Source organism: Streptomyces sp. NPDC052687, from assembly GCF_040678395.1.
Lineage (GTDB): Bacteria > Actinomycetota > Actinomycetes > Streptomycetales > Streptomycetaceae > Streptomyces.
Genome location: NZ_JBFATR010000015.1, coordinates 1 through 54,870 on the forward strand (window position 1 = coordinate 1; position 54,870 = coordinate 54,870).

55 protein-coding genes (1 of these 55 only partly in view) are annotated in these 54,870 nt (G+C 72.5%); 24 read left to right on the forward strand and 31 right to left on the reverse strand.

The features are described 5' to 3' along the window. Positions 1-355: 355 nt before the first annotated feature. Positions 356-997: a DNA-3-methyladenine glycosylase gene (locus tag AB0K92_RS15145; protein WP_365922904.1), complete on the reverse strand. Its 642-nt coding sequence runs from the start codon at positions 995-997 to the stop codon at positions 356-358. A 94-nt stretch (positions 998-1,091) separates the two neighbouring features. On the opposite strand from AB0K92_RS15145, the gene AB0K92_RS15150 reads away from it, so the two are divergent. The 3 genes from AB0K92_RS15150 to AB0K92_RS15160 all read left to right on the forward strand — a co-directional run bounded on the left by AB0K92_RS15150 (position 1,092) and on the right by AB0K92_RS15160 (position 3,105). Continuing rightward, positions 1,092-1,874, forward strand: a complete 783-nt coding sequence (locus AB0K92_RS15150; protein ID WP_365922906.1) for a sporulation protein — start codon at positions 1,092-1,094, stop codon at positions 1,872-1,874. 40 nt (positions 1,875-1,914) lie between these two features. Beyond that, a complete protein-coding gene (locus AB0K92_RS15155; protein WP_365922908.1) occupies positions 1,915-2,454 on the forward strand; it encodes a YbhB/YbcL family Raf kinase inhibitor-like protein in 540 nt (179 codons plus the stop codon). A gap of 144 nt (positions 2,455-2,598) precedes the next feature. Beyond that, a complete protein-coding gene (locus tag AB0K92_RS15160) occupies positions 2,599-3,105 on the forward strand; it encodes an HNH endonuclease (protein WP_365922910.1) in 507 nt (168 codons plus the stop codon). 107 nt (positions 3,106-3,212) lie between these two features. On the opposite strand, the gene AB0K92_RS15165 is transcribed toward AB0K92_RS15160, so the two are convergent. From AB0K92_RS15165 to AB0K92_RS15175, 3 genes are all read right to left on the reverse strand, one after another. Beyond that, the gene (locus AB0K92_RS15165; protein ID WP_365922912.1) at positions 3,213-4,175 is read right to left on the reverse strand and encodes an SPFH domain-containing protein; all 963 of its coding nucleotides are present in this window, start codon (positions 4,173-4,175) and stop codon (positions 3,213-3,215) included. Positions 4,176-4,306: 131 nt separating this feature from the next. Further along, a complete protein-coding gene (locus tag AB0K92_RS15170; RefSeq protein WP_365922914.1) occupies positions 4,307-4,738 on the reverse strand; it encodes an NfeD family protein in 432 nt (143 codons plus the stop codon). 92 nt (positions 4,739-4,830) lie between these two features. Further along, positions 4,831-5,628, reverse strand: coding sequence for an ABC transporter ATP-binding protein (locus AB0K92_RS15175; protein WP_365922916.1), 798 nt, complete (start codon positions 5,626-5,628; stop codon positions 4,831-4,833). A 151-nt stretch (positions 5,629-5,779) separates the two neighbouring features. On the opposite strand from AB0K92_RS15175, the gene AB0K92_RS15180 reads away from it, so the two are divergent. Then, positions 5,780-6,568: a hypothetical protein gene (locus AB0K92_RS15180; protein ID WP_365922918.1), complete on the forward strand. Its 789-nt coding sequence runs from the start codon at positions 5,780-5,782 to the stop codon at positions 6,566-6,568. A gap of 239 nt (positions 6,569-6,807) precedes the next feature. On the opposite strand, the gene AB0K92_RS15185 is transcribed toward AB0K92_RS15180, so the two are convergent. The 3 genes from AB0K92_RS15185 to AB0K92_RS15195 all read right to left on the reverse strand — a co-directional run bounded on the left by AB0K92_RS15185 (position 6,808) and on the right by AB0K92_RS15195 (position 9,013). Continuing rightward, on the reverse strand, positions 6,808-7,053 hold the full coding sequence (locus AB0K92_RS15185) for a chaplin (RefSeq protein WP_365922920.1): 246 nt from the start codon (positions 7,051-7,053) through the stop codon (positions 6,808-6,810). 180 nt (positions 7,054-7,233) lie between these two features. Further along, positions 7,234-7,875: a response regulator transcription factor gene (locus AB0K92_RS15190; RefSeq protein WP_165997196.1), complete on the reverse strand. Its 642-nt coding sequence runs from the start codon at positions 7,873-7,875 to the stop codon at positions 7,234-7,236. Then, complete coding sequence (locus AB0K92_RS15195; protein ID WP_365922921.1) at positions 7,868-9,013, reverse strand: GAF domain-containing sensor histidine kinase; 1,146 nt, start codon at positions 9,011-9,013, stop codon at positions 7,868-7,870. Before AB0K92_RS15195 ends, AB0K92_RS15190 begins: the two co-directional genes overlap by 8 nt. Positions 9,014-9,522: 509 nt before the next feature. On the opposite strand from AB0K92_RS15195, the gene AB0K92_RS15200 reads away from it, so the two are divergent. After that, positions 9,523-10,290 carry a transglycosylase SLT domain-containing protein gene (locus AB0K92_RS15200; RefSeq protein WP_365922923.1) on the forward strand — a complete coding sequence of 256 codons (768 nt, stop codon included), beginning with the start codon at positions 9,523-9,525 and terminating at the stop codon, positions 10,288-10,290. A 94-nt stretch (positions 10,291-10,384) separates the two neighbouring features. Here AB0K92_RS15200 and AB0K92_RS15205 read toward each other — a convergent pair whose 3' ends face one another. After that, entirely contained in the window at positions 10,385-13,012 is a 2,628-nt protein-coding gene (locus AB0K92_RS15205) for an FHA domain-containing protein (RefSeq protein ID WP_365922925.1), read from the reverse strand. 242 nt (positions 13,013-13,254) lie between these two features. On the opposite strand from AB0K92_RS15205, the gene AB0K92_RS15210 reads away from it, so the two are divergent. Further along, positions 13,255-15,387 carry a streptophobe family protein gene (locus AB0K92_RS15210; protein ID WP_365922927.1) on the forward strand — a complete coding sequence of 711 codons (2,133 nt, stop codon included), beginning with the start codon at positions 13,255-13,257 and terminating at the stop codon, positions 15,385-15,387. A gap of 707 nt (positions 15,388-16,094) precedes the next feature. Continuing rightward, positions 16,095-17,303, forward strand: coding sequence for a phosphoserine phosphatase SerB (serB, locus tag AB0K92_RS15215; protein ID WP_365922929.1), 1,209 nt, complete (start codon positions 16,095-16,097; stop codon positions 17,301-17,303). 82 nt (positions 17,304-17,385) lie between these two features. Here the strand turns inward: serB and AB0K92_RS15220 are convergent, their stop codons facing one another. The 4 genes from AB0K92_RS15220 to AB0K92_RS15235 form a co-directional block, all read right to left on the reverse strand. Further along, positions 17,386-17,904, reverse strand: coding sequence for a histidine phosphatase family protein (locus tag AB0K92_RS15220; RefSeq protein ID WP_165997204.1), 519 nt, complete (start codon positions 17,902-17,904; stop codon positions 17,386-17,388). Between the two features lie 65 nt (positions 17,905-17,969). Continuing rightward, the gene (locus AB0K92_RS15225; protein WP_165997205.1) at positions 17,970-18,176 is read right to left on the reverse strand and encodes a hypothetical protein; all 207 of its coding nucleotides are present in this window, start codon (positions 18,174-18,176) and stop codon (positions 17,970-17,972) included. Between the two features lie 157 nt (positions 18,177-18,333). Continuing rightward, positions 18,334-18,450: an SGM_5486 family transporter-associated protein gene (locus AB0K92_RS15230; RefSeq protein ID WP_277347393.1), complete on the reverse strand. Its 117-nt coding sequence runs from the start codon at positions 18,448-18,450 to the stop codon at positions 18,334-18,336. 181 nt (positions 18,451-18,631) lie between these two features. Beyond that, positions 18,632-19,897 carry an MFS transporter gene (locus AB0K92_RS15235; RefSeq protein ID WP_365923109.1) on the reverse strand — a complete coding sequence of 422 codons (1,266 nt, stop codon included), beginning with the start codon at positions 19,895-19,897 and terminating at the stop codon, positions 18,632-18,634. A gap of 247 nt (positions 19,898-20,144) precedes the next feature. Here AB0K92_RS15235 and AB0K92_RS15240 point away from each other — a divergent pair, with 247 nt between their 5' ends. Beyond that, positions 20,145-20,831, forward strand: a complete 687-nt coding sequence (locus AB0K92_RS15240; protein ID WP_365922932.1) for a FadR/GntR family transcriptional regulator — start codon at positions 20,145-20,147, stop codon at positions 20,829-20,831. On the opposite strand, the gene AB0K92_RS15245 is transcribed toward AB0K92_RS15240, so the two are convergent. The 3 genes from AB0K92_RS15245 to fabG all read right to left on the reverse strand — a co-directional run bounded on the left by AB0K92_RS15245 (position 20,806) and on the right by fabG (position 22,833). Beyond that, positions 20,806-21,159 (reverse strand): hypothetical protein, encoded by a 354-nt coding sequence (locus AB0K92_RS15245; protein WP_365922934.1) that lies wholly within the window; start codon positions 21,157-21,159, stop codon positions 20,806-20,808. The two genes, AB0K92_RS15240 and AB0K92_RS15245, sit on opposite strands and share 26 nt — an antisense overlap. Positions 21,160-21,355: 196 nt before the next feature. Beyond that, positions 21,356-22,123 (reverse strand): enoyl-ACP reductase FabI, encoded by a 768-nt coding sequence (fabI, locus tag AB0K92_RS15250; protein WP_165997210.1) that lies wholly within the window; start codon positions 22,121-22,123, stop codon positions 21,356-21,358. A 5-nt stretch (positions 22,124-22,128) separates the two neighbouring features. After that, a complete protein-coding gene (gene fabG, locus AB0K92_RS15255) occupies positions 22,129-22,833 on the reverse strand; it encodes a 3-oxoacyl-[acyl-carrier-protein] reductase (RefSeq protein WP_365922936.1) in 705 nt (234 codons plus the stop codon). A 253-nt stretch (positions 22,834-23,086) separates the two neighbouring features. Here fabG and AB0K92_RS15260 point away from each other — a divergent pair, with 253 nt between their 5' ends. The 3 genes from AB0K92_RS15260 to tyrS all read left to right on the forward strand — a co-directional run bounded on the left by AB0K92_RS15260 (position 23,087) and on the right by tyrS (position 27,348). Continuing rightward, positions 23,087-24,610 (forward strand): TldD/PmbA family protein, encoded by a 1,524-nt coding sequence (locus AB0K92_RS15260; RefSeq protein WP_365922938.1) that lies wholly within the window; start codon positions 23,087-23,089, stop codon positions 24,608-24,610. After that, positions 24,607-26,001, forward strand: a complete 1,395-nt coding sequence (locus AB0K92_RS15265; RefSeq protein WP_165997215.1) for a metallopeptidase TldD-related protein — start codon at positions 24,607-24,609, stop codon at positions 25,999-26,001. Before AB0K92_RS15260 ends, AB0K92_RS15265 begins: the two co-directional genes overlap by 4 nt. Positions 26,002-26,079: 78 nt before the next feature. After that, complete coding sequence (gene tyrS, locus AB0K92_RS15270) at positions 26,080-27,348, forward strand: tyrosine--tRNA ligase (RefSeq protein ID WP_365922941.1); 1,269 nt, start codon at positions 26,080-26,082, stop codon at positions 27,346-27,348. A 177-nt stretch (positions 27,349-27,525) separates the two neighbouring features. Here tyrS and AB0K92_RS15275 read toward each other — a convergent pair whose 3' ends face one another. Beyond that, complete coding sequence (locus AB0K92_RS15275; RefSeq protein WP_365760677.1) at positions 27,526-27,804, reverse strand: GlsB/YeaQ/YmgE family stress response membrane protein; 279 nt, start codon at positions 27,802-27,804, stop codon at positions 27,526-27,528. A 269-nt stretch (positions 27,805-28,073) separates the two neighbouring features. On the opposite strand from AB0K92_RS15275, the gene AB0K92_RS15280 reads away from it, so the two are divergent. Further along, positions 28,074-28,439 carry a DUF3099 domain-containing protein gene (locus AB0K92_RS15280; protein ID WP_365922943.1) on the forward strand — a complete coding sequence of 122 codons (366 nt, stop codon included), beginning with the start codon at positions 28,074-28,076 and terminating at the stop codon, positions 28,437-28,439. A 192-nt stretch (positions 28,440-28,631) separates the two neighbouring features. Beyond that, complete coding sequence (locus tag AB0K92_RS15285; protein ID WP_365922945.1) at positions 28,632-28,853, forward strand: hypothetical protein; 222 nt, start codon at positions 28,632-28,634, stop codon at positions 28,851-28,853. A gap of 38 nt (positions 28,854-28,891) precedes the next feature. Here AB0K92_RS15285 and moaA read toward each other — a convergent pair whose 3' ends face one another. The 4 genes from moaA to AB0K92_RS15305 form a co-directional block, all read right to left on the reverse strand. After that, entirely contained in the window at positions 28,892-29,881 is a 990-nt protein-coding gene (gene moaA / locus AB0K92_RS15290; protein WP_365922947.1) for a GTP 3',8-cyclase MoaA, read from the reverse strand. A gap of 164 nt (positions 29,882-30,045) precedes the next feature. After that, positions 30,046-31,665, reverse strand: coding sequence for a cation acetate symporter (locus AB0K92_RS15295; protein WP_365922949.1), 1,620 nt, complete (start codon positions 31,663-31,665; stop codon positions 30,046-30,048). Continuing rightward, entirely contained in the window at positions 31,662-32,018 is a 357-nt protein-coding gene (locus AB0K92_RS15300; RefSeq protein ID WP_365922951.1) for a DUF485 domain-containing protein, read from the reverse strand. The genes AB0K92_RS15295 and AB0K92_RS15300 overlap by 4 nt, the downstream gene beginning before the upstream one ends. 149 nt (positions 32,019-32,167) lie before the next feature. Next, positions 32,168-32,335 (reverse strand): hypothetical protein, encoded by a 168-nt coding sequence (locus AB0K92_RS15305; protein WP_365922953.1) that lies wholly within the window; start codon positions 32,333-32,335, stop codon positions 32,168-32,170. Between AB0K92_RS15305 and AB0K92_RS15310 the strand changes: the two genes are divergently transcribed. From AB0K92_RS15310 to AB0K92_RS15320, 3 genes are all read left to right on the forward strand, one after another. Continuing rightward, positions 32,327-33,856: a S8 family serine peptidase gene (locus AB0K92_RS15310; RefSeq protein WP_365922955.1), complete on the forward strand. Its 1,530-nt coding sequence runs from the start codon at positions 32,327-32,329 to the stop codon at positions 33,854-33,856. The genes AB0K92_RS15305 and AB0K92_RS15310 overlap by 9 nt on opposite strands. An 89-nt stretch (positions 33,857-33,945) precedes the next feature. After that, positions 33,946-35,310, forward strand: a complete 1,365-nt coding sequence (locus AB0K92_RS15315) for a CoA transferase (protein WP_365922957.1) — start codon at positions 33,946-33,948, stop codon at positions 35,308-35,310. Between the two features lie 52 nt (positions 35,311-35,362). Beyond that, entirely contained in the window at positions 35,363-36,334 is a 972-nt protein-coding gene (locus AB0K92_RS15320) for a CopD family protein (protein WP_365923111.1), read from the forward strand. 68 nt (positions 36,335-36,402) lie between these two features. On the opposite strand, the gene AB0K92_RS15325 is transcribed toward AB0K92_RS15320, so the two are convergent. Both AB0K92_RS15325 and AB0K92_RS15330 read right to left on the reverse strand, forming a co-directional pair. Further along, entirely contained in the window at positions 36,403-37,074 is a 672-nt protein-coding gene (locus AB0K92_RS15325) for a lysoplasmalogenase (RefSeq protein WP_365922959.1), read from the reverse strand. Beyond that, a complete protein-coding gene (locus AB0K92_RS15330) occupies positions 37,071-38,054 on the reverse strand; it encodes a sterol desaturase family protein (RefSeq protein WP_365922961.1) in 984 nt (327 codons plus the stop codon). Before AB0K92_RS15330 ends, AB0K92_RS15325 begins: the two co-directional genes overlap by 4 nt. A gap of 159 nt (positions 38,055-38,213) precedes the next feature. On the opposite strand from AB0K92_RS15330, the gene AB0K92_RS15335 reads away from it, so the two are divergent. The 6 genes from AB0K92_RS15335 (at position 38,214) to AB0K92_RS15360 (ending at position 46,324) form a co-directional block, all read left to right on the forward strand. Further along, entirely contained in the window at positions 38,214-41,246 is a 3,033-nt protein-coding gene (locus AB0K92_RS15335; RefSeq protein ID WP_365922963.1) for an NACHT domain-containing protein, read from the forward strand. Positions 41,247-41,340: 94 nt separating this feature from the next. Next, the gene (locus tag AB0K92_RS15340) at positions 41,341-42,339 is read left to right on the forward strand and encodes a DEDDh family exonuclease (RefSeq protein ID WP_365922965.1); all 999 of its coding nucleotides are present in this window, start codon (positions 41,341-41,343) and stop codon (positions 42,337-42,339) included. 79 nt (positions 42,340-42,418) lie between these two features. After that, the gene (locus tag AB0K92_RS15345; RefSeq protein ID WP_365922967.1) at positions 42,419-42,652 is read left to right on the forward strand and encodes a hypothetical protein; all 234 of its coding nucleotides are present in this window, start codon (positions 42,419-42,421) and stop codon (positions 42,650-42,652) included. Between the two features lie 81 nt (positions 42,653-42,733). Continuing rightward, a complete protein-coding gene (locus tag AB0K92_RS15350) occupies positions 42,734-43,531 on the forward strand; it encodes an SURF1 family protein (protein WP_365922969.1) in 798 nt (265 codons plus the stop codon). A 244-nt stretch (positions 43,532-43,775) separates the two neighbouring features. After that, the gene (locus AB0K92_RS15355; RefSeq protein ID WP_365922971.1) at positions 43,776-45,563 is read left to right on the forward strand and encodes a glycoside hydrolase family 15 protein; all 1,788 of its coding nucleotides are present in this window, start codon (positions 43,776-43,778) and stop codon (positions 45,561-45,563) included. A gap of 5 nt (positions 45,564-45,568) precedes the next feature. Continuing rightward, positions 45,569-46,324: an SDR family oxidoreductase gene (locus tag AB0K92_RS15360; RefSeq protein WP_365922973.1), complete on the forward strand. Its 756-nt coding sequence runs from the start codon at positions 45,569-45,571 to the stop codon at positions 46,322-46,324. A gap of 17 nt (positions 46,325-46,341) precedes the next feature. Here AB0K92_RS15360 and amaP read toward each other — a convergent pair whose 3' ends face one another. From amaP to AB0K92_RS15385, 5 genes are read right to left on the reverse strand one after another with little or no spacing between them, the layout of a single operon-like run. Further along, positions 46,342-46,929, reverse strand: coding sequence for an alkaline shock response membrane anchor protein AmaP (gene amaP, locus AB0K92_RS15365; protein WP_365922975.1), 588 nt, complete (start codon positions 46,927-46,929; stop codon positions 46,342-46,344). Beyond that, positions 46,926-47,552 (reverse strand): DUF6286 domain-containing protein, encoded by a 627-nt coding sequence (locus AB0K92_RS15370; RefSeq protein WP_365922977.1) that lies wholly within the window; start codon positions 47,550-47,552, stop codon positions 46,926-46,928. The genes amaP and AB0K92_RS15370 overlap by 4 nt, the downstream gene beginning before the upstream one ends. Further along, positions 47,549-47,926, reverse strand: coding sequence for a hypothetical protein (locus AB0K92_RS15375; RefSeq protein WP_365922979.1), 378 nt, complete (start codon positions 47,924-47,926; stop codon positions 47,549-47,551). Before AB0K92_RS15375 ends, AB0K92_RS15370 begins: the two co-directional genes overlap by 4 nt. Continuing rightward, positions 47,923-48,108, reverse strand: coding sequence for a hypothetical protein (locus AB0K92_RS15380; RefSeq protein WP_165997250.1), 186 nt, complete (start codon positions 48,106-48,108; stop codon positions 47,923-47,925). The genes AB0K92_RS15375 and AB0K92_RS15380 overlap by 4 nt, the downstream gene beginning before the upstream one ends. A 14-nt stretch (positions 48,109-48,122) precedes the next feature. Continuing rightward, positions 48,123-48,611 (reverse strand): Asp23/Gls24 family envelope stress response protein, encoded by a 489-nt coding sequence (locus AB0K92_RS15385; RefSeq protein WP_365922981.1) that lies wholly within the window; start codon positions 48,609-48,611, stop codon positions 48,123-48,125. An 87-nt stretch (positions 48,612-48,698) separates the two neighbouring features. Here AB0K92_RS15385 and AB0K92_RS15390 point away from each other — a divergent pair, with 87 nt between their 5' ends. Next, the gene (locus AB0K92_RS15390) at positions 48,699-49,418 is read left to right on the forward strand and encodes a nucleopolyhedrovirus P10 family protein (protein ID WP_365922983.1); all 720 of its coding nucleotides are present in this window, start codon (positions 48,699-48,701) and stop codon (positions 49,416-49,418) included. A 503-nt stretch (positions 49,419-49,921) separates the two neighbouring features. On the opposite strand, the gene AB0K92_RS15395 is transcribed toward AB0K92_RS15390, so the two are convergent. The 4 genes from AB0K92_RS15395 to AB0K92_RS15410 form a co-directional block, all read right to left on the reverse strand. Further along, positions 49,922-50,725 (reverse strand): enoyl-CoA hydratase/isomerase family protein, encoded by an 804-nt coding sequence (locus AB0K92_RS15395; protein WP_365922985.1) that lies wholly within the window; start codon positions 50,723-50,725, stop codon positions 49,922-49,924. Positions 50,726-50,862: 137 nt separating this feature from the next. Then, a complete protein-coding gene (locus AB0K92_RS15400) occupies positions 50,863-51,084 on the reverse strand; it encodes a helix-turn-helix domain-containing protein (RefSeq protein ID WP_043499642.1) in 222 nt (73 codons plus the stop codon). A 376-nt stretch (positions 51,085-51,460) separates the two neighbouring features. Continuing rightward, the gene (locus tag AB0K92_RS15405) at positions 51,461-53,059 is read right to left on the reverse strand and encodes an ABC-F family ATP-binding cassette domain-containing protein (protein WP_365922987.1); all 1,599 of its coding nucleotides are present in this window, start codon (positions 53,057-53,059) and stop codon (positions 51,461-51,463) included. A 92-nt stretch (positions 53,060-53,151) separates the two neighbouring features. After that, a complete protein-coding gene (locus tag AB0K92_RS15410; RefSeq protein ID WP_365922989.1) occupies positions 53,152-54,249 on the reverse strand; it encodes a hypothetical protein in 1,098 nt (365 codons plus the stop codon). A gap of 272 nt (positions 54,250-54,521) precedes the next feature. Here AB0K92_RS15410 and AB0K92_RS15415 point away from each other — a divergent pair, with 272 nt between their 5' ends. Then, positions 54,522-54,870: the 5' portion of a VOC family protein gene (locus tag AB0K92_RS15415; protein ID WP_365922991.1), read on the forward strand. 65 nt of this gene lie beyond the right edge of the window; only the first 349 of its 414 coding nucleotides appear in the window; it begins with the start codon at positions 54,522-54,524; the stop codon falls past the right edge of the window.

The window sequence follows — 54,870 nt, forward strand, 5'->3', positions numbered from 1 at the left end:
CTCAAGGAACGGACGCTTCCTTTGTACTCACCCTCTCGGGCTTTCCTCCGGGCGCTTCCCTTCGGTCTTGCGTTTCCGACTCTATCAGATCTTTTTCTCGATCCGATTCCCGGCCGGCGGGATCGTCTTGGGCTTCCGGGCTTTGCCCGGCGGCCTTTCGACATTCACTACGTTAGCCGATTCCCTCGCCGACTCATAATCGAGTCCGCGGTTCTGAATTCGGACATGCGGACACGTCGAATTCGTCCCCGCTGAGGGGATCTTCTGAGGTAGTGGGTTGGCCGCTTCCGGCTGCTGTCGATGGCAGTACCCGTTCCAGCGGCTCGGGCCACATTACGTACCTCCGCGAGGAGAGTCAAGTGCGCCGGCGGCGTGGGACATGGGCCCGGTAGGGGCTCACCGTCGGGTCGTCGGCGACCCAGAAGCGCCAGGGGTGGACGGCGCCCTCTCCGGAGACTCCGGTGCGCGGGCCGTTGCGTACCTGGTGGGAGGGGACGGGGGTGCCGGTCAGGATGCGGAGCGGGGTCTCGCCGGAGGCGCAGGCGTCCACGCCGTCCTGGGCGCGGTCCACGTCGAGGGCGGTGGCCAGGCGGGCCGGGCCTTTGGCGAGTTCCTTGTCGTTGCGGGCCGAGAGGCGGCGGGTGCGGGCCAGCTCGGCGCCCTCGATGATCTCGCCCGCGCGGAGCAGGACGGCACTGGCCCGGCCCTCGGGGCCGCACACCAGGTTCATGCAGTGCCACATGCCGTAGGTGAAGTAGACGTACACATGGCCGGGCGGGCCGAACATCACGGCGTTGCGGGGGGTGCGGCCGCGGTAGGCGTGGGAACCCGGGTCGTTCTGGCCGTCGTAGGCCTCGACCTCGGTCAGGCGGAGGGCGATCGGACCGTCCGGGGTGGTGCGTACGAGGATGCGGCCGAGGAGGTCGGGTGCCACGTCGAGGACGGGCCGGTCGAAGAAGTCCCGGGGCAGGGGCGTACGGTCGGGGGTCGCGATCATGCCGTCCGAGGGTAGTGCAGCGGGAGGGCGCGGAACCGGGCGTCGCCGGATCGCGTTGGTAGGGATCGAGGGTCCAGTCGCTAGAGGGAGAGTCATGCCGTTCAAGAAGCTGCTCGCGAGCCTGGGTGCCGGTGGGGCGTCCGTGGAGACGGTGCTGACCGAGGTCAACGTGGTGCCGGGCGGGGTCGTCCAGGGCGAGGTGCGGATCCAGGGCGGGTCCGTGAACCAGCAGATCGAGGCGCTGTCGGTGGGGCTCCAGGCGCGCGTCGAGGTCGAGGGCCAGGACACCGAGTACAAGCAGGACGTCGAGTTCGCGAAGATGCGGCTCGGCGGTGCCTTCGAGCTGCAGGCGAGCGCGGTGCACGCGGTGCCGTTCACGCTGGACATCCCGTGGGAGACGCCGATCACGATGATCGACGGCCAGGCGCTGCGCGGCATGGACATCGGGGTGACGACGGAGCTGGAGATCGCGCGTGCGGTCGACTCCGGTGACCTGGACCCGATCAACGTGCACCCGTTGCCGGCGCAGAAGGCGATCCTGGACGCCTTCATCCAGCTGGGCTTCCGCTTCAAGAACGCGGACATGGAGCGCGGCCACATCCGGGGCACCCGGCAGAAGCTGCCGTTCTACCAGGAGATCGAGTTCCTGCCGCCGCAGCAGTACCGCGGGCTGAACCAGGTGGAGCTGAGCTTCGTCGCCGACCAGAACGCGATGGACGTCGTGCTGGAGATGGACAAGAAGCCGGGGATGTTCAGCGAGGGCAGCGACACGTTCCGCTCGTTCCAGGTGGGCCTGAACGACTACCAGGGGACCGACTGGGCGGCATACCTCAACCAGTGGCTGTCCGAGGTCGGGTCGAAGCGGAACTGGTTCTAGGCTCGGTACCCACGGAACGCAACGATCAGGAGGTACCGAGGTGACCGAGCTGAAGCGGCGGCCTCTCCCCCACGACTTCCATCCGCCCGTGCCGTCCTTCACGGTGACGAGCGAGGACGTCCAGGAGGGCGCCACGCTGAAGGACGCCCAGGTCTACGCGGCCGGCAACACCTCGCCGCAGCTGCGGTGGGAGGGCTTCCCCGCCGAGACCAAGAGCTTCGCCGTGACCTGCTACGACCCGGACGCGCCGACGGGCAGCGGGTTCTGGCACTGGGTCGTGTCCGACATCCCGGCCTCCGTCACCGAGTTGCCGGCGGGTGCGGGCAGCGGCTCGTTCGAAGGGCTGCCGCAGGGCGCGGTCCAGGTGCGCAACGACTACGGCACCAAGGACTTCGGTGGTGCCGCGCCGCCGCCCGGGGACGGGCCGCACCGGTATGTGTTCACGGTGTACGCGGTGGACCAGGAGAAGCTCGGTCCCGACGCGGACGCGACGCCCGCGGTCGTGGGCTTCAACCTGCGGTTCCACACGATCGCGCGGGCCCAGCTGATCGGTGAGTACGAGGTGCCCGCCGAATCCTGAGATTCACCTCGCGTTTGCCCGCCCCTTGTCATGGAAGTGATCGGGGGCGGGCATTTTTATTGCGTTGTCCATCTCGGCGGGCCCGGCCAGAGTTGATCCAGCCCGCCGAGGGGGTGGGCCGGTGCACACGGGAGGTGGGCTGGTATGCGGGACACGCTGGTGCTGAACGCGAGCTTCGAGCCGTTGTCGACGGTGACGCTGAACCGAGCCGTCGTTCTGGTGCTTCAGGACAAGGCCGTCGTCGAGCAGGCCCACCCCGAACTGCGGATGCGGGGAGCCGCGGTGGACATACCGGCGCCTCGGGTGATCAGGCTGTGCAGGTACGTACGGGTGCCGTTCCGAAGACAAGCGCCGTGGTCGCGGCGGGGGGTGCTGGTGCGGGACCGGCACCGGTGCGCCTACTGCGGCCGGCGGGCGACGACCGTGGACCACGTGGTGCCGCGGTCGCAGGGGGGCGGGGACACGTGGCTGAACACGGTGGCCTCGTGCGCGGAGGACAATCACCGCAAGGCGAACCGGACTCCGCAGGAGGCGGGGATGCCGTTGCTCTTCGAGCCGTTCGAGCCGACTCCCGCGGATGCGATGTTGCTGGCGCTGGCGCGGGAGGAGTTCGAGGCGCTGCCGGAGTGGCTTTCGCGGGATGCCGCGTAGACCGTAGGGGCGTTCGCCGTCGTCGGTCTGCTGGTTGTCCGTGGCTGGTCGCGCAGTTCCCCGCGCCCCTTAGGTGGGTGCGGGGAACTGTCGGTTTTGAGTGACCGTCAGTCGAGGGTCGGCTTTTCGCGGCGTTCCGTCGGCTGTGGGCCGGAGGCGCCGTTGCCTGCTCCGCCGTTGCCTGAGCCGCCGCCCATGCCGCCGAAGTTGCCCATGGCGCCGGAGAGGCCCTTGAGGGCGTCGCCGATCTCGCTGGGGACGATCCAGAGCTTGTTGGCGTCGCCCTCGGCGATCTTCGGGAGCATCTGGAGGTACTGGTAGGAGAGCAGCTTCTGGTCCGGGTCGCCGGCGTGGATGGCCTCGAAGACCGTACGCACGGCCTGGGCCTCGCCCTCGGCGCGCAGGGCGGCGGCCTTGGCCTCACCCTCGGCGCGCAGGATCTGGGACTGCTTCTCGCCCTCGGCGCGCAGGATCTCGGACTGGCGGACACCTTCGGCCTGGAGGATCGCGGCGCGCTTGTCGCGGTCGGCGCGCATCTGCTTCTCCATCGAGTCCTGGATGGAGGTGGGCGGCTCGATGGCCTTCAGTTCCACGCGGTTGACGCGGATGCCCCACTTGCCGGTGGCCTCGTCGAGGACGCCGCGCAGGGCGGCGTTGATCTCCTCGCGGGAGGTGAGGGTCCGCTCCAGGTCCATGCCGCCGATGATGTTGCGCAGCGTGGTGACCGTCAGCTGCTCGATCGCCTGGATGTAGCTGGCGACCTCGTAGGTCGCGGCGCGGGCGTCGGTGACCTGGTAGTAGATGACGGTGTCGATGTTGACGACCAGGTTGTCCTGGGTGATCACCGGCTGCGGCGGGAACGGCACGACCTGTTCGCGCAGGTCGATGCGGTTGCGGATGGTGTCGATGAACGGGACGACGATGTTGAGGCCCGCGTTGAGGGTCCGTGTGTAGCGGCCGAAGCGCTCGACGATGGCGGCGCTGGCCTGTGGGATGACTTGGATCGTCTTGATCAGGGCGATGAAGACCAGCACCACCAGAATGATCAAGACGATGATGATCGGTTCCATCGTCGCTTCCCCGTACCCTTCTCGGCCTCGGCGCTTTTGGAAGATCTTATGGTTGAGAAGATCTTGCTGGTCGAGTCTCGCAGACCGTCACCCAACTCGGGGAGTGTTCGGCCGACTTGCGTCAGGTGAGGTCAGATGACGATCGCCGTGGCGCCCTCGATGTCCACCACGTCGACCTGCTGGCCGGCCTCGTAGCTGCGGTCGGTGTCGAGGGCTCGGGCCGACCAGATCTCACCGGCGAGCTTGACGCGTCCGCCGGAGCCGTCGACGCGTTCCAGGACGACGGCCTGTCTGCCCTTCAACGCCTCGACGCCGGTGACGTGTTGGGGCCGCTGGGAGCGGTGCCGGGTCGCGATGGGCCGTACGACGGCCAGGAGGGCGACGGAGACCGCGACGAAGACGAGGACCTGCACCACGACGTCGCCGCCGAGGGCGGCGGCGATCGCGCCGGCGACGGCGCCCACCGCGAGCATCCCGAGTTCCGGCATGGCGGTGACCACGAGCGGGATTCCGAGCGCGGCCGCGCCGACGAGCCACCACACCCATGCGTCGATGTCGTTCACACGGCCATGGTAGGCCGGGGGTGCCGCCGCGGACAGGGCGCGATCGGCGGGAACGCGCCCCGTCCCGGAGGGTGTTGGGCGGCTGTGGGGGCTCAGCCGAGCGGCAGGCCCTGGGCGGTCCAGCGGTCGCCGACCTGCTCGACGACGAGCGGGAGGCCGAAGCAGAGGGAGAGGTTGCGGGAGGTGAGTTCCAGCTCCAGCGGGCCCGCGGCGAGGACCTTGCCCTGGCGGATCATGAGGACGTGGGTGAAGCCGGGGGCGATCTCCTCGACGTGGTGGGTGACCATGAGCATCGAGGGGGCGATCGGGTCGCGGGCGAGCCGGCCGAGGCGGCGCACCAGGTCCTCGCGGCCGCCGAGGTCGAGGCCGGCGGCGGGCTCGTCGAGGAGCAGCAGTTCGGGGTCGGTCATCAGGGCGCGGGCGATGAGGGTGCGCTTGCGCTCGCCCTCGGAGAGGGTGCCGAACCTGCGGTCCAGGTAGTCGGACATGCCGAGGCGGTCGAGGAAGGCGCGGGCGCGCTGCTCGTCGATGTCGTCGTACTCCTCCTGCCAGCCGGCGGTCATGCCGTAGGCGGCGGTGAGCACGGTCTGCAGGACGGTCTGGCGCTTGGGGAGCTTGTCGGCCATGGCGATGCCGGCCATGCCGATGCGGGGGCGCAGTTCGAAGACGTCGGTGCCGGGCTTGCCGAGGGTCTCGCCGAGGATGGTGGCGGTGCCCTTGCTGGGGTACAGGTAGCTCGAGGCGACGTTGAGGAGGGTGGTCTTGCCGGCGCCGTTGGGGCCGAGGATCACCCAGCGCTCGCCCTCCTTCACCGACCAGGAGACCTGGTCCACCAGAGCCCGGCCCTCGCGGACCACGGATACGTCCTGAAGCTCCAGAACATCGCTCATGAGCGCGTTGTCTCCCCTTGCAGTGTGGCCGGTCTCGGCAGTCGCGTACGCCTGTGGCTCGGTCGGTCGCGCCGGTGGGCGCAGCCCTCCATGAAATCTACGCCACCGGTCGGGCCGGACATTCCATCGGTCCGGTCCTTAGGGTGGGGGGATGCTCACGGAACCGCGCTCTGGACGCCTTGCCGCTTGGGGAAATGCCCTTCTCGCCGGACTTGTCTCGCCGGATGAGGCCGTGCTCGCCATCGTCGGCGAGGACGCCGTGCACCGGGTGGCGGGGCTGCCGGGTGAGTCGGCGCCGGTGGGGCTGACGCTCGCGCTGGGGCGGCTGCGGGCGCTGGGTGCGACCGGGCTGCGGGTCGCGCTGCCCGCGCCGGGGCATCCGCTGGGGCTGAGCGGGCCGCCGGAGTTCAACGCGCGGGCGCTGGAGGCCGAGGAGGCGGTGATCTGTCACGGCGCCGCGCTGGGGATGGTGCCGGAGGTGACGGAGGCGGGGCCCGAGGGTGATGTGCACGTGGAGGTCGTCTGGCACTGCCTGGCGGTGCGGGAGGCCCCGCCGGCCGACGTGCCTTCGCTCGGGGAGGCGGAGCGGGAGCTGGCGGAGGCGCTGCGGGAGGCGACGGAGGTGCTGACGCGGCTGGACGTGGCCGCGTCGGGGCCGGTCGCGGCGGCGGCGATGGAGGCGTACCGGGCGCGGGCGGAGCGGGGGCGGGAGGTGCTGGCGCCGGGGTATCCGCCGCGGGCGGTGCGGGTGCTGGAGCTGGCGCAGCGGGTCGGGGCGCTGGTCTCGCTGGCGTACGAGAACGGGCACGGGGGCGCGGTGAGCGCCGCGGAGATGGCGGCGCGGGCGCAGGCGCTGCGGCCGGTGGACCGTACGGCGCGGCGGGCGCAGGTCGCGGCGTACAACGCGATCGTGGAGGAGCGGGAGCGCGGGGTGCGGTGAGTCCGGGCGGTGCGGCGGGACAGGCCGAGGGCCCCGCGAGTCGGCGTCGACTCGCGGGGCCCTGTCGCGGCCTGGGTGGGGGCGCGCCGGCCGCTGGTGCCCGGATGCGTACGGCACGGGAGGAGGTGGGTGCTGCCCGTGCGGATCACCGGAGCGGGAGTTTCGTCAGCGGACGAGGTCTCCGCGGGCCGGAGGGCCCGGCGGTTGCCCGGTTCCGGTGATGTCGGCGGTGGCGGAACTCAGTGGTTGACGCCCTCGTTGCCGAAGGCCGGGTTCAGCACGCCGATGACGTTCACGCTGTTGCCCACGGCGTTGACCGGGACGTGCACCGGGGCCTGGACGAGGTTGCCCGAGACGACACCCGGCGAGTGCTGGGCCTCACCGGTCGCCAGCGAGCCGTCGGTGGCGTTGGCCATGCCCGCACCGGTGGCCACCAGGCCACCGGCCACCATCGCCACAGCCGCTGCCTTCTTCAGGTTCTTCACTTCTGAGCCCTCTCTAGCGATCACTGCGGCAGGCGCCGCAGCACGCACTGGAGAACGGCCACGATCCGCCGGGGATGCGCCATGTGGGGGACATTCCCACGACGGTATGAATCTCGGCTCGGAGCGTGACCTTCCGTATTGCCGTACGGAGAGCTCGCCCGGTGCCGTGGGCAGAGCGTGTCAGCCGGTCACGCCATGGCGGACGGCCCACAGGGCGGCCTGGGTGCGGTCGGCGAGGTCGAGCTTCATCAGGATGTTCGACACGTGCGTCTTGACGGTCTTCTCGGACAGCACCAGGGCGCGGGCGATCTCCCGGTTGGAGCGGCCGTCGGCTATCAGGCCCAGCACCTCGCGCTCCCGCTCGGTGAGCGACCCGGCGCGGCCCTGGCCGGAGCCCGCGTCCTCCTGTGACAGCAGGGCCCCCGCCACCTCCGGCTGGAGCAGGATGTGCCCGGCGTGCACGGAGCGGATGGCGCCGGCCAGGGCGTCGGGGTCGACGTCCTTGTAGACGTATCCGGCGGCACCGGCGCGCAGGGCCGGGACCACCGTGCGCTGTTCGGTGAAGCTGGTGACGACCAGCACGCGCGCGGGGTTGTCCAGCTCGCGCAGGCGGCGCAGCGCCTCGACGCCGTCCATGCCGGGCATCTTGACGTCCATGAGGACGACGTCGGGTTTCAGTTCCTCGGCGCGCTCGACGCCCTCGGCTCCGTCGGCGGCCTCGCCCACAACCTCTATGTCGTCCTGCACCTCCAGGAAGGTGCGCAGGCCCCGGCGGACGACCTGGTGGTCGTCGACGAGCAGCACCTTGATTGAGTCAGCCACCGGGGACCTCCATCTCGATCGTGGTGCCCTTTCCGGGCGCCGATTCCACAGTCAGTCTGCCGCCGACGCCGCTCGCCCGGTCCCGCATGGAGACCAGGCCGAGATGGCGTCCGGCGCGGCGCACTCCGCGCGGGTCGAAACCGCTGCCGTCGTCCGTGACCCGCAGCACCGCGCCGCTGCCGTGCCTGGTGAGGGAGACGTCGACGCGGTCGGCGCCGGAGTGCCGCAGCGCGTTGTGCAGGGCTTCCTGGGCGACGCGCAGCAGGGCCTCCTCCTGGGCGGCGGGCAGGGCGCGCACGCCGCGGCTGTCGAAGGTGACGCGCGCGGTGTGGGCGCGGTCGAGGACCTGTATCTGGGTGCGCAGGGTGGCGACGAGGCCGTCCTCGTCGAGGGCCGCGGGGCGCAGTTCGACCACGGCGGCGCGCAGCTCGTCGGCGGCCTCGGCGGCGAGCGCGGCCACCTGCTGCAGCTCGCCCTTGGCGCGGGCCGGGTCGCGGTCGACGAGGGCGGCGGCGGCCTGGGCGGTCAGGCGCAGCGAGAACAGCTTCTGGCTGACGGCGTCGTGCAGCTCGTGGGCGAGGCGGGAGCGTTCCTCGGCGATGGTCAGCTCGCGGCTGCGTTCGTAGAGCCGCGCGTTGGTGAGGGCGATGGCCGCGTGCTGGGCGAGGATGGCGAGGAGTTCCTCGTCGTCCTCGGTGAAGCCGCAGCCGCCGTCGCGGCGCGGGCAGTTCTTGTTGGCGAGGAAGAGGGCGCCGATGATCTCGTCGCCGTCGCGGATGGGCAGGCCGAGGAAGTCGGCGAGCTCCGGGTGGGCGGAGGGCCAGCCCTCGAAGCGGGGGTCCTTGCGGACGTCCGCGAGACGTTCGACGCGGGCCTCGTGGAGCATCGAGGCGAGGATGCCGTGCTGGCGGGGCAGCGGGCCGATGGCCTTCCACTGCCGGTCGCTCACGCCGTCGACCACGAACTGGGAGAAGCCGCCGTGATCGTCGGGCACGCCGAGGGCGGCGTACTGCGCGTCGAGCAGTTCGCGGGCCGAGGCGACGATCGTCTTGAGGACGTCGCGCACCTCGAGATGCCTGCTCATGGCCAGCAGCGCGGAGCTGACCGCAGCGAGGCCGGACCGGGGGCCTTGACTCATGTCTCCACGCTAGCGGCGGGGTGTGACACCGGGGATCGGACCGCTGACCGCGACGGGGTGGTTCCGAGGTCCTAGGTCGGAGGTCCCGAGCGGTGAGGGCGGGGGCCGGGGTGGGTCCGCTCGGAGCGGGCGCCCGCGAGGGCGGCCGGGCGTCGCAGGCGCTCACGCAGAGCGTTGCGCGGGCAACTCGCGGTGAGAGCGGCGGGGTGGCGATGTGAGCCCGCACATAGGGCGCACATCACGTACGAACGGACATAGGAGACAGCTGGGCTCCGGATGAGCGGCACAGACGGTCCAGTCTGTCCTGATTTGCCCCTGGGTGATCCACTACCCGGCATCGTACGTCACACCTTTGCCTCCCGATTTTGCGGCCGCTAAGAATTGCCTCCGTCGCTCAGCGCCGCGGGTTCCGCCCCGCGGCGTTCGTGCGGGAAGAGCCCCTGTCCCCCGCCGATGTCCCCCGTCGGACGCAGAGCGACCTCCGCGCTATTCGAAGAGGTCCATTCCGCATGCCCAAGAACACCCAGAACCCCGGTCACCGTCGCGTGCCGACCAAGGCGCACAAGATCGCGCTCTCCGGTGTCGCCGCGCTCGGTGCCGCCGCCCTCGCGTTCTCCGTCGTCCCGGCCGGCGAGAAGACGACGACGGCCGAGGCCGGTTCCGCGGCTGCGGTGGCGTACGGCTCCGAGCAGGTCAAGGACGTCAAGGGCACGATCACCGACCAGCTCGCCGCCGCCAGCGTGAAGGTCGAGGCGATCGAGGCGCAGCAGAAGGCCGCCGCCGAGGCCGCCGCGAAGCGGAAGGCCGCGGCCGAGGCCCGGAAGAAGGCCGCCGAGGAAGCCGCCGAGAAGGCCGCGCGGGAGCGTGCCGCGAAGCAGTCCGCGAGCCGGTCCGCCCAGCGCGTCGCCATGAAGTCGGTCGCCGCCGTCAAGCCGGCCGCCGCGAAGAAGGTGTACGCGAACAACCTCGACGGCTGGATCCGCGAGGCGCTCGACGTCATGAAGAAGCACGGCATCCCGGGCTCCTACAGCGGCATCCACCGCAACATCATGCGGGAGTCCTCGGGCAACCCGAACGCCATCAACAACTGGGACATCAACGCCCGCAACGGCATTCCGTCGAAGGGCCTGCTCCAGGTGATCCCGCCGACCTTCCAGGCCTACCACGTCCCGGGCACGTCGTGGAACATCTACGACCCGGTCGCCAACATCGCCGCCGCGTGCAACTACGCGGCCGACCGCTACGGCTCGATGGACAACGTCAACAGCGCGTACTGAGGCCGCGCGGACCTCGGTACACAGCGCCGAAGGGCGGCACCCTCCTGACGGGGTGCCGCCCTTCGGCGTCGTACGGCGGTGCGTGGGGCCGTGACTACTTGCGCATGACCTCGGGCTCGTGGCGGCGCAGGAAGCGGGCCACGAAGAAGCCGCAGATCACGCCGAGCGCGATCAGGGCGGCCATGTCCAGGGTCCAGGTGCCCAGGCTGTGCTCCCACAGCGGGTCGTTGTCGGCACCCTCCTCGGGCGGGCTGATCTTGTTGAAGTCCAGCGTGGCGCCCGCGGCGGCGACCGCCCAGCGCGAGGGCATCAGGTACGAGAACTGGTTGACGCCGGCCGTGCCGTTCAGGGCGAAGAGGCAGCCGGTGAAGACGACCTGGATGATCGCGAACATCACCAGCAGCGGCATCGTCTTCTCGGCGGTCTTCACCAGCGAGGAGATGATCAGGCCGAACATCATCGAGGTGAAGCCCAGCGCCATGATCGGCAGGGACAGCTCGATGAGCGTGGCGCCGCCGAGGATCAGGCCCTCCTCGGGGATCTCGCGGGTGGCGAAGCCGATCACGCCGACCATGAGGCCCTGCGCCACGGTGATCAGGCCGAGCACGAACACCTTGGACATCAGGTACGCCGAGCGGGACAGGCCGGTGGCGCGCTCCCGCTCGTAGATGACCCGTTCCTTGATCAGCTCGCGGACGGAGTTGGCCGCGCCGGCGAAGCAGGCGCCGACGGCGAGGATCAGCAGGACGGTGGTGGCCGTGCCGTTCGGGATGATCCGGCCGGTCTGCGGATGGGCCGGGTTCGGCAGCAGTCCGCGGTCGGGGTCGATGAGGAGGCTCACCGCGCCGAGCACGGCCGGCAGGATCACCATCAGGGCGAGGAAGCCCTTGTCGGAGGCGATCACGGAGATGTAGCGGCGGACCAGTGTGATCCACTGCGACATCCAGCCCTGCGGCTTCGGCGGCCTGATGGCCTGCATCTGCGGCATCTGCACGGCCTGCGGGGCGACGGCGTCGATGTCCGCGGCGTACATCTGGTAGTGCTGCGAGCCCTTCCAGCGGCCCGCCCAGTCGTAGTCGCGGTAGTTCTCGAAGGCGGAGAAGACGTCGGCCCAGGTGTCGTAGCCGAAGAAGTTCAGCGCCTCCTCGGGCGGGCCGAAGTAGGCGACGGAGCCGCCGGGGGCCATCACCAGAAGCTTGTCGCACAGCGCCAGCTCGGCCACCGAGTGGGTGACGACGAGGACGGTGCGGCCGTCGTCGGCGAGGCCGCGCAGCAGCTGCATGACGTCGCGGTCCATGCCCGGGTCGAGGCCGGAGGTCGGCTCGTCCAGGAAGATCAGCGACGGCTTGGTCAGCAGCTCCAGGGCGACCGAGACGCGCTTGCGCTGGCCGCCGGAGAGCGAGGTGACCTTCTTGTCCTTGTGGATGTCGAGCTTCAGCTCGCGCAGCACCTCGTCGATGCGGGCCTCGCGCTCGGCGCCGGTGGTGTCGGCGGGGAAGCGGAGCTTGGCCGCGTACTTGAGGGCCTTCTTGACGGTCAGCTCCTTGTGCAGGATGTCGTCCTGCGGGACCAGACCGATGCGCTGGCGCAGCTCGGCGAACTGCTTGTAGAGGTTCCGGTTGTCGTAGAGGACCTCGCCCTGGTTGGCGGGCCGGTAGCCGGTCAGCGCCTTGAGCAGGGTGGACTTGCCGGAGCCCGACGGGCCGATGACCGCGATCAGCGACTTCTCCGGGACGCCGAACGAGACGTCCTTGAGGATCTGCTTGCCGCCGTCGACCGTGACGGTGAGGTGGCGGGCGGAGAAGGACACCTCACCGGTGTCGACGAACTCCTCCAGCCGGTCGCCGACGATCCGGAACGTCGAGTGGCCGACGCCGACGATGTCGGTGGGGCCGAGCAGCGCGGAGCCGCCCTTGGGGATCGGCTGGCCGTTGACGTACGTGCCGTTGTGCGAGCCGAGGTCGCGGATCTCCATGCGGCCGTCGGGCGTGGCGTGGAACTCCGCGTGGTTGCGGGAGACCTGGAGGTCGGAGACGACCAGGTCGTTCTCCAGGGCACGGCCGATGCGCATGACGCGGCCGAGCGCGAACTGGTGGAACGTGGTGGGGCTGCGGTCGCCGCCGTAGACCGGCGGTGCCCCCGCGGCACCGCCGGGCACCTTCTGCGCGTAGTTCTCCACCGGGCCCTGCTGCTGCGGCGGGATGTGCGCGGCGTGCGGCTGCTGGGGCGGGCTCTGCGGCTGGTGCCAGCCGGGCTGGGCAGCCTGCTGCTGCGGGGCCGCCGGCTGCTGGTGCGCGGCCTGCTGTTGCGGCGCCTGCGGGTGCGGGGCTTGTGCCTGCGGCTGCTGGGCCCATCCGGCGCCGGCGCCCTGTGCGGCGTACGGCTGCTGGGCCTGCGGCTGCGGCTGTGCCTGCGGTGTCGCGGCGGCCGCGGCACCTGAGAGGGTCACGAGCGGGCCGTCGGTCGCGTTGCCGAGGTTCACCGCCGAGCCGGGACCGATCTCCATCTGATGGATCCGCCGGCCCTGCACGAACGTGCCGTTGGTGCTGCCATGGTCCTCGATGACCCAACTGCGGCCGTTGAAGCTGACCGTGGCGTGCCGCCAGGAGACCCTGGCGTCGTCGAACACGACGTCCCCCTGAGGGTCGCGTCCGAGTGTGTAGGCCCGGGACGCGTCCAGCGTCCAGGTCCGTCCGTTTGATTCCAGTACGAGTTCCGGCACTCCATGCCCCACTGAGTTGTCCCCCGAGTTACCCCCGTCGCGGGGAGTCTAGGGATGTCGAACATCGGGGGGAACTATTTCAGGAGCGGCCCCCTGACCGAAAGTCGGGCCTTGTGAAGACCGCGCGCGGGCGCATGGAAGCACTCTCGTTGACGGGGTGGAAACCTGCCCGGAGAGTGGTAATCCCCCGCGAGGGGGACATGCGCGGCAGTCGCGCCGCGCCGCGGATCGGGGGGTCTGCCATGAGCGTCGGGGACGGGCCGTACGGCACGAGGGTGCCCTGGGTGGATGTGCTGCTGTGCGCGATCGCCGCCCTGAGCTGGGCATTGATCGGGATGGCGGGCACGGCCGCGCTCGGACTGCGGCTGCTGGAGGCCGACGCGGCGGGCTCGTCGGGGCCGATGACCGCGACGGTGGTGGCGCTCGGGGCGGGTGGTTCGGTCACGCCGTCCGGGGACGTGTCCGTGTTCGGTCTGGAGGGCGCCGAGGCCACGACCGCCGTCGAGATCACGCCATGGGGCGTGAGTCTGGTCGGTGCGCTCCTTTTGTCCTGGTTCTTCCTACGGTCCTTGCGCGCGGCCGGAGTTGTCGTCGCGCCCGCCGAACTCCTCGCCCGCGCGGGGGCGGTGATCGTGCTGTTCGTGGCCACGCTGGGCGGGCTGGCGTGGGCCGGGCGGGATGTCATCACCTTCGACGGCGGGGCGCTGGAGGTGGACGAGCTGTTCGGAGGAGCCGGGGGCGGAGGCGCGGGCGGGGGCGGAGGCGCGGGCGGGTCGGACGGGGGTCTTGAGATCCCAGGGCTCGGGGACATCGGGGATGTCGGAGGCATCGGAGGGGCCGGAGGCATCGGAGGGGCCGGAGGCATCGGTGGCATAGGCGGGCTGCTGCCGGACCGGCTCGGTGATCTCGTCGACGCGGAGGCGGCGGTCGGGTTCAGCGTCGACACGGCGCCGACGCTGGCGGGAGGCGCGGCCTGGGTGACGGGGGTGCTGATCGTCGCCTTGCTGGCGTCGCGCCGGGCTCCGCTGCCGCGCGGCTGGGACGCGGTACACCGGGTGGTACGGCCGGCCGTGTCGGCGCTCGTCGCGGTGGTGCTGGTCGCCGTGGCCGCGGGGTGCGCCGCGGCGGCGTACGCGGCGACCGGCGACGACCACCCGAAGCGGATCGCGGGCGCGGCGCTGCTGGGGGCGCCGAACGGGGTGTGGCTGGGGCTGTCGGTGGGGTTGTTCGTGCCCTGGGACGGCGAGGCCTCGGGGGTTCTCGCGCGGTTCCTGCCCGACCCGCTCGACGACCTGCTCGTGGACACCGACCAGCCGGTCACGCTGGGGCGCCTGGCCGAGCTGGACGGGCGGGTGTGGCTGCTGGCGGTGGCGGCGGGTTCGGCGTTGCTGCTGGCGGGAGTGGTGCAGGCGGTCCGGACACCGGTCGGCGGGGCGGTGAGTGGCGGGTCGAGGTGGGGCGGAGCTGTGTCGAGGGGCGGGCGCGATGAGGACGGGGGCGGGGCGCGTGGCGGGCGCGGTGGGCACGGGGGCGTGTCGAGCGGCGGGCGCGATGAGGACGGGGACGAGACGTGTGGCGGGCGGGGGCGGGGCGCCGTCGGTTTCGCGGGGCGTTGTGCGCTGCGGCTGGGCGTGATGACGGCGTGTGCGCTGCCGCTGCTCGGGCTGGCGACGGAGGTGTCGCTCGACGCCTCGCTGTCCGTACTGGGGATCGACGCGTTCGGGGCCGGTGTCGAGCTGAGCGCGCACCTGGGCACGGCGCTGCTGCTCGGCGCGGTCTGGGGCGCGGCGGCGGGGGCCGGTGGGGCGCTGCTGGCCTGGTCGTGCGGGGTCGCGGGGCGGCGGGTGGCACCGCTGGCACGGGGTGACGCCGGGCGGCCCCGCGCCGCGTATCCGGAGGGGCCGGGCCCCTACGCCCCGGGGACTCCGTACCGGCCACCGAACCCCGCGACGAATCCGTATCTGCGGCTGCCGGGGCGTTCGCGGGACCGGGACACGGAGGTGCTGCGGAGGTCGGATGCGCAGGCAGGTGCCGGCGGGGCGCCCGTTGGTCGCTCCGGGGACGGGGCGGCACCCCCGGAGCCCCCGCCCCTCGCGGACGAGGGGCTGTACGGCGCCCCGACCGTGGCGCGCGGCATGGAGCCGCCAGCGCGGTCTCCGCAGCGGCCACCGGGGGCGGGGGTGGGGTCGGGAGGGCGGTCAGGTGGCCGGCCAGGGGAACGGTCGAGTGAGCATGCGCCTCGGCGGCCCGGCTCGCCGGAGGACGGGGTGCCGCCGCCTCCTCCGCCGCCGCCCGCGCCACCGAGGCGGGGCCCCGGCAGGAACGAGCCCCCGCGGCGGGGCGGGCCCCGGCCGCCGCGCGAGGACCCCGGATAGGCGCCGGCAGGTCGGCGCGATCAGGGCCGCTGACGTGGACGGCGGTCAGCGCTCGTCGGATACGGACTGGAAGCGCTCGTCGGATACAGGCTCGCCGCCACCTCCTCCACCCCCGACGCACTGCCCAGGCGGGCTTCGGCAGGAACGAGCCGCCGCGGCAGAGCGGGCCCCGGCCGCCGCGCGAGGAGTTCGGGCAGGCACCGCGGGCCTACGCCACCTGGCCGGGCCTACGCCACCTGGGCCGGTGGCGTGGACGGCCGTCAGCGCTCACCGGGTACAGGTTCGCCGGACGACGGCCCGCCGCCACCTCCTCCGCCCCGCACGCGCCGCCCAGACTGGCCCGGCAGCAACGTGCCGCTGCGGCGAGACGGGCTCCCCCGTCGCGCCAACGGCCCGGCAGACGCCGGCAGAGCGGCGGGATCGGGCGCGGTGATGTGGACGGCGGTCGGCGCTCGTCGGGTCGGGCTCGCCAAGAGGGGCCCGTCGCCGCCTTCCCGCCGCCGGACGGGCCGCACCAGCCGAGGCCCGGCAGCAGGCGGGCCTGCCAGCAATGAGCCTCCGTGGTCCGGGGAGTCCAGGGCCTCGTGAGAGAGGTCCGCGCGGGACTTGGTCACGTGGGCGTCATGCGGGCGACGCGTAGTGTTCCGTGTCCGCTGGGCGGACCTCGGGCGCGGGCGGCACTGCGTGCCGGTTACCGTGGGAGCACCATGAGCGCTTCGCAGACCTCTGACGTCCCCACTCTCCTGGTCAAGATCTTCGGCAAGGACAGGCCGGGTCTCACCGCCGGACTCTTCGACACCCTGGCCGCCTACTCCGTCGACGTGGTCGACATCGAGCAGGTCGTGACCCGGGGCCGGATCGTGCTGTGCGCGCTCGTGACCGAGCCGCCCCACGGGCTGGAGGGCGACCTGCGGGCCACCGTCCACAGCTGGGCGGAGTCGATGAAGATGCAGGCCGAGATCATCTCCGGCCTCGGCGACAACCGTCCGCGTGGTCACGGCCGCTCCCTGGTGACCGTGCTCGGCCACCCGCTGACCGCGGAGGCCACCGCCGCCATCGCCGCCAAGATCACCAAGGCGGGGGGCAACATCGACCGTATCTTCCGGCTCGCCAAGTACCCCGTCACCGCCATGGAGTTCGCGGTGTCCGGTGTGGAGACCGAGCCGCTGCGCACCACCCTGGTCACCGACGCGGCGGCGCTCGGTGTGGACGTGGCGGTCGTCGCGGCCGGGCTGCACCGGCGGGCTCAGCGCCTGGTCGTGATGGACGTGGACTCGACGCTCATCCAGGACGAGGTCATCGAGCTGTTCGCCGCCCACGCGGGCTGCGAGGACAAGGTCGCCGAGGTGACGGCGGCGGCGATGCGCGGGGAGCTGGACTTCGAGCAGTCGCTGCACGCGCGGGTGGCGCTGCTGAAGGGTCTGGACGCCTCGGTGGTGGACAAGGTGCGCAGCGAGGTGCGGCTGACGCCGGGTGCCCGCACCCTCATCCGTACGCTGAAGCGGCTCGGCTACCAGGTGGGTGTCGTCTCGGGCGGCTTCACCCAGGTCACGGACGATCTGAAGGAGCGCCTGGGTCTCGACTTCGCCCAGGCCAACACGCTGGAGATCGTCGACGGCAAGCTGACCGGCAAGGTCACCGGCGAGATCGTGGACCGCGCGGGCAAGGCGCGGCTGCTGCGCCGGTTCGCCGCGGAGGCGGGCGTACCGCTGTCGCAGACCGTGGCGATCGGCGACGGCGCCAACGACCTCGACATGCTGAACGCGGCGGGGCTCGGTGTCGCCTTCAACGCCAAGCCGGTGGTGCGGGAGGCCGCGCACACGGCGGTGAACGTGCCGTTCCTCGACACCGTGCTGTACCTGCTCGGCGTGACCCGCGAAGAGGTCGAGGCGGCGGACGCGCACGAGGAGGGCTAGTCCGGGCCGCCGCGGCGGACGTTCCGAGGGGCCGGTGCTCACCTGCGGTGCGTGCCGGCCCCTGTGTCTGTGCGGGGTCGGCTCAGTCGCTCGGCGCCCAGTAGTCGAGCAGGGTGGCCACGCCCGGCTCCAGGGTCTTCCAGGGGCCGGGGAAGGACAGCACGGCGAAGGCGGCGGCCGGAAAGCCCCGGCGGGACATCCGCTGCCGTGCCTCCGCCTCGGAGGAGGCGGCCAGCACCTCGGCGAGACCGTGCACGCCGGGGTTGTGGCCGATCAGGAGGACGTTCTGGGCGTCGTCGGGGGTTTCGTTGAGCAGGGCGATCAGCTCGCCGGGCGAGGCCTCGTAGATCCGCTCCTCGTAGACCGTCTTCGGGCGGTGCGAGAACTCGTGGACGGCGAGCTTCCAGGTCTCTCGGGTGCGGGTCGCGGTGGAGCAGAGGGCCAGGTCGAAGGGGATACCGGTGTCGGCCAGCCTGCGTCCGGCTTCGGCGGCGTCCTTGCGGCCCCGTTCGGCAAGCGGCCGCTCGTGGTCGTTCACCTGTGGCCAGTCGGCCTTCGCATGCCGGAAGAGGACGATCCTGCGGGGTTCTGCGACGCTCATGACTCCCAGCTTCGCATGAAACAGGCCACGTGGCGCAGGGAGTTGACGGGCGGCCGCGGTCGTGCTCAGCGGGTGAGCAGCTGCTGGGCGCGCTCCAGGAGCCGGGCTATGGCGGGGTCGCCGGCCGCCGCGTGGGCGTCGGACGGGTGGAGGATCAGCGTCAGCAGCGCGGCGAAGGCGAGCACCGGCAGGGCGAGGGCCCACCAGGGCAGCCGCGCGTCGGCGCCGCGCGACGTCACCGGGCGGGGGCGGGGCTGGGTGCGGGCCTGCATGGTGCCTCCGTGGATCCGTGCGGACTGGGCGGCCGCCTCCAGCGGCCACACCAACGACGCTACGGAATCGTGAGCCGCCGCCCCATCCGGTGATCCACCCACTTCACCCTGAGCCTCACCCCCTAGGGGACAGGGGGGACAGCCCTACCAAGCGGCCTCAGGGCGCGGCGATCGACGCGATGACGGCGATGATCACGAAGATGGCGAAGAACGAGCCGAAGACGAGCAGCATCTTCTTCTGGCCGTTCTGGGGGTTCGGCTCGAGCACTGGCATACGGCAAGTGTCGCACCCGCCGCGGCGCCCGGCCCGGCCGGGGTCCGTGCCACACCCGCCCGGCCGAAGTCCGTGCCAAACCGCCCGGCCGGGGGTCCGTGCCAAACCGCCCGGCCGGGGGTCCGTGCCAAACCGCCCGGCCGGGGTCCGTGCCACGTGCCGCCCGGCCCCGCCGGGTTCCTCAGCGGGCGGCCGCCTCCTCCTCCACCGTGCGGTCCCGGCCGGCCAGCCAGCCCACGGCCATCTGCGGGATCATCAGGGCCACCATCAGCGCGATGGGCAGCCCCCAGCCGCCGCTGTGCTGGTAGAGCACGCCCACCAGGAGCGGGCCGGGGATGGAGAGCAGATAGCCGGTGCTCTGGGCGAACGCGGACAGCTGGGCCACCCCCGCACCGGACCGCGCGCGCATCCCGACCATGGTCAGGGCGAGCGGGAAGGCGCAGTTGGACACGCCCAGCAGCAGGGCCCAGGCCCAGGCGCCGGCGGCCGGGGCGAAGTACAGGCCGGCGTATCCGGCCAGGCCGCAGACGCCGAGCGCGAGCACGATGGGTCCCTGCTGGGGCAGCCGGGTGGCCAGGCGCGGGATGACGAAGGCCAGCGGCACGCCCATCACCATGGTGACGGCGAGCAGCAGACCGGCCGTACCGGCGGCGACACCCGCGTCGCGGAAGATCTGGGCCATCCAGCCCATCGTGATGTAGGCGGCGGTCGCCTGGAGCCCGAAGAACACGGCGAGCGCCCACGCGGTACGGCTGCGGGTGATGCGCAGCGCGGGCACCTGTGCCTCGCCCCGGACTGTGCCCGCCGCGTCCGTCCGCCCGGTGCCCGGTGACGCCTCCCGGTCCCCGCCCGGCGAAGCCTCCCGGCCCCCGCCCGGAGTGGTCCCCCGGTCCCGGAGCACCGGCAGCCACGGCAGTACGGCCGCCGCCGCGAGCGCGGCCCACACGGCGAGCCCGGACCGCCAGTCGCCGCCCAGCGCGTCGGTGACCGGAACGGTCACGGCGGCGGCGGTGGAGGTGCCGAGGGCGAGCGCCATGGAGTACGCGCCGGTCATGGAACCGACCCGGTCGGGGAACCAGCGCTTGACGATGACCGGCATGAGGACGTTGCTGACCGCTATGCCCATCAACGCGAGCGCGCTGGCGGCCAGGAAGCCGGGCGTGCCACCGGTGTACGGCCGGATGGCCAGGCCCGCGGCGATGGCCGCCGTGCCGGCGCACACCACCGCGGCGGGCCCGAAGCGGCGGGCCAGGCGGGGCGCCATGACACCGAAGACGGCGAAGCAGAGCGGCGGCACGGAGGTGAGCAGTCCGGCGACGCTGCCGCTCATGCCGAGGCCGTCGCGGACCTCCTCCAGCAGCGCGCCGAGGCTGGTGATGGCGGGGCGGAGGTTCAGGGCGGACAGCATGATGCCGAGGACGACCAGGCGTGTGGTCCACGCGCGCATGGTGGTGCTGTTGCGCGCCGGCGCGCCCGCACCGCCGGCCGGACCGGGCGCGTCGGCCGCGCCGGTCCTCCCGGCCACACCCGTCTGCGCGCCGGTCCCGGTGCCGCGCGGCGACGGCTCGCGTACGTCCGAGTGGTTCCTCGTCTGGATTTCCTCGCTTGCCATGCCGACCATCATAGAATCATGGGATGATTGGTTGTCCATTCCCCGGGCGTCCGCTGCCGCCCGTCCCGTGCGAAGGTGTGCCATGCCCTTGAGCCACCCCCGTCGTTCGGCGCTGTCCGAGCAGGTCATCGCCGAGCTGCGCAACCAGATCACCTCGGGCGAGTGGCCGGTCGGCTCCCGGATCCCGACCGAGCCGGAGCTGGTGGAACAGCTCGGCGTCGCCCGCAACACGGTCCGTGAGGCGGTCCGCGCGCTCGCGCACAACGGCCTGCTGGACATCCGCCAGGGTTCCGGCACCTACGTCGTGGCCACCAGCGAGCTGGCCGGCGTGATGCACCGCCGTTTCGCGGACGCGGACCCCCGGCACGTGGCGGAGCTGCGGTCCGCCCTGGAGTCGGCCGCCGCGAAGCTGGCCGCCGAGCGGCGCACCGAGAAGGACCTGAAGCAGCTGGACGCACTGCTGGAGCGGCGCGAGGAGGCCTGGGCGGCGGGCGACAAGGAACGGTTCGTGACCGCGGACGCCACCTTCCACCTGGCGGTGGTGTCCGCCTCCCACAACGACGTCATGACGGCGATGTACGCGGATCTCGGCGAGGTCCTGCGGGACTGGCTGCGCGAGGACGTCGGCGAGACCCTGTCGCCCGAGACCCACATGGACCACGGGCGGCTGGTGGACGCCATCCGCGCGGGCGACGCGCAGACCGCGGCGGTGGAGGCGGCGGACTATCCGTTCCAGTGCCGGTTCAGCTCCCCCGGTTCTGGTGGCTGACCCACACCGCGCGGACCTCCTTCCAGCACCGGCCGGTCAGCCGTACGGTCATCGCGGGCCCGGCGTCGACCGGGGCGCTGTCGGTGTCCAGGTCCCACCAGCGGTCGCACTCGATGTGCAGCCGTACGCGGTCGGTCTCGACATAGGGGTTGTGGCAGTGGGCGGTCACCTCGGAGCCGCGCACGCGGGTGCGGCACTCGGCGCCGAACGGCTTCGGCGCCTGCGGCTCCCGTACCTCCACGCGCGCGTGGGGCATCGCTTCGTACGACAGGGACAGCACCAGGGCTACGGCTACGGTCACTGAGGCCAGGCTGCGGAACAGGCGCACAAGGGGACCTCCTCGGCCGTGCTGGGGAGGGACGCGCGAGGTGAACGTGTACTCCAGGGTGCCCAGTTGTCCCCCGGCTCCGCCCGGCCGGATAGGCCGAACGGGGGACACGGAAAAAGGCCCGCACCACACAGGTGCGGGCCTTTCGGCCGATGGACCGGCGACGATCAGCGGCTAGGTGCGAGCCCTCGCGGACTCACGCGCCGATCGCGTGCAGACCGCCGTCGACGTGGATGATCTCGCCCGTGGTCTTCGGGAACCAGTCGCTCAGCAGGGCGACGACGCCGCGGCCGGCCGGCTCGGGGTCCTTCAGGTCCCACTCGAGCGGGGAGCGGCTGTCCCACACGGTGGCCAGCTCGCCGAAGCCCGGGATGGACTTGGCGGCCATGGAGCCGAGTGGACCGGCCGAGATCAGGTTGCAGCGGATGTTCTGCTTGCCCAGGTCACGCGCCATGTAGCGGTTGGTCGCCTCCAGGGCGGCCTTGGCCGGGCCCATCCAGTCGTACTGCGGCCAGGCGAACTGCGCGTCGAAGGTGAGGCCGACGACCGAGCCGCCGTTCTGCATCAGCGGCAGGCAGGCCATGGTCAGCGACTTCAGGGAGAACGCCGAGACGTGCATGGCCGTGGCGACCGACTCGAACGGCGTGTTGAGGAAGTTGCCGCCGAGGGCGTCCTGCGGGGCGAAGCCGATGGAGTGGACGACACCGTCGAGGCCGCCGAGCTCCTCCCCGACGACGTCGGCCAGCCGCCCGAGGTGCTCGTCGTTGGTGACGTCCAGCTCGATGACCTTGGTGGGCTTCGGGAGCTTCTTGGCGATGCGCTCGGTCAGCGTGGGCCGCGGGAACGCGGTCAGGATGATCTCGGCGCCCTGCTCCTGGGCCAGCTTGGCGGTGTGGAAGGCGATGGAGGCCTCCGTCAGCACGCCGGTGATCAGGACGCGCTTGCCCTCGAGAATTCCGCTCATGGTGATCAGTGACCCATTCCCAGTCCGCCGTCAACGGGGATGACGGCTCCAGTGATGTACGAGGCGTCGTCCGAGGCGAGGAACCGCACCGCTGCGGCGACCTCCTCCGGCTGCGCGTACCGGCCGAGCGGGACCTGCGACACGATGTTCGCGCGCTGCTCGTCGGTGAGCACCTTGGTCATGTCGGTGTCGACGAAGCCGGGCGCGACGACGTTGAAGGTGATGTTGCGCGAGCCCAGCTCTCGGGCCAGGGAGCGCGCGAAGCCGACGAGGGCGGCCTTGGAGGCGGCGTAGTTCGCCTGACCCGCGGAACCGAGCAGTCCGACGACCGAGGAGATCAGCACGACGCGGCCCTTCTTGGCGCGCAGCATGCCGCGGTTGGCGCGCTTGACCACGCGGAAGGTGCCGGTGAGGTTGGTGTCGATGACCGAGGTGAAGTCCTCCTCGGTCATCCGCATCAGCAGCTGGTCCTTGGTGACACCGGCGTTGGCGACCAGTACCTCGACCGGGCCGTGCTGGGCCTCGATCTCCTTGTAGGCCTGCTCCACCTGCTCGGGGTCGGTGATGTCGCACTTCACGGCGAGAAAACCGGCCGGCGGCTCCCCCGAGCGGTACGTGATCGCGACCTTGTCGCCGGCGTCGGCGAACGCGCGGGCGATGGCGAGGCCGATGCCCCGGTTGCCTCCGGTGACGAGAACCGAGCGGCTCAACGGATCACCCTTTCGATAGCGGTCAGATTCCCCGCCCGGGCACCTGGACGACAGGCGGCGATGACAGGCGGCTTCACCGAAAACCTATCGGTCGACTCCACGCGTCGGACATTCGGGCACCGACAGTGGCGCAGGGGCGGCACTGTCGAATCCCTACAGAAAGCTCCGGACACCGGACGCAAACCTGTGGTCCGGGCCCCCGCGGGCGCGACATGATCGGAGCCGACAGGCGACGACAGCAGGGAGACCTCGGGTGCCTCATACCATCGACGAAGCCTTCACGGCGCTTCCGCTACGCGCCCTCGCCGACGCCGCTCTCGCACGTGCGCGGGCGCTGGGGGCCGAGCACGCGGACTTCCGGTTCGAGCGGGTGCGCAGCGCGTCCTGGCGGCTGCGGGACGGCAAGCCGTCCGGGTCGTCGGACACCACCGACCTGGGCTACGCGGTGCGGGTGGTGCACGGCGGGACGTGGGGGTTCGCGTCCGGCGTGGACCTGACCATGGACGCCGCGGCCAAGGTGGCGAGCCAGGCCGTGGCGATGGCGAAGCTCTCGGCGCAGGTGATCAAGGCCGCCGGCAGCGACGAGCGCGTCGAGCTGGCCGACGAGCCGGTGCACGCGGACAAGACGTGGATCTCGTCGTACGAGATCGATCCGTTCACGGTGCCCGACGAGGAGAAGGCGGGCCTGCTGGCGGAGTGGAGCCGGCGGCTGCTCGCGGCCGACGGGGTGGACCACGTGGACGCCTCGCTGCTCACCGTGCACGAGAACAAGTTCTACGCCGACACGGCCGGGACCGTGACGACCCAGCAGCGGGTGCGGCTGCATCCGCAGCTCACCGCGGTGGCGGTGGACGACTCCAGCGGCGAGTTCGACTCCATGCGCACCCTCGCCCCGCCGGTCGGCCGCGGCTGGGAGTACCTGACCGGCACCGGCTGGGACTGGGACAAGGAGCTGGCCGAGATCCCGGAGCTGCTCGCGCAGAAGATGCGCGCGCCGAGCGTGGAGCCGGGGCTGTACGACCTCGTCGTGGACCCGTCCAACCTGTGGCTGACGATCCACGAGTCCATCGGGCACGCCACCGAGCTGGACCGGGCGCTCGGCTACGAGGCGGCGTACGCCGGGACCTCGTTCGCCACCTTCGACCAGCTCGGCAAGCTGCGGTACGGCTCGGAGCTGATGAACGTCACCGGTGATCGCACCGCCGAGCACGGCCTCGCGACCATCGGGTACGACGACGAGGGCGTCGAGGCGCAGTCCTGGGACCTGGTGAAGCAGGGCACGCTTGTGGGGTACCAGCTGGACCGCAGGATCGCGAGGCTGACCGGGCTCGGGCGGTCCAACGGCTGCGCCTTCGCCGACTCGCCCTCCCACGTGCCGGTGCAGCGGATGGCCAACGTGTCGCTGCAACCGGATCCCGCGGGGATGTCGACCGAGGACCTGATCGGCGGCGTCGACCGCGGCATCTACGTCGTCGGGGACCGCTCCTGGTCCATCGACATGCAGCGCTACAACTTCCAGTTCACCGGCCAGCGCTTCTTCAAGATCGAGAACGGGCGGATCACCGGGCAGCTGCGGGACGTCGCCTACCAGGCGACGACCACCGACTTCTGGGGGTCGATGGCCGCGGTCGGCGGCCCGCAGACCTATGTCCTGGGCGGCGCCTTCAACTGCGGCAAGGCCCAGCCGGGCCAGGTCGCCGCCGTCTCCCACGGCTGCCCGTCCGCCCTCTTCCGGGGCGTCAACATTCTGAACACCACCCAGGAGGCCGGCCGATGAGCGCCCCGGTGAACAAGCCGCACGAGATCGTCGAGCGGGCTCTGGAACTGTCCCGCGCGGACGGCTGTGTCGTGATCGCGGACGAGCGGTCCACCGCCAACCTGCGCTGGGCGGGCAACGCGCTGACCACGAACGGTGTCACGCGCGGGCGCACCCTCACGGTGATCGCGACCGTCGACGGCAAGGAGGGCACGGCCTCCGGCGTGGTGTCCCGGTCCGCGGTGACCGCGGACGAGCTCGAGCCGCTGGTACGGGCCGCGGAGGCCGCCGCGCGCGGTGCCGCGCCCGCCGAGGACGCCCGTCCCCTCGTCACGGACGTGCCCGCCTCCCCCGGCTTCACGGACGCCCCCGCGGAGACCTCCTCGGCCGTGTTCGCGGACTTCGCGCCCGCCCTCGGCGAGGCCTTCGCCCGCGCGCGGGCGGGCGGCCGGGAGCTGTACGGCTTCGCCAACCACGAGCTGACCAGCAGCTACCTCGGTACGTCCACGGGGCTGCGGCTGCGCCACGACCAGCCCAACGGGACGCTGGAGCTGAACGCCAAGTCCCCGGACCGCACCCGCTCCGCGTGGGCCGGGCGCTCCACCCGGGACTTCACGGACGTCGACCCTGCGGCGCTCGACGCGGAGCTGGCCGTACGCCTCGGCTGGGCCGAGCGCCGGATCGAGCTGCCCGCGGGCCGCTACGAGACGCTGCTGCCGCCGACCGCGGTCGCCGACCTGCTGATCTACCAGATGTGGTCGGCGTCGGGCCGGGACGCCGCCGAGGGCCGGACGGTGTTCTCCCAGCCGGGCGGCGGCACCCGGCTGGGCGAGAAGCTGAGCGAGCTGCCGCTCACCCTGCGCAGCGACCCGCACGAGCCGGGCCTGGAGGCCGCGCCGTTCGTGCTGGCGCACTCCTCCGGCGGCGACTCGTCGGTGTTCGACAACGGGCTGCCGCTCACCGCCACCGAGTGGATCGCGCGGGGCGAGCTGAAGCACCTGATCACCAGCCGACACAGCGCGGAACTGACCGGGCTGCCGGTGTCGCCGGGCATCGACAACCTGATCCTGGACGGCGGCGACGACCGCTCCCTGGACGAGATGGTGGCGAGCACCGAGCGCGGGCTGCTGCTGACCTGCCTGTGGTACATCCGCGAGGTCGACCCGGCGACGCTGCTGCTCACCGGCCTGACCCGGGACGGGGTGTACCTGGTGGAGAACGGCGAGGTGACCGGCGAGGTGAACAACTTCCGGTTCAACGAGTCGCCGGTCGGCCTGCTCGGACGGGCCACGGAAGCCGGGCGTACGGAGAAGACGCTGCCGAGGGAGTGGAGCGACTGGTTCACCCGGGCCGCCATGCCGCCGCTGCGGGTGCCCGACTTCAACATGAGCTCCGTCAGCCGGGGCGTCTGAGCAGTCGGCCCCCTCGCTGTCGGTGGCCCCCCATAGACTGGGGCGAGCCCTTTTCACCGTTCAAGGAGACATACGACCGTGACGGACATCGTCGACGAGCTGAAGTGGCGCGGGCTGTTCGCCCAGTCCACTGACGAGGACGCTTTGCGCAAGGCGCTCGCGGACGGTCCCGTCACGTTCTATTGCGGTTTCGACCCGACCGCGCCGTCCCTGCACGTGGGCCATCTGGTGCAGGTGCTCACCGTGCGCCGGCTCCAGCAGGCCGGGCACCGGCCGCTGGCGCTGGTGGGCGGCGCGACGGGTCTGATCGGCGACCCGCGCCCGACCGCCGAGCGCACCCTGAACGACCCGGAGACGGTCGCCGGCTGGGTCGGCAAGCTCCGCGCCCAGATCGAGCCGTTCCTGTCCTTCGAGGGCGAGAACGCGGCCGTGATGGTCAACAACCTCGACTGGACCGCGGGCCTGTCCGCGATCGAGTTCCTGCGCGACATCGGCAAGCACTTCCGCGTCAACAAGATGCTGACGAAGGACTCGGTCGCCCGGCGGCTGGAGTCCTCCGAGGGCATCAGCTACACGGAGTTCAGCTACCAGATCCTCCAGGGCATGGACTTCCTCCAGCTCTACCGGCGCTACGGCTGCACGCTCCAGCAGGGCGGCAGCGACCAGTGGGGCAACCTCACGGCCGGCCTGGACCTGATCCACAAGCTGGAGCCGGGCGCCGAGGTGCACGCGCTGGCGACCCCGCTGATGACGAAGGCGGACGGCACCAAGTTCGGCAAGACCGAGGGCGGCGCCGTCTGGCTCGACCCGGAGATGACCACGCCGTACGCGTTCTACCAGTTCTGGCTGAACGTGGACGACCGCGACATCTCCCGGTACATGCGGATCCTGTCCTTCAAGCCCCGCGAGGAGCTGGAGGAGCTGGAGCGGCAGACCGAGGAGCGGCCGCAGGCCCGGGCCGCGCAGCGCGCGCTCGCCGAGGAGCTGACCACGCTGGTGCACGGCGCCGACCAGACGGCCGCCGTGATCGCCGCGTCGAAGGCCCTCTTCGGCCAGGGTGAGCTGACCGACCTGGACGAGCGGACGCTGGCCGCGGCGCTGTCCGAGGTGCCGCACATCCGGGTCGCCGAGCTGGGCCCGGTCGTCGACCTGTTCGCCGAGGTCGGCCTGGTGGCCAGCAAGTCGGCCGCGCGGCGGACCGTGAAGGAGGGCGGCGCCTACGTGAACAACGTGAAGGTCGCCTCGGAGGACGCCGTCCCGGCCGCGGAGGACCTGCTGCAAGGGCGGTGGCTCGTGCTGCGGCGCGGCAAGAAGAACCTCGCCGCCGTGGAGGTCGCCCCGGCGTGAGCGCCGCCGCGCGGTGAGCGCTCCGGCGTGAGCGCCGCGCGGTGAGCGCTCCAGCGTGAGCGCCGCCGCGGTGAGCGCTCCGGCGCGAGCGCCGCAGGAGTGCGGGTGAGCTGCCGGCCGCGGCTTTCGTCGCGGTTTATCGCGCAGTTCCCCGCGCCCCTGGGCGCGCGCTTCGCGCTATACCCGGTGTTTGCGCTTGCCCAGCGTCGCCATGTACAGCATGTCGCCCACGGCCACGATGATGATGGCGGCCACGAGCTGGAAGGCGTGCCGGCTCCAGTCGATGCCGGGCGTCTCCTCCACACCGAAGCCCCGCGCTATGGCGTTGCCGGCGATCGCGCCGAGCATGCCGAAAATGGTGACCAGCCAGATGGGACTGTGCTGTTTGCCCGGAATGATCGCCTTCGCGATCAGGCCCAGCACCAATCCCACGATGATCGCCCACAACCAGCCCATGGTTGCCTCCTCGTCCGGCTCGACGTGAGCAGTACGCCCAGTTTCGGCCCGTGCGCCGTACGGCGCATGTCGGGCGCGGCCGTACGCGTCACCGGCCGGGCCGTACACGGGACCCGGCGGGCCCGTTCGCGCAGGCGAGAGGGCGACCCGGTCTCGTGGGCGGCGCGGGCGCGGCGTACCGTGGAGATGTCCCGGCCGGATGTCCGACCGGTGCGGCGGACGTCGGGACGGGCCTGGGAGAGTCCGATGCGGGCGGATGGTGGAATGTGATGCGGAAACTGAGGGACGGCGGGAACGCCCAGGTGTTCCGGATCACCGGAGCCCGGCAGGGCCTCCAGGACGACGTCCGCGGGCGGCAGCGCCGGTACGTCATCTCGATGAGCGTCCGGACGGTCTCGGTGATCCTGGCCGCGGTGCTCTGGAACGTGGAGCGGCACGTCGCGATCGTGGCGCTGGTGCTCGGCGCGGTGCTGCCCTACATCGCCGTGGTGATCGCGAACGCGGGGCGGGAGAACGCGCCGTCGCTGCCCTCCACGTTCGTGGCCGTGCCGCCGAGGACGATGATCGAGCCGCCGCGAGCGGAATCCCCGGCGGAAGGCACGGCGGACGATCCGGGTCCGGGGGCACGGAACTGAGCCTCGGGACGGGCCCCGTGCCAAGCTCAGGAAAAGCTCAGATCAATCTGTTGTTCCGGTGCCCGGCAACCGGTTACGCGTGACATACTGCGTACGCGCTCCGCATCCCCCGTCGGAGCGATGGACCGACGCCGGGCAGCTCCCCCCGTGGCTGCTCGGCGTCGTTTTTTCTGTGCGGCTGTGAGACGAAGCGTGAGTGACGAGAACTCCCCCATCTGTTCCGCCAAGGGCTGCCGGGCCGCCGCCGTGTGGGTGCTGGCCTGGAACAACCCGAAGATCCATACGCCGGAGCGACGCAAGACGTGGCTCGCGTGCGAGGAGCATCGCGAGCATCTGTCGCAGTTCCTGGGCGTCCGGGGGTTCCTCAAGGACGTCGTACCGCTCGCGGAGTGGGAACAGCAGCAGCCAAGCTGACGCGCCGTCCCCGCCCCGCGCCTCTGCCGGGTGCTCCGCTAGCCGCCGATCGCGGACATCGGCCGGTCCGGCTGGACGAACGTGGGGTCGTCCAGGCCCGCGCCGGCCTTCTTGCCCCACATGGCCAGGCGCCAGACGCGGGCGATCTCCTCGTCGGGGGCGCCGGAGCGCAGGGCGGCCCTGAGGTCGGTCTCCTCGGTGGCGAAGAGGCATGTGCGGACCTGGCCGTCGGCGGTGAGGCGGGTGCGGTCGCAGGCGGAGCAGAACGGGCGGGTGACGGAGGCGATCACCCCCACGCGGTGCGGTCCGCCGTCGACCAGCCAGCGCTCGGCCGGTGCCGAGCCGCGGGCCTCGTCGCCCTCGGCGGTCAGCTCGAAGCGGGTGCGCAGGGAGGTCAGGATGTCGCCTGCGGTGATCATGCCGTCGCGCTTCCAGCCGTGCTGGGCGTCCAGGGGCATCTGCTCGATGAACCGCAGTTCGTAGTCGTGCTCGACGGCCCAGGCCAGGAGGTCGGGAGCCTCGTCGTCGTTGAGGCCCGGCATGAGGACCGAGTTGACCTTGACGGGGGTGAGGCCGGCCTCGCGGGCGGCGTGCAGACCCTCGAGGACGTCCTTGTGGCGGTCGCGGCGGGTGAGGGCCTTGAAGACGTCGGGGCGCAGGGTGTCCAGCGAGACGTTGACCCGGTCCAGGCCGGCGGCCTTCAGGGCGGCGGCGGTGCGCTTGAGGCCGATGCCGTTGGTGGTCAGCGACATCTGGGGGCGCGGGGCGAGGGCGGCGACCCGCTCGACGATGCCGACGAGACCCGGGCGCAGCAGGGGCTCGCCGCCGGTGAAGCGGACCTCCCTGATGCCGAGGGAGGTGACGGCGATGCCGATGAGGCGGACGATCTCGTCGTCCGTGAGCAGGTCCGGCTTGGCCAGCCACTGCAGGCCCTCCTCGGGCATGCAGTAGGTGCAGCGCAAGTTGCACCGGTCGGTCAGCGAGACGCGCAGGTCGGTGGCCACCCGGCCGTAGGTGTCGATGAGCACGAGGCCCCCTCCCGTCGCGGATCGGTCGTCCCGGTCGTCTGTCCTCAGGTGCGAGCCTACGTGACACCCCTGACAGTGACACCAGCCCGATCCCACGACGTAAGACGCGGCCGGGTCGTAGGTACCTACCAGGAACCCACGGCCCGGCCGCTCGGAGGATCGGCTCAGTGCGCTCCGGTGCCGGTCAGCGACCGCACCTCCAGCTCGGCGTACTTGCCCTTGTCGGGCTCCTCCTTGGACAGGACGGTGCCGAGCCAGCCCATCAGGAAGCCGAACGGGATGGAGATGATGCCCGGGTTCTTCAGCGGGAACCAGGCGAAGTCGACGTCGGGGAACATCGCCTTGGGGTCGCCGGAGACGACGGGCGAGAACAGCACCAGGCCGACGGCGACGATCAGACCGCCGTAGATCGACCACAGGGCGCCCTGGGTGGTGAACCGCTTCCAGAACAGGCTGTAGAGGATCGTCGGCAGGTTGGCGGAGGCGGCGACCGCGAAGGCGAGGGCGACCAGGCCGGCGACGTTCAGGTCGCGGGCGAGGGCGCCCAGCAGGATGGAGACGGCGCCGATGCCGATGGTGGCGAGGCGGGCCGCCCGGACCTCCTCCTTCTCGGTGGCCTGCCCCTTGCGGATGACGTTCGCGTAGATGTCGTGGGCGAACGACGAGGACGAGGCGAGCGTCAGGCCCGCGACCACGGCGAGGATCGTCGCGAAGGCCACCGCCGAGATCGTGGCGAGCAGGATCGCGCCCCACGCGGAGTCGACGCCGCCCAGGTGCAGGGCGAGCAGCGGCGCGGCGGTGTTGCCGGACGGGTTGGACGCGATGATCTCTTCCTGGGAGATCAGCGCGGCTGCGCCGAAGCCGAGCGCGATGGTCATCAGGTAGAAGGCGCCGATGATGCCGATCGCCCAGTTCACGGACTTACGGGCGGCCTTGGCGTTGGGCACGGTGTAGAAGCGGATCAGGATGTGCGGCAGGCCGGCGGTGCCGAGGACCAGGGCGATGCCGAGGGAGATGAAGTCCAGCTTGGAGGTGCCGGTGGCGCCGTACTGCAGGCCGGGCTCCAGGAAGGCGGCGCCCTTGCCGCTGTTCTCTGCGGCCTTGCCGAGCAGGTCGGAGATGTTGAAGTCGAACTTCAGCAGCACCAGGAAGGTGATCAGGAGCGTGCCGCCGATGAGGAGGACGGCCTTGACCATCTGGACCCACGTGGTGCCCTTCATGCCGCCGATGGAGACGTAGACGATCATCAGGACGCCGACCAGGGCGACGATGAGGATCTTGCCCGCGTCGGAGGTGATGCCGAGCAGCAGCGAGACGAGGACGCCGGCGCCGGCCATCTGGGCCAGCAGGTAGAAGATCGACACGACGATCGTGGAGGTGCCGGCGGCGGTGCGCACCGGGCGCTGGCGCATGCGGTACGCGAGGACGTCGCCCATGGTGTAGCGGCCGGAGTTGCGCAGCGGCTCGGCGACCAGGAGCAGCGCGACCAGCCAGGCGACGAGGAAGCCGATGGAGTACAGGAAGCCGTCGTAGCCGAAGAGGGCGATGGCGCCCGCGATGCCGAGGAAGGACGCGGCGGACATGTAGTCACCGGAGACGGCGAGGCCGTTCTGGAAGGCGCTGAAGGAGCGTCCGCCCGCGTAGAAGTCGGCGGCGTCCTTCGTCTGGCGGCCCGCCCAGACGGTGATGAACAGGGTCGCGACCACGAAGGCCGCGAACAGGGTGATGATCAGTGGCCGGTGCTCGCTGGCCTCGTTGGCCGCGAGGGTCATGGCGAGGCTCATGCGCCGCCCTCCATCCGGGTCTTGATGGCCTCGGCCTTGGGGTCGAGCTTCGCGGCGGCGTGCCGCGCGTACCACCAGGCGATGAGGAACGTGGTGACGAACTGGGCGATACCGAAGACGAGGGCGACGTTGATGTTGCCGAACAGCTTGGTGCCCATGAAGCCGCCCGCGTAGTTGGAGAGCAGGACGTACAGCAGGTACCAGGCGATGAAGGCGACGGTCAGCGGAAAGGCGAAGGAGCGGTAGGAGCGGCGCAGTTCACCGAACTCGGCGCTCTCCTGCACCCGGGCGAACTCCTCGGTGGACGGGAGCCGGTGTTCGGTCTTCGAAGGGGGCGGTGAGTCGGTGGCCACGGAGTCTCCTCGCGGTGCGGGTGGTGACAAGGGTGATCGGGATCACACGAACCGGGCGGCGATGGTAGTGGCCCCCGGCGTGATCCGACAGGGGGCTCGCCTCGTGCCCGGCCTCTTGTCCAACGTCACGGCGCCGTGGGGGAACCGGTTCAACCGCGATCGGCGTAAATCTGTGAAGTCATCGCGGTGACAGCATTGCTGGTCAGCGAGTTGGCGATATAGCGTCCCCCTGCACCATCGTCATGCACCTGCCCGAGCACCACCTTGTGTCTCGGGCCGGTTTCGTTTCCGGATGATGTGGAGACCCCATGGCTCATCTGCGCTCCAGACGCCGACTCGCCCTCGCGGTGCCGGTCGTGCTGTCGCTGACCGCCTCGCTCGGCTTCCTGCCCGCGACCGCCTCGGCCGCGCCGGTCCAGGAGACCGCCACGCGGGCGGCGGACGCGCCCGAGCTGGCCTACGTCGTGAACACCAAGGTGAACAAGGGCACGATCGCCGCGGTGAAGAAGGCCGTGACCGCGGCCGGCGGCACCGTCGTCGCGACGTACGCGAAGATCGGTGTGATCGTCGCGCACTCGGCGAACCCCGACTTCGCCAAGGAGATACGCACCGTCCGCGGCGTGCAGTCGGCGGGTGCCACGCGCACCGCCCCGCTGACTCCCGCGGGCACCACGGACGAGGGCGCCGCCGACTACCTGACGGCCGCGGAGGCCGCGAAGGTGACGGCGGCCTCGGCACAGACGCCGGGCAGCGAGCCGCTGGAGGCCGACCAGTGGGACCTGCGGGCGATCGGCGCGGACAAGGCCGCGCAGATCAACCCGGGCAGCAAGAGCGTCACGGTCGCCGTCATCGACACCGGTGTCGACGACACGCACCCGGACCTCGCCCCGAACTTCTCCAAGTCGCAGTCCGCGAACTGCGCGGGCGGCGTGGCGGACACCAGCGAGGGCGCCTGGCGGCCGTACACCGAGGCGGACTACCACGGCACCCACGTGGCCGGTGAGATCGCCGCGGCCCGCAACGGCGTCGGCGTGGCCGGTGTCGCGCCCGGCGTGAAGGTCTCCGGCATCCAGGTGACCGACCCGAAGAACGGCCTCTTCTACGCGGAGAGCGTCGTCTGCGCCTTCGTGTTCGCCGCCGACCACGGCGTGGAGATCACGAACAACAGCTACTACGTCGACCCGTGGCTGTACAACTGCATGGACGACCCCGACCAGCGGGCCATCGTCGACGCGGTCAACCGGGCCCAGCTGTACGCCCAGAAGAAGGGCACCCTGCACCTGGCGTCCGCGGGCAACTCCAACCACGACCTCGACGCGGACGCGATCGTGGACGACTCCAGCCCGAACGACACCACGCCGGTCGAGCGCACCATCGACCCGCACGAGTGCTACGACGTGCCGACCCAGCTGCCGGGCATCGTCACGGTCAGCGCGACGGGCGTGCACAACCTCAAGTCGTACTACTCGTCGTACGGCAACGGTGTGGTGGACGTGGCCGCGCCGGGCGGCGACCGGCGTTACCAGCTGCCGGACACCCCGTCGAAGGACGGCCGCATCCTGTCCACGATGCCGAACAACCAGTACGCCTTCCTGCAGGGCACCTCGATGGCCTCCCCGCACGCCGCGGGCGTCGCCGCGCTGCTGAAGTCGGAGCACCCGTGGGCGACTCCGGCGCAGCTCCAGGCGCTGCTGAAGGCGCAGGCGGACAACCCGGGCTGCCCCGAGTCCTACGACCAGGACGGCGACGGCGACCAGGACGCGGTGTGCGAGGGCGGCAAGCGCGTCAACGGGTTCTACGGCTTCGGCATCGTGAACGCGCTGGACGCGGTGAAGTAGCTCTCCTCGGGTCTCTCCTCGGGTTTCCTCGGGGGTCTCCTTCGATGCCGGGCCGCGCGGTCTTCCGCGCGGCCCGGCATAGTGCACCCATGAGGAACATTGCTGACGCCTGGTCCGCGCTCGGCGGGGATCCGGCACTGGCCGGCCGGGTCGCGGTGACGGCCCGGCGCGGGGCGCTCGACGCCCGGCTCCCGGTGCGGGAGGCGGCGCGGGCCTGCGTGGCCGTGTGCGCGCTGGCCGCCGCCGAACTGGGCGCGCGGCGGGCCGGGCTCGCGCGGGTGCCCGGGGTGCGGGTGGACGACGGGGCGGTGGCGACGGCGTTCACCAGCGAGCGGCACCTGCTGCTCGACGGGCGGGCGCCGGTCAACTTCGCCCCGCTGTCGCGGTTCTGGCGCACGGCGGACGGCTGGGTGCGCACCCACGCCAACTTCCCCCACCACCGTGAGCGGTTGCTGTCCGCGCTCGGCGTGACGGAGGACGAGGTGGAGGCCGCGCTCGCCGAACGGTCCGCGCGGGAGGTCGAGGAGAGCGTCTACGCCGCCGGGGGCCTCGCCGTGGCCGTACGGACGCCCGGCGAGTGGGCCGGGCACCCGCAGGCGGCGGAGGTGGCGCGGCGCCCCCTGGTCGAGCGGGCGCGCCTGGACGCGGCCCCCGCGCGGCGGCTCGCCCCGCCGGCCGGCACTCCCCTGCTGCCCGCGGCGGGGCTGCGCGTGCTGGACCTGTCGCGGGTCGTCGCCGGGCCCGTGGCCACCCGCACTCTCGCCCTGCTCGGCGCGGACGTGCTCCGCGTGGACCCGCCCCACCTGCCCGAACTGCCCGACCAGCACGCCGACACGGGCTTCGGCAAGCGCTCGGCGGTCCTCGACCTGCGCGCCGGCCTGCACGCCCTGGACGACCTGCTCGCCGCGGCGGACGTCGTCGTCACCGGCTACCGGCCGGGCGCGCTGGACCGGTTCGGGCTGTCCGCCGAGGCGCTGGCCGAACGGCGGCCGGGGCTGGTGGTGGCCCAGCTGTCGGCGTGGGGCGCGTACGGGCCGTGGCGGGAGCGGCGCGGCTTCGACAGCCTGGTGCAGGCCGCCACCGGGATCGCCGTCACCGAGGGCACACCGGACCGCCCCGGCGTGCTGCCCGCGCAGGCCCTGGACCACGGCTCGGGCCATCTGCTCGCGGCGGCGGTGCTGCGCGCGCTGACGGAGCGGTCGTACGACGGCGGCGGCCGGCTGGTCCGGGTGGCGCTGGCGCGGACGGCGCGGTGGCTGACGGAGGAGGTGACGGCGGACGCCGGAGAGGCAGGGGTTGCCTCCTACGACGGCGCGGGACCCTGGCTGGCCGAGCGGGACAGTCCGCTGGGCCGGCTGCGCTACGCGCTGCCGCCGGTCGCCTTCGAGGGCGGGCCCGCCGACTGGTCCCGGCCGCCGGGCCGCTGGGGGACGGACGAGGCGCGCTGGGCGTGAGACGGGAGAGCGCGAGGTGACCTCGATACGACCGGCCTTCGAGGCCGCAGGGATGGAAGCCACCACCGCGCGGCGGCGCGACGCCGGTCTCGGCCGGGCCGTCGCCGTGCTGGTCCTGGTGGCCCTGGGGGCGCTGCTCGGGCCGTCCGCCGCCCTGCACGGCACCGGAGAGTCCGCCGCACCCGGCGCCGGCGGCATCGCGCTGCTGCGGACGGTCCTGTTCGCGGCGCTGTGCGTGCCGCTGGGCGAGCTGTTCGTGCGGCGGCTGGCGCGGGCCGTGCCGGGCGCTCCCGCCGTACGGCCGCCCAGTGCGGCGGCGTGGGCGGCGGGCGCCGGGTTCGTGGCCGCGCTGGGGCTGGCCTCGGTGGTGGCGACCGGCAACCTGGTGCCGCGCGGCCCGGGCGAGATCGACATCGGCGGCCTGTACGCCACGCGGGACGGCACGCTCGCCCTGCTGGAGGTCAACGCGTTCGCCGTGGCGGGCCTGTGCGCCCTGTCGCGCCGTCCGGGGACGCAGGTGTGGCCGCTGGCCGCGGTGGCGGTCGCGGAGGCGCTGCGCGCCCACCCGACGACCGAGCCGAGCCCGCTCGTGGGCTCCGCCCTGACGCTCGTTCACGTGGTGTGCGCGTCGCTGTGGGTGGGCGGTCTGCTGTACGCGCTGCGCACCGTGCGGCTGTGGGGCGCGAAGCGGGCGGGCGCGGCGCTGCTGGGGCTCTACGCGCGCGTGGCGGCCGTTCTGCTCGCCGCGCTCACCGCGACGGGCCTGGTGAGCACGGTGCGCCGGATGCCGCCGGAGACCGTCCTGGAACAGCTGACGACGACGGCGTACGGCCGCACCCTGCTGGCCAAGGTGCTGCTCGTGGCCGTCGTCGCCGCGCTGGCGCTGTGGGCGCGGGTCCGACTCGCCCGCGCCGCCGACCCGCTGACCGCGTGGGCGCCGGCCCGCGCGGAGGTGGCGGTGCTGGCGGTCGTGGTGGCGGTGTCGGGACTCCTCACGGCGGTGCCGGTGCCGATCCGCTGGTGACGGCCGGACGGTGACCTCACCTTGAGGCCGGCCGAGGGTGGGTGGCCCTCCCCCGGTCTCGGCGGCCTCTACGGGACCGGACGGACCTCACCGCGCGGCGGCGCGGTCACCGGGTGCGTGCCGAACGCCTCGAGGGTGCCGCGGACGAGCAGGACCTGCGCGGCGAGGTACGTGAGCATGATCCACAGGTCGGGTCGCGGCGGCTGCGGCCAGTCGGCGACGCCGGTGGCGATGAGGGTGTCGGAGAGCACGAACAGCGCGCCGCCCACGCCGGCGGTGCGGCCGAACCGGGTCCCCGCGCGGTACGCCATCGCCGTCAGCAGCAGGCTGTAGCCCGCGACGGGCACGCGCAGATCGGCGGGCAGGCCGGGCCAGAGGGCGGCGAGGGTCGCGGCGAGGACGACGCCGTACCCGGCGAGCAGGGCGCGGTGGCGGGCGCGGCGACGGCCGTACGCCCGGAAGAGCAGCAGGTAGCAGACGTGCCCGGCGGCGAACGAGGCCATGCCGGCGAGGAAGGCGGGCTCCGCGCCGGACAGCAGCAAAACGTCTCCGCCCCAGCCGCACAGCAGCGCCGCGACCAGCAGCCGGGAAACGCCGCGGAGTGCGGCGTGGGCGGCCAGCAGGGGCATCAGGAGCGGTTTGGCGACCAGGTGGCCGGCGTCGAGGCCGGCCGCGAGGCAGACGAGGTCGGCGAGGGCCGCGACGGCGAAGGCGGTGAGCAGGGCGCGGCGGAGTCTCATGCGACGACGGCCTCGTCGGCCGCCTTCCCGCCGTCGGTCTTCGCCGCGTGCGGTACGGGCTCGCCGTCGGTCTCGGGCGTGGTCGGCACGGGTTCGCCGTCGGTCTCGGTCATGGGCGGTACGGGCTCGCCGTCGGTCTTCACGGTGGGCGGCGCGGGCTGCCAGCCCGGTCCCCGGAACACGCGGCCCGCCCGCTCGCGCCAGCCGGACGCGGCCTTCATGTCCCTGGCGATGGCGACGTATTCGTGGGTGGCGACCTTCAGCGGGTTGTAGGTGTCGATGTTCTTCGTCAGCCCGTAGACGGGCCGTTCGGTCTCGGGGGTGAAGGAGCCGAAGAGGCGGTCCCAGACGATGAGGATGCCGCCGAAGTTGCGGTCCAGGTAGCCGCCCTGCGAGGCGTGGTGCACCCGGTGGTGGGACGGCGTGTTGAAGACGAACTCGAACCAGCGGGGCATCTTGTCGATGCGCTCGGTGTGGATCCAGAACTGGTAGACGAGGTTCGCCGACGAGCAGAAGGCGAGCGCGGCCGGGTGCACGCCGGCGGCGATCATCGGGACGTAGAACGGCCAGACGGTCAGCGAGGTCCAGGGCTGGCGCAGCGCGGTGGTGAGGTTGAACTTCCGGCTGGAGTGGTGGACCACGTGGCAGGCCCACAGGATGCGGATGACGTGGTGGCCGCGGTGGGACCAGTAGTAGAAGAAGTCCTGCGCGAGGAGCATCAGGGCCACGGTCCACCACAGCACGGGCACGCGCAGCGGGGTGAGTTCGTAGACCGCCGTGTAGATGGCGACGACCGGGAACTTCCACAGGAAGTCGAAGAACAGGCTGCCGAGTCCCATGGTCACGCTGGTCGCGGCGTCCTTGGTCTCGTACCCGGCGTGGTCGTCGTCGGGATGGAGCCGAACGCTGATCATCTCGATGATCGTGAGCAGCAGGAAGGCGGGTATCGACCAGACCACGACATTGGGGAGGTTCGGCATTCCTGCACCGTAGGACCGTCGTACGGCGCGGTCCAGACGTTGTTACCGATAAGTATTACCGGCGGTAAGCGCTTGTTTGTTGGCGATCTCCGCCAATGGCGCACACGCGCGTGCCTACGATTTCCTGCGCCGAGGGGGAACGAGGGGGAGCCGGGGAGCATGCAGGGGCTGGAGACGGTGCTGGTCCGGCTGGCCGCGACGGTGGCCTCCTCGCTGGTGAAGCCGGTCGTGAAACCCATGGTGATGCCGGGCACGGGCGCGGGCCTGGTGGCGGACCCAGTACGGCCGCTGCCGAAGCCCGCGCCACCGGAGAAACTGGCCCGCGTGCTGTCCGCGCGGATCGCTCACGCCCACGCGGGGCTACCGGAGCACGAGCGGCTGGCGGCCGTGGCGGCCGTCCAGGACGCCTTCGCGGCGGCGGCACCGCTCGACGCCGACCGGCTCTTCGCCGCCGACCTGGACCCCGCGCGGCTGGCGCGCGAGATCCGGCGGCCCGTGCCGGACCTCGCGGAGCGGGCCCGGGTGCTGCACGCCGAGCTGCTGGATCTGTGCTGCGCGCACCTGGTCGAACAGCTCACCGCCCAGCCGTCGTTCGCGGCCCGCGCGGCGGTGGAACAGACCCGGCGGACCGGGGCCCTGCTGCGGGACCGGGAGTCCGAGGCCGGCGGGACCGCCGCCGCGCTCGCCTTCGAGGAGCGGTACGCGCGGTACGTCGCCGAGACCCACGGGCGTCTGGAGCTGTTCGGGGTCACCCTCGGCCGCGCCCGCGCGGAATGGTCGCTGGACACGGCGTACATCAGTCTCGCCGTGAGCACGCAGCGGCGTCACGCGCCGGACCCCGAGTGGTGGCCGGTGGACGGCGCGCACGCCCATGTGAAGGTCGAGCAGGCCCTCGCGGGCACCGACCGGCTGGTACTGCGCGGCGCGGCGGGTTCGGGGAAGTCGACGCTGGTGCAATGGCTGGCCCTGAACGCGGCCCGGCGCGGCTTCGGCCCGGAGCTGGCCGACTGGAACCGGTGTGTGCCGTTCGTCCTGCGGCTGCGGTCCTTCCCCACGCCCGACGGGCTGCCGCTGCCGGAGGACTTCCTCTCCGCGTCCGGGGTGCCGCTGCGGGCGCCGGACGGATGGGTGCAGGACCTGCTCGACAGCGGGCGGGCGCTGGTCCTGGTGGACGGCGTCGACGAGGTCCCCGCGCGGTCGCGCGGCCGTACCGAGCACTGGCTGAGGTCGCTGGTCACCGCGTTCCCGCAGGCGCGGTACGTGGTCACCACCCGCCCGTCCGCCGTCCCGGAGGACTGGCTCGACGGGCAGGGCTTCACCGCGCACACCCTGCTGCCCATGGAACGGGACGACGTCCGCGCGTTCATCGGCCACTGGCACGACACCGCCCGCCGGGAGTGCGCCTCCGCCGCCGAACGGGACCTGCTCGACCGGTACGAGGAGAGCCTGTACGAGGCGGTCGCGACCCGGCGCGACCTCGGCCGGCTGGCGACCAACCCGCTCATGTGCGCCCTGCTGTGCGCGCTGAACCGCGACCGGCGGATGCACCTCCCGCGCGCGCGGAAGGAGTTGTACGACGCCGCCCTGGACATGCTGCTCGTCCGCCGGGACACGGAGCGGGAGATCACCGCGGTCGAGGGGGTCGTCCTCTCACGCGAGGAGCAGACCGCGCTGCTGCAGCGGCTGGCGTACTGGATGATCCGCAACGCCCAGATCCAGGCCGAGCGGGACGAGGTCGTCGGCATGCTCGACGAGTGGCTGGCCGCGATGCCGCAGGTGCGCCGGCAGGGCGACGCCGAGCAGGTCTTCACGCATCTGCTGATCCGCAGCGGCCTGCTGCGGGAGCCGGTCCCCGGATACGTGGACTTCGTGCACCGCACCTTCCAGGACTATCTCGGCGCCAAAGCGGCCGTGGAGGCACGGGATTTCGGGGTGCTGGCCCGCAACGCCCACGACGACCAGTGGGACGACGTGGTGCGGATGGCGGTGGGGCACGCGCGCGTGGCGGAACGCGGGAGCCTGCTGCGGCAGTTGCTGCGCCGCGCGGACCGCACGAAACGGCACCGGGAGCGGCTGGTGCTGCTGGCGGCGGCCTGCCTGGAGCACGCGCCCGAACTGGACCCCGAGGTGCGCGCGGAGGTGGAACGGCGGACCGGCGAGCTGGTGCCGCCGAGGAACGCGCAGCAGGCCGAGTCGCTGGCCAAGGCCGGAGAGCTGGTACTGGAACTGCTGCCGGGGCCGGACGGGCTGAGCGACGAGGAGGCCGCGGCCGTGGTGCGTACGGCACGGCTGGTCGGGGGTGATGCCGCGTTGCGGGTGATCGCCCGGTTCCGCGGGGACCAGCGTCCGCGGGTTCGCGCGGAATGGGCCTGGGCCTGGCCGTCGTTCGACACGGCCGAGTATTTCGAGACGATGCTCCGCGGACAGGTCGGACCCGACCTCACGGTGCCGTTCGAGACCGCCGAGCAGCTTGCGTACCTGCCCCTGCTTCCGGAACTGACGAGTGCGCAGTTGGTGGGCGACCACGGCATCCCCGAGGCCGTCCTGGAACACACCCCGCTGTCGTTCCTCCATTTTTCCGACAACCCCTCGCTCAGCGATCTGTCTCCCCTGCGCCGGCTGCCCCGTCTGGAAAGCCTCGGACTCATTCAGTGCCCGGCCGTGAAGGACCTCACCTCGGTGGCCGGGCTGCCCCTGCTGAGACTCTTCCTCTACTTCGCGCCCGCGCGGCTGTCGTTGGCACCGCTGAACGACATGCCCACCCTGCGGCACCTGGTGTTCGACTTCACGCCGGTGGAGAAGAGCCTGGCGGAGCTTCCCTTCGCGACGCGGCTCACCGGTCTCGGCTTCTTCCGCGCCGCCGCGGCCATGAAGCTGACGGGTCTGGAGGCGCTGAGCGCGCTGGAATGGCTCACCGTGAACGAGGACCACCAGTGGCTCGACTTCCTCGCCGCCGGCGCATTCTCGCCGCTGCGCAGCCTTGAGATTCTGGACGTCCGTTATGTCGATCTCGCCCGCATCGTGCCGCACCAGGACCTCGAATACCTGTATGTCGGCAAGGCGGACCGCGTGGACAACGTCGCCGCCCTGGCCGAGCTGCCCCTGCTGCGGAAGGTGCACTTCTCCCGTTGCGGCACCCTCGACACCGCCCCCCTCACCGCCCTGGAACACCTCACCGTCTCCGTCGACTGACCTTCGCGCACACGCGTACGACCCCCGAACGGGCAGACCTGCCACGGCACCTGAGGGAGGGCGCTGTCAGTCCCGGCCCGTATCCTCAGTGACCATGCTCGAAGACCACACGACCGCAGCGTCCTCCGCCACGACGTGGCCGGCCGCGTATCCGCACGGATACGCGGTCGTTGACGTGGAGACCACCGGCCTGGCCCGCGACGACCGGATAATCTCCGCGGCCGTCTACCGGCTGGACGCGCGCGGCGAGGTCGAGGACCACTGGTACACGCTGGTCAACCCGGAGCGCGACCCCGGCCCCGTGTGGATCCACGGTCTGACGAGCGAGGCACTGGAGGGCGCGCCGCTCTTCGCGGACATCGCCGAGGAGTTCGCGACCCGCCTGGAGGGCCGGGTGCTGGTCGCGCACAACGCGGTCTTCGACTGGCAGATGATCGCCCGGGAGTACGCGCGGGCGCGGCGCGAGCCGCCGGTGCGGCAGCGGCTGTGCACCATCGCGCTGTCCAAGGCGCTCGACCTGCCGCTGCCCAACCACAAGCTGGAGTCGCTGGCGGCACACTTCGGCGTGGTCCAGCGGCGCGCGCACCACGCGCTGGACGACGCGCGGGTGCTGGCCGAGGCGTTCCGGCCGAGCCTGCACGCCGCGGCCCGGGACGGTCTGCGGCTGCCGCTGCACGAGTGCCGGCCGCTGACCGAGTGGACGGACCGGCCCGCGCCGCGCATCGGACAGCAGGCGGGCGGCCCCGGCGGCTACGGACACCGGGCGACCGGCTGGCGGCCCGCCAGGAAGCGGCCCGCGTGCCCGTACCCCAACCCCGGACGATACGAAGAGGGCAAAAGGCTCAAACAGGGCATGCGGGTGGCGTTCTCGGGCGACACCTCGGTGGAGCGGGAGCTGCTGGAGGACCGCGCGGTCGAGGCCGGCCTGCATGTGGCGACCAGCCTGTCCCGGCTGACCAGCCTGCTCGTCACCAACGACCCGGACTCGGGCACGTCGAAGGTGCTCAAGGCGCGGCAGTACGGCACACCGGTGGTCGACGAGGCCGCGTTCGGCCAGCTGCTGGCAGATGTGGAACCGGCCTCGGAGCAGTGACCGTACGGACGGGTGATTGCCGCGCGACTCGCCCGTCGCCCGCTCGCCCGCGCGGCGGGGACGGCTCACCCTGTGGCGCATGGCGACTTGCGAAGTTTGCGGCAACAGCTACGGCATGACCTTCGAGGTGCACGCCCAGGGCGCGGTCCACGTCTTCGACTGCTTCTCCTGCGCGATCCACCGCATGGCCCCGATCTGCGAGCACTGCCGGGTGCAGATCATCGGGCAGGGCGTCGAGGTCGAGGGCCACTGGTACTGCGGCGCCCACTGCGCCCGGGCGGAGGGGAAGGTGGGCATCGTCGACCACGTCTGAGCCCGGACCCGACGGGCGGCCCGCCCCACCCCGGTCCCCCCTGCCGACAGCACCCCACGACCCAAGATGTACCGTCGTGGGGTGTACCGCTTCCTGTTGTCCCGGCAGTGGGTGATCCTCACCCTTGTCGCCCTCGCGCTCATCCCGACGATGATCGAGCTGGGCTTCTGGCAGCTGCACCGGCACGAGCACAAGGTCGCGCTGAACCGGGTGATCGCGGACTCGCTGGCGTCGAAGCCGGTGCCGGCCGAGTCGCTGACCGCGCCCGGAGCCGAGGTGAAGGACGCGAACCTGTACCGGCCGGTGACGGCGAAGGGTCGCTTCGACACCGGCCGCGAGGTCGTCGTACGCCGGCGCACCAACGCGGACGACCAGGTCGGCTTCCACGTCCTCACCCCCTTCGTGCTCACCGACGGCAAGGTCCTGCTGGTCAACCGGGGCTGGATCCCCGCGGGTGACCTCGGCGAGACCGCGTTCCCGAAGATCCCGGCGCCGCCGCGCGGCGAGATCACCGTCACCGGGCGGCTGATGGCCGACCAGACGACCGCCGAGAGCGGCATCAAGAACGTCCGGGACCTGCCGGACCGCCAGATCATGCTGATCAACAGCGGGCTGGAGGCGAAGCGGCTCGGCGAGCAGGTCCTCGGCGGTTACGTCGAACTGACCGCGCCGCGCCCCCGCGGCGACCTCCCGCAGCTCCTCCCCGCCCCCGACCACGACGACATCGGCCCGCACCTGGCGTACGCCGTCCAGTGGTGGCTGTTCGCCGCCGCCGTCCCGGTCGGCTGGGTGGTCCTCGCCCGCCGCGAGGCCCGCGACCGGGCGCAGGCGAGGGAACGGGACGACGAGACACCGGAGCCCGAGCCGGCCCCGGTGTAGCCGGGAGCGCGCGCCCGTCCCGGTGCATCCGGAGCGCGCGCCGGCCCCGCGGGGCAGCCAGGAGCACAAGCCGGCCCCGTGGCAGCGAAGCCCGAGCCGTCCCGGCGCAGTCAAGTTCCGAGCGGTCCGGTGTGGCCGCAGCCCCGAGCCGTCCCGGTGCGGCCGCAACCCGAGCCGTCCGTCACACGACCGGCGCCGGATCCCGCCCCGATTGGCCCCCCGGTCCGCCGGGAACCCGCACTCCGTGCATCCCCGTATCGAGGACTACGCGCTCATCGGCGACGAGCAGACGGCGGCGCTCGTCGGTCGGGACGGATCCGTCGACTGGCTCTGCCTGCCCCGGTTCGACTCGGGCGCCTGCTTCGCCAAGCTGCTCGGCGACGAGGAGAACGGCCACTGGAAGCTCGCCCCGAAAGGGGCCGAGGGCCCCTGTACCCGCCGCGCCTACCGCCCCGGCACGCTGGTGCTGGACACCGAGTGGGAGACCCCGCAGGGCGCGGTGCGGGTCACCGACCTGATGCCGCAGCGCGACCGCGCCCCCGACCTCGTCCGCATCGTCGAGGGCCTGAGCGGCAGCGTCACCATGCACGGCGTACTGCGGCTGCGGTTCGACTACGGCTCGATCGTGCCGTGGGTGCGCCGCTCCGACGGCCACCGGGTGGCCGTCGCGGGCCCCGACTCGGCGTGGCTGCGCAGCGAGCCCCCGGTCGACACCTGGGGCAAGGACTTCAGCACCCATTCCGAGTTCACGGTCCGCGCGGGCGAGCGGGTCGCGTTCGTGCTCACCTGGCACCCCTCGCACGAGCCGCGCCCGCCGCTGGTCGACCCGTACGAGGCGCTGGAGCACAGTGTCGCCGACTGGCAGGCCTGGTCGGCCCGGTGCCGCTACGAGGGCCCGTACCACGAGGAGGTGCTCCGCTCCCTGATCACCCTGAAGGCGCTCACCTACGCCCCGACCGGCGGCATCGTCGCCGCGCCCACCACCTCCCTGCCCGAGGAGATCGGCGGGGTGCGCAACTGGGACTACCGCTACTGCTGGCTGCGCGACTCCACCCTCACCCTCGGCGCCCTGCTCGCGGCGGGCTACCGGGAGGAGGCCGAGGCGTGGCGCGAGTGGCTGCTGCGCGCGGTCGCGGGCGACCCGGCCGACCTGCAGATCATGTACGGGCTGGCGGGCGAGCGGCGGCTGCCGGAGACCGAGCTGCCGTGGCTGCCCGGGTTCGCCGACTCACGGCCGGTGCGGATCGGCAACGCGGCCGTCAAGCAGGTGCAGCTGGACGTGTACGGCGAAGTGATGGACACCCTGTCGCTGGCCAGGAGCGCGGGCATGGAACTGCTGCCCCAGGCCTGGGCCATCCAGCGGTCGATGGTGGACTTCCTGAGCCGGGCCTGGCGGGAGCCGGACGAGGGGCTGTGGGAGGTGCGCGGCGGGCGCCGGCACTTCGTCCACTCCAAGGTGATGGTGTGGGTGGCCGCCGACCGCGCGGTGCGCGCCCTGGAGCGTTACCCGCAGCTCAGGGGCGACCGGGAGCGCTGGGAGGCGCTGCGCGACGAGGTGCACCGCGAGGTGTGCGAGCGCGGCTACGACCCCGCGCGGAACACCTTCACCCAGTCCTACGGCTCACGGGAGCTGGACGCCGCGCTGCTGCTGATCCCGCGCGTCGGCTTCCTGCCGCCCGACGACCCGAGGGTGCTGGGCACCATCGACGCGGTCCGCAAGGAGCTGTGCCACGGCGGCCTCATGCGCCGCTACACCACCCTGCACACCACCGTCGACGGGCTGCCCGGCGACGAGGGCACCTTCCTGGTGTGCTCGTTCTGGCTGGCCGACGCCCTGCACCTGACGGGCCGTACGGAGGAGGCCCGCGAGCTGTTCGCACACCTGGTGGGGCTCGTCAACGACGTGGGCCTGCTGGCGGAGGAGTACGACCCCTCGACCGGCCGCCAGCTCGGCAACTTCCCGCAGGCCTTCAGCCACATCGGACTGGTGAACACCGCCCTCGCCCTGTACGGGGGCGAGCAGGCAGGATAGGGCCCATGGATCTTGGACTGAAGGACCGGGTGTACGTCGTCACCGGGGGCACGCGCGGCCTCGGCAACGCCTCCGCGCGGGAGCTGGTCGCCGACGGGGCGAAGGTGGTCATCACCGGGCGGGACGAGAAGACCGTCGCCGACGCGGCGGCCGCGCTGGGCCCGGACGCGGCCGGGGTGGCCGTGGACAACGCCGACCCGCAGGCACCCGAACGGGTGATCGCCGCCGCGCGGGAGCGGTTCGGGCGGTTCGACGGCATCCTCGTCAGCGTCGGCGGACCGCCCGCCGGGTTCGTCGCCGACACCACCGACGAGCAGTGGCGGACGGCGTTCGAGTCGGTGTTCCTGGGAGCGGTGCGGCTGGCCCGCGCGGCGGCCGCGGAGCTGGACGAGGGCGGCGTCATCGGGTTCGTGCTGTCGGGGTCCGTCTACGAGCCGATCGCCGGGCTGACCGTCTCCAACGGCCTGCGGCCCGGGCTCGCGGGCTTCGCCAAGTCCCTCGCAGACGAGCTGGGCCCGCGCGGCATCCGGGTGATCGGGGTGCTGCCGGGGCGCATCGACACCGACCGGGTGCGCGAGCTGGACGCCCTGTCCGCGGATCCGGAGGCGACGCGCGCGGCGTCCGAGTCGCAGATCCCGCTGCGCCGGTACGGCACGCCGCAGGAGTTCGGGCGGACGGCGGCGTTCCTGCTGTCCCCGGCCGCGTCCTACCTGACCGGCGTCATGGTGCCGGTGGACGGCGGGGCCCGGCACGGCTTCTGAGCCGCCGGCCGGGCCGGTCAGCTCACGCGCTCCGCGTGGTGCCTGACGCCGCGCAGGCGGACCTCCGCGGGCAGCGCGGCCAGGCCCGCCGACTCGCGGGCGTGGTCCAGGGGCCGGTCGGTGAGGTCCCGCAGGGCGGTGCCCGGGTCGGCGTCCGGCTCCAGCAGCAGCCGTACGCGGGTCTTCGGGGCGGTGCGGCGGCCGGTGAGCCGGACGTGGGCGCGGGCGACGCCGTCCAGCCCGGCCGTCTCCGTCTCCAGGGCGTCCTCCAGGGCCCGGCCCCGCAGGTGCGCTCCCTCGCCGTCCCCGGTGTCGACCAGCACCTCGGTCAGCCGGTGGCGGCGCAGCACGGCGGCCAGCCACCACAGGGCGAGCAGGAGGAGCACGGCGAGGACGGCGATAACGACGGGCCACCACCAGCCGGAGTCCCGCCAGCGGGTGCGTTCGCCCGCGCCGAGCAGCACGTCGTCGCGGCCCTGGTGGATCCACCAGGAGGGTGCCGGCGCGCCGAGGCCGACGGCGAGGACGGAACCCCCCAGCACGAGGAGGACGAGCCCCAGGAGGCCGAGCAGGAGGCGGTTGACGGTGGTGGCCACGCTTCTCATCCCTTCCGTCCGGGCCGCCGGACGCGCACGGACAGGGCGGGCGGCCGGGCCAGGCCCAGGGCCGTGACCGCCTCGCCGAGCACGGCGTCCAGATCGGCGCGGACGTCGTCCAGTTCGCGGAAGTGGGACACCGCGCGGACGTCGGCTTTCCGGCGGCGCACCCGTACCCGTGCCGACTGCACACCCGACACGTCCATGGCCCGGTCGCGCAGCATGGCCTCGGCGGCCGGCCGGTCCAGCGCGGCGCGCACGTCGGGGTGGGTGCGCCGCATCGGCAGCAGGGAGCGCAGGCCGGGCGTGAGGGCGAGGAGGAGCAGCCAGAGACCGAGGGCCGCGGCGACGGCGGCGCCGGTGAGGACCCAGACGTCGTCCAGGGGCCGTTCGGCGAGCTGCCCGGCGAGCGCGCGGCGCCAGCGCATGCCCGGCCGGCCCGCGCGGACGGCGGCGATGTCGTAGAGGAAGAGGCCCACGAGGGCGAGCAGCAGCACGGCGGCGATGCCCGCGGGGACGCGGCGCGCGGACCAGAAACGGCGGCCGGTGCCCGGCGCGGTCGCGTCCGGCGCGTCCTTCTCCAGGACCGGCACCGGCCGGGTGGTGCCCGGGGAGCCGTGGGGTTCGCTCATCGCGTCCTCCCCTGTGCCGTGGCGGACGCCGGCGGGTACAGCCGCTCCACCTGGACGGCGACCTCCGGCACGTCGAATCCCACCAGCGCGCCCACCCGCTCCGTGACGTGCCGGCGTACGGCCCGGCAGCGGGCGCCGATGTCGGCGGGGTAGCCGAGTTCGAGGTGGACGCGGACGCGGGCGGTGTCGTGACGGACGATCACGGTCGCGTGCGGCGGCGTGGCCTCCGCGGGCAGCTCGCCGGCCGCCTCACGGGCCGCCTGGGAAGCGATCTTGGCGACGACCCGGTCGGCGATCCGGGTCGCGCCGCGCTCGCCGGGCGGCACGGCGGTCGGGGGACGCGAGATTCCGGCCCCCTCGCTCACCCCGGTCACCGCCGCCGGTCGTCACGCGGACGGAACAGGTCGCCGAGGTCCATGTCCCCCTCAAGGAACCGGCCGACGACGAACCCGACGGCACCCAGGGCCGCCACCAGCAGGAACGCGCCGAATCCGCCGAAATATCCGGCGAAGCCCAACGCCATACCGGCGATCAAGCCGACCACGGCCATGCTCATGCTGCGCTCCTATGTCACTGGATCCGGGGCTCCGGCTGCTCCTCGTCCTCTTCGTCCGGGAGCTTGACGTCGCTGACGGCGATGTTGACCTCGACCACTTCGAGGCCGGTCATCCGCTCCACGGCGCCGATGACGTTCTCCCGCACGTCGCGGGCCACGTCGGCGATCGCGAAGCCGTACTCGACGACGATCTCCAGGTCGAGCGCGGTCTGCTTCTCGCCGACCTCGGCCTTCACGCCGCGGGTCACCGACTTCGTGCCGCCGGGCACCCGGTCGCGGACGGCGCCGAAGGTGCGGCTGAGGCCGCTGCCCATGGCGTGCACACCCTCGACGTCCCGGGCGGCGAGCCCGGCGATCTTCTCCACCACACCGTCGGCGATGGTGGTGCGCCCCCGGGAGCCGGGGTCGCCACCGCCGCGCTGGGTGGCCTTGCGGGTCTGCACCGGCGAGTCGGTGCCGCCCTCGGAGGTCTGCGTCCGGTTCCGGTCGGTCATGTCGGTCATCGCCGTACGTCCCTCTCGGTCGTCGTTCTTCGACCACCGTAAGCCGGGTTGCTCGGTCGCGCGCTGTGGATGGGGCACGCTGGAGCAATGACGGAGCGTTGGACGCGGGCAGTACGCGAACAGTTGGGTCTCGGCAGGATCCTGCCTTTGGGTGACGCGCGCGATGGTGCGTGGATCACGGAGGACGCGGCACGGGCGGTGCTGCGGGGCGCCGTGGACGGGGTGACGGGTGTCCGGCTGGGCGACCTCCGGATCGGCCTGGCCGACCCGGAGCACACCTACGATCCGGCCGTACCGGCCCCGCCGAGCGCGCTGCCGCCGGGGCCGCTGCGGGTCACGGCGGAGCTGGCGGCCGTGGCGGCGCTGCCGCTGCCGGAGTCCGCGGCGCGGGTACGGCTCGCGCTCGCGGAGGTCTCGGCGCGGCGGCTGGGGCTGCGGGTCGCGGAGGTGGACCTGCGGGTGACGGACCTGCTGGACGAGGATCCGGGCCCGGCCGCGGTACGGCCGCCCGAGCCGCCGGCCGCGCCCGAGCCTGACCCGGGCGACCAGGCGCGTGTGGCGTCCGTGGCGCTCTCCGTGCCCGGCGTCGCCCGCCTGACCGGCGCGCTGGGCGGCATGGGCCGCGGCGTGCACGTCGAGCGGCCACGGGACGGCGAGGACGCCCTGGCACGCCGGCACGTCTGGCTGGAACTGGCCGTCCTCGCGGACCACCGTGCCGTGGAGGTGGCCCGCGAGGTGCGCGCCCGCGTGGGCGAGGCCCTGCCGGACCACCCGACGGTGGCGGTCCTGGTCACATCGGCGGGCTGAGCGGCGCACCCCCGGCTGCCGGCCGTCCCCCGCGACCGGTTGCCCGCCGTGCCGCGGCGACCGCCCGCGCGGGGCGACCCATTCGGTCACCCGCGGAACCGCCGCGCGGTGGCCCACGGCCCGCTGATGCCGTGGGGGCGCCCTGCGCGGTGGTCCAGTCGGTGAGGGTCCTGATCACGTCGCGGTGCGAGCGATGCACGTTGCCCTCGCGCCTGCGCGGCCGGTTGCCGGCCGTGCCCCGGCGCTTGCCCGCGCGGGGCGGCGCTTTCGCCCACCCCGCGGAGCCGCCGCGCCGGCGCACGGCCCGCTGAGGCCGTGGATGCGCCGTACTCGGTGGTTCCCGTCGGTGGGGATGCTGGTTTCGTCGCGGGGCGAGGGGCGCGCGGTTGCCCGCCGTACGCCCGGCGACCGGCCGCGCGGGGTGGCCCCTTCGGGCACCCCGCGCGAGTCGCCGCGCGGTGACCCCGCCGGCTGATGCCGTGAGGGCGGCGCGTGTGGTGGGGTCAGTCGCCGAGGCCGGCCAGGTCGCGCAGGCGGCGGGCCTGGGCCTGGCGTTCGGCGGTGCGCTGTTCCTCGTAGGTGCGGTCCTGGGCGCCGCGCAGCAGGGCCTTGGTCTCGATGACGGCGTCGCGCGGCGCGGCCAGCAGCGCGGTGGCCAGGTCACGGACGGCGGCGTCGAGCTGGTCGCCGGGTACGGCGATGTTCGCCAGCCCGGTGGTCACGGCCTCGTCGGCGTGGACGAACCGCCCGGTGGCGCAGATCTCCAGCGCGCGGGCGTATCCGACGAGCCCCACCAGCGGATGGGTGCCGGTGAGGTCGGGCACCAGCCCGAGGCTGGTCTCGCGCATGGCGAACTGCACGTCGTCGGCGACAACGCGCAGGTCGCACGCGAGTGCGAGTTGGAACCCGGCGCCGATGGCATGCCCCTGGACGGCGGCGATGGACACGAGGTCACTCCGTCGCCACCAGGTGAAGGCCTCCTGGTACTCGGCGATGGTGGCGTCCAGCTCGGCGTCCGAGCCGCGCGCCAGGTCGAGGAACGACGGCTCGCCGTCGAAGCCCTCGGGCGTGAACGCCTGCCGGTCGAGCCCGGCCGAGAACGACTTGCCCTCGGCGCGCAGCACGACCACGCGGACGGTGCCCGGCAGCAGCCGGCCGGCCTCGGCCAGCGCCCGCCACAGAGCGGGGCTCTGCGCGTTGCGCTTGGCCGGGTTGGTCAGCGTCACCGTGGCGATCGCGTCGTCGACGGTGAGCCGTACGCCGTCCTTGTCGAGTACCGGATCGATTACCGGGTCGAGCGAAGCCATGGGGCGCCTCCGATGGGTGCGGTCATCGTGAGTGCCGTGCCATGCGGCGGGCACTCCTAAGTGACTGCACAGTAACCACCCGGCCGGTCATCTCGACGACCGGGTGGCCGCCATCGAGGGCGCGGGGCCGCCCGGGGTCAGGCCGACTGGGCCTTCTTGCCCCGGGTCGCCCCGCCACGCCCACGGAGCGTGACGCCCGATTCGCTCAGCATGCGGTGCACAAAGCCATACGAGCGGCCGGTCTCCTCGGCCAACGCCCGGATGCTCGCACCGGCGTCGTACTTCTTCTTCAGGTCTGCCGCGAGCTTGTCGCGCGCGGCGCCGGTCACCCGGCTGCCCTTCTTCAGAGTCTCGGCCACCCGTGCCTCCTCATGGGAAGTGCGCTCTGGTCTCCTCATGATCACCCCTCCGGGGCTTCATGGCCACCCATTCGGCAAGGTCTGTGGATGAGGGTTGTGACGACAGGAGTGCGTCCCCACAAGCGGAATCCATGATTCGACCCGCCGGATCGCATGCGTCCGAACGGGTTGTTCCGTGAAGTGGCAGGTCAGAGACGCAGCGCGGCCGACCCCTTGTCGACAAAGGGATCGGCCGCGAAATCGGTGTACGACACACTCTGGGATGAGGAGATCTCACACAGATGATGGATCACGGCTGGGCCGAATGATCCATACTCCGTGGATCACCTCTTCGATCACGCCGGAGTGACGCGGAAGCGGCGCCGGAGTGACGCGGTCAGGCGAGGGCGACGAGGTCGGCGTAGTCCGCGCCCCACAGGTCCTCGACGCCGTCCGGCAGCAGGATGATCCGCTCCGGCTGGAGCGCCTCGACCGCGCCCTCGTCATGGGTGACCAGGACGACCGCGCCCTTGTAGGTGCGCAGCGCGCCCAGGATCTCCTCGCGGCTGGCTGGGTCGAGGTTGTTGGTGGGCTCGTCGAGCAGCAGCACGTTGGCCGAGGAGACCACCAGGGTGGCCAGCGCGAGCCGGGTCTTCTCACCGCCGGAGAGGACCCCGGCCGGCTTGTCGACGTCGTCGCCGGAGAACAGGAACGAGCCGAGCACTTTGCGGACCTCGACGAGGTCCAGGTCGGGGGCCGCGGAGCGCATGTTCTCCAGGACCGTGCGGTCCGGGTCCAGGGTCTCGTGCTCCTGCGCGTAGTAGCCGAGCTTGAGGCCGTGACCCTCGATGACCCGGCCGGTGTCGGGCTTCTCCACGCCCGCCAGCAGCCGCAGCAGGGTGGTCTTGCCGGCGCCGTTGAGGCCGAGGATGACCACGCGGGAGCCCTTGTCGATGGCCAGGTCGACGTCGGTGAAGATCTCCAGTGAGCCGTACGACTTCGACAGGCCCTCCGCGGTCAGCGGGGTCTTGCCGCAGGGCGCGGGCTCGGGGAAGCGCAGCTTGGCGACCTTGTCGGACTGGCGCGCCTCCTCCAGTCCGGCGAGCAGCTTCTCCGCGCGGCGGGCCATGTTCTGCGCGGCGACCGTCTTGGTGGCCTTGGCGCGCATCTTGTCGGCCTGCGCGTTGAGGGCGGCGGCCTTCTTCTCGGCGTTGGCGCGCTCGCGCTTGCGGCGCTTCTCGTCGGCCTCGCGCTGCTGCTGGTAGAGCCTCCAGCCCATGTTGTAGATGTCGATCGTGGCGCGGTTGGCGTCCAGGTAGAACACCTTGTTGACGACCGTTTCCACCAGGTCGACGTCGTGCGAGATGACGATGAAGCCGCCGCGGTAGGTCTTGAGGTAGTCGCGCAGCCAGACGATCGAGTCGGCGTCGAGGTGGTTCGTCGGCTCGTCGAGCAGCAGGGTGTCCGCGTCCGAGAAGAGGATGCGGGCCAGTTCGACGCGGCGGCGCTGACCGCCGGAGAGGGTGTGCAGCGGCTGGCCGAGCACCCGGTCGGGCAGGTTGAGCGCGGCGGCGATGGTCGCGGCCTCGGCCTCGGCGGCGTACCCGCCCTTGGTGAGGAACTCCGTCTCCTGCCGCTCGTACTGCCGCAGCGCCTTTTCGCGCGTGGCGCCCTGGCCGTTCGCGATGCGCTGCTCGTTGTCGCGCATCTTGCGGATCAGGACGTCGAGGCCGCGCGCGGAGAGGATGCGGTCGCGGGCGAGGACGTCGAGGTCGCCGGTGCGGGGGTCCTGCGGGAGGTAGCCCACCTCGCCGGAGCGGGTGATGGTGCCGGCCGCGGGGGTGCCCTCGCCGGCCAGGCACTTGGTGAGGGTGGTCTTGCCGGCGCCGTTGCGGCCGACCAGGCCGATGCGGTCGCCCTTGGCGACACGGAAGGTGGCGGACTCGATGAGGACGCGGGCACCGGCACGCAGCTCGATACCGGAGGCGGAGATCACGGACAGACTCCAGGGCGGATGGTGGGCGGGACGGGGGGCTCGAAGACGTTCCCGCCGTCTAATGCGCGAGGAGAATGGCCATGGGCCCCAGTCTAACGGGGTGGTGCAACCACTTTTTCTGCGTTCGGGTGTTCGGTACGGCCGCCGTGCGGGCCCGGCGGGTGGTCGTTGCCGAGGGGGCGGCGGTCCGGGGTGATCCGGCCCAGGTCGTCCACGGCGACGAGCTGGGCGGTCCAGGCGGCGGACGGGCCGCAGGGCTGGGCGAGCAGCAGCGGCCGGCCGTGACGGACGGCACGTTCGGGCGCGAAGGCGCAGCCCGGGCGGGCGGGCAGCACCCAGCGCAGATCGCCGTCGGCGAGGCGGTACGCCGAGACGCGGCGGGGTGTGACGACCGCGAGCATGCCCCGCCCCAGCGGGCGCAGCACGCCGGTGCCGCCCCGCGCGCGGAGCCAGCCCGCGGCGGCCGGGAGGGCGCGGTGCCAGCGCACGCGGTGGCCGTCCGTGGCCGTGACCAGCCCGTCGTCCCAGAGCGTGATCGCCTCCCCGCGCGCGGGGAGCACCGCGAGGGGGCGCCTGCCGTCACGGGCGTGCCGCCAGCGGAGCACCCCGGTGCGGGGGTCCCGGGCCTCCACGGCGGCCCGGTCGATACGGGGCTCGGACCCATCCGCGCCCGCCACGCGCGCGTGGACGGTGAGCCGGTCCCCGTAGGGGGCGGGCCGGACCTGATGGGCGGCGGCCAGGAGGGGCGCGGCGAGGGCGAAGGCGAGGGCGGCGGTCAGCAGCCGCCGGGCGGGGAGAAGCCGGGAGGCGCAGCCGGTGAGAGGGGGCGGGAGCAGGGGGTGGGCGGGGAGGGCGTGGGCCGCCGGGAGCGGGTGCGGGGCACGGGGTGGGGCGGTGGAGGCGCCGGGTGCGGAAGCGGGGGGAGGCGGGACCGCGGGGCGGAGGGTGAGGCGGGGCGGGAGCACGCGCGGGAGGCGGAGGGCCACGAGGGTGCGCGGCGGCCGCCGGGCTGGGAGTGCGGGCAGAGCGCGCACGAGCGCGGACCGGAGCAGGCCGGCGAGCCGGCGGGTCGGAGGGGTCCGCAGTGGGCCGTGGGCGGGGGCCGTCGGGAGGTGGACCGGGGAGTGCGGCGCCGAGGGGGTGTCGGGGTCGGCGGGCGGTTCGGCCGCCTTGTGCGGGAGGACGGCCACGGCGTTCCCCTCGGCCCTGGAGAAGCCCGCCGTGACGTCCTCGGGGCCTGGGGAGGCCGTCTCCGGCGACCCGCCGGCCGCGGATCAGGCGCAGAGCGTAGCCACGCGCGGGCCGCCGGGCGGGAGGCGTGGGGCGGGACACGCGGGCGGGCGGGGGCGCGTCGCCCGTTCGGCGGCGTCGTCCGACGGCCGGTCGGGGGTGCGGGGCCGGGCCGTTGTCAGTGGCGGCTGCGAGACTGATGTGCGTGGTCGAGCACGAAGGAGTGATCGATATGGCAGGCATGGGGAACGGACGCCCGAGCATCTTCCCGACGCTGCTGTACGCGGACGCCAAGGCGGCGATCCGCCAGCTCACGGAGGCCCTCGGATTCACCGAGCTGTCGGTGTACGAGGGCGAGGACGGCGCGGTGCTGCACGCCGAGCTGGCGCAGGGCAACGGCGCGGTGATGGTCGGTTCCAAGGGCCGCGGCGGCGTCTTCGACTCGGCGATGAAGAACGCGGGCCCGGCCGGGGTATACATCGTGGTGGACGACGTGGACGCACACCACCGCCGGGCCGTGGACCACGGTGTGGAGATCGTGATGCCTCCGACGGACCAGGACTACGGCTCCCGCGACTACA

What these genes read in the sequence shown, in the direction of transcription:
- AB0K92_RS15145 (WP_365922904.1), bottom strand. Translation starts at nt 997, where the DNA reads ATGATCGCGACCCCCGACCGTACGCCCCTGCCCCGGGACTTCTTCGAC.
- AB0K92_RS15150 (WP_365922906.1), top strand. Translation starts at nt 1,092, where the DNA reads ATGCCGTTCAAGAAGCTGCTCGCGAGCCTGGGTGCCGGTGGGGCGTCC.
- AB0K92_RS15160 (WP_365922910.1), top strand. Translation starts at nt 2,599, where the DNA reads ATGCGGGACACGCTGGTGCTGAACGCGAGCTTCGAGCCGTTGTCGACG.
- AB0K92_RS15165 (WP_365922912.1), bottom strand. Translation starts at nt 4,175, where the DNA reads ATGGAACCGATCATCATCGTCTTGATCATTCTGGTGGTGCTGGTCTTC.
- AB0K92_RS15175 (WP_365922916.1), bottom strand. Translation starts at nt 5,628, where the DNA reads ATGAGCGATGTTCTGGAGCTTCAGGACGTATCCGTGGTCCGCGAGGGC.
- AB0K92_RS15180 (WP_365922918.1), top strand. Translation starts at nt 5,780, where the DNA reads ATGCTCACGGAACCGCGCTCTGGACGCCTTGCCGCTTGGGGAAATGCC.
- AB0K92_RS15195 (WP_365922921.1), bottom strand. Translation starts at nt 9,013, where the DNA reads ATGAGTCAAGGCCCCCGGTCCGGCCTCGCTGCGGTCAGCTCCGCGCTG.
- AB0K92_RS15200 (WP_365922923.1), top strand. Translation starts at nt 9,523, where the DNA reads ATGCCCAAGAACACCCAGAACCCCGGTCACCGTCGCGTGCCGACCAAG.
- AB0K92_RS15210 (WP_365922927.1), top strand. Translation starts at nt 13,255, where the DNA reads ATGAGCGTCGGGGACGGGCCGTACGGCACGAGGGTGCCCTGGGTGGAT.
- serB (WP_365922929.1), top strand. Translation starts at nt 16,095, where the DNA reads ATGAGCGCTTCGCAGACCTCTGACGTCCCCACTCTCCTGGTCAAGATC.
- AB0K92_RS15220 (WP_165997204.1), bottom strand. Translation starts at nt 17,904, where the DNA reads ATGAGCGTCGCAGAACCCCGCAGGATCGTCCTCTTCCGGCATGCGAAG.
- AB0K92_RS15225 (WP_165997205.1), bottom strand. Translation starts at nt 18,176, where the DNA reads ATGCAGGCCCGCACCCAGCCCCGCCCCCGCCCGGTGACGTCGCGCGGC.
- AB0K92_RS15230 (WP_277347393.1), bottom strand. Translation starts at nt 18,450, where the DNA reads ATGCCAGTGCTCGAGCCGAACCCCCAGAACGGCCAGAAGAAGATGCTG.
- AB0K92_RS15235 (WP_365923109.1), bottom strand. Translation starts at nt 19,897, where the DNA reads ATGCGCGCGTGGACCACACGCCTGGTCGTCCTCGGCATCATGCTGTCC.
- AB0K92_RS15240 (WP_365922932.1), top strand. Translation starts at nt 20,145, where the DNA reads ATGCCCTTGAGCCACCCCCGTCGTTCGGCGCTGTCCGAGCAGGTCATC.
- fabI (WP_165997210.1), bottom strand. Translation starts at nt 22,123, where the DNA reads ATGAGCGGAATTCTCGAGGGCAAGCGCGTCCTGATCACCGGCGTGCTG.
- AB0K92_RS15265 (WP_165997215.1), top strand. Translation starts at nt 24,607, where the DNA reads ATGAGCGCCCCGGTGAACAAGCCGCACGAGATCGTCGAGCGGGCTCTG.
- AB0K92_RS15275 (WP_365760677.1), bottom strand. Translation starts at nt 27,804, where the DNA reads ATGGGCTGGTTGTGGGCGATCATCGTGGGATTGGTGCTGGGCCTGATC.
- AB0K92_RS15280 (WP_365922943.1), top strand. Translation starts at nt 28,074, where the DNA reads ATGCGGAAACTGAGGGACGGCGGGAACGCCCAGGTGTTCCGGATCACC.
- AB0K92_RS15295 (WP_365922949.1), bottom strand. Translation starts at nt 31,665, where the DNA reads ATGAGCCTCGCCATGACCCTCGCGGCCAACGAGGCCAGCGAGCACCGG.
- AB0K92_RS15310 (WP_365922955.1), top strand. Translation starts at nt 32,327, where the DNA reads ATGGCTCATCTGCGCTCCAGACGCCGACTCGCCCTCGCGGTGCCGGTC.
- AB0K92_RS15305 (WP_365922953.1), bottom strand. Translation starts at nt 32,335, where the DNA reads ATGAGCCATGGGGTCTCCACATCATCCGGAAACGAAACCGGCCCGAGA.
- AB0K92_RS15315 (WP_365922957.1), top strand. Translation starts at nt 33,946, where the DNA reads ATGAGGAACATTGCTGACGCCTGGTCCGCGCTCGGCGGGGATCCGGCA.
- AB0K92_RS15320 (WP_365923111.1), top strand. Translation starts at nt 35,363, where the DNA reads ATGGAAGCCACCACCGCGCGGCGGCGCGACGCCGGTCTCGGCCGGGCC.
- AB0K92_RS15325 (WP_365922959.1), bottom strand. Translation starts at nt 37,074, where the DNA reads ATGAGACTCCGCCGCGCCCTGCTCACCGCCTTCGCCGTCGCGGCCCTC.
- AB0K92_RS15330 (WP_365922961.1), bottom strand. Translation starts at nt 38,054, where the DNA reads ATGCCGAACCTCCCCAATGTCGTGGTCTGGTCGATACCCGCCTTCCTG.
- AB0K92_RS15335 (WP_365922963.1), top strand. Translation starts at nt 38,214, where the DNA reads ATGCAGGGGCTGGAGACGGTGCTGGTCCGGCTGGCCGCGACGGTGGCC.
- AB0K92_RS15340 (WP_365922965.1), top strand. Translation starts at nt 41,341, where the DNA reads ATGCTCGAAGACCACACGACCGCAGCGTCCTCCGCCACGACGTGGCCG.
- AB0K92_RS15345 (WP_365922967.1), top strand. Translation starts at nt 42,419, where the DNA reads ATGGCGACTTGCGAAGTTTGCGGCAACAGCTACGGCATGACCTTCGAG.
- AB0K92_RS15360 (WP_365922973.1), top strand. Translation starts at nt 45,569, where the DNA reads ATGGATCTTGGACTGAAGGACCGGGTGTACGTCGTCACCGGGGGCACG.
- amaP (WP_365922975.1), bottom strand. Translation starts at nt 46,929, where the DNA reads ATGAGAAGCGTGGCCACCACCGTCAACCGCCTCCTGCTCGGCCTCCTG.
- AB0K92_RS15370 (WP_365922977.1), bottom strand. Translation starts at nt 47,552, where the DNA reads ATGAGCGAACCCCACGGCTCCCCGGGCACCACCCGGCCGGTGCCGGTC.
- AB0K92_RS15380 (WP_165997250.1), bottom strand. Translation starts at nt 48,108, where the DNA reads ATGAGCATGGCCGTGGTCGGCTTGATCGCCGGTATGGCGTTGGGCTTC.
- AB0K92_RS15385 (WP_365922981.1), bottom strand. Translation starts at nt 48,611, where the DNA reads ATGACCGACATGACCGACCGGAACCGGACGCAGACCTCCGAGGGCGGC.
- AB0K92_RS15390 (WP_365922983.1), top strand. Translation starts at nt 48,699, where the DNA reads ATGACGGAGCGTTGGACGCGGGCAGTACGCGAACAGTTGGGTCTCGGC.
- AB0K92_RS15395 (WP_365922985.1), bottom strand. Translation starts at nt 50,725, where the DNA reads ATGGCTTCGCTCGACCCGGTAATCGATCCGGTACTCGACAAGGACGGC.